This is a genomic window from Pseudobacillus wudalianchiensis (genome assembly GCF_001685015.1).
GTDB classification, from domain to species: domain Bacteria; phylum Bacillota; class Bacilli; order Bacillales; family Domibacillaceae; genus Pseudobacillus; species Pseudobacillus wudalianchiensis.
On record NZ_MAYT01000007.1, the window covers coordinates 1 to 54,762 of the forward strand.

General features: G+C 42.1%; 71 protein-coding genes, 1 pseudogene and 2 other annotated features (1 of these 74 only partly in view). Of the genes and pseudogenes, 3 read left to right on the forward strand and 69 right to left on the reverse strand.

The window, feature by feature from the left end; all coding sequences use genetic code 11:
- Positions 1-419: 419 nt before the first annotated feature.
- Complete coding sequence (locus A8F95_RS06970; RefSeq protein WP_049659413.1) at positions 420-674, reverse strand: hypothetical protein; 255 nt, start codon at positions 672-674, stop codon at positions 420-422.
- A 129-nt stretch (positions 675-803) separates the two neighbouring features.
- Between A8F95_RS06970 and A8F95_RS06975 the strand changes: the two genes are divergently transcribed.
- Positions 804-1,550, forward strand: a complete 747-nt coding sequence (locus A8F95_RS06975) for a polysaccharide deacetylase family protein (protein WP_065409898.1) — start codon at positions 804-806, stop codon at positions 1,548-1,550.
- A gap of 39 nt (positions 1,551-1,589) precedes the next feature.
- On the opposite strand, the gene A8F95_RS06980 is transcribed toward A8F95_RS06975, so the two are convergent.
- On the reverse strand, positions 1,590-2,201 hold the full coding sequence (locus A8F95_RS06980) for a KinB-signaling pathway activation protein (RefSeq protein WP_065409899.1): 612 nt from the start codon (positions 2,199-2,201) through the stop codon (positions 1,590-1,592).
- A 143-nt stretch (positions 2,202-2,344) separates the two neighbouring features.
- On the opposite strand from A8F95_RS06980, the gene gerD reads away from it, so the two are divergent.
- Positions 2,345-2,917 (forward strand): spore germination lipoprotein GerD, encoded by a 573-nt coding sequence (gerD, locus tag A8F95_RS06985; RefSeq protein WP_065409900.1) that lies wholly within the window; start codon positions 2,345-2,347, stop codon positions 2,915-2,917.
- Between the two features lie 54 nt (positions 2,918-2,971).
- On the opposite strand, the gene A8F95_RS06990 is transcribed toward gerD, so the two are convergent.
- The 4 genes from A8F95_RS06990 to A8F95_RS07000 form a co-directional block, all read right to left on the reverse strand.
- The gene (locus A8F95_RS06990) at positions 2,972-4,045 is read right to left on the reverse strand and encodes a P-loop NTPase (RefSeq protein WP_425414978.1); all 1,074 of its coding nucleotides are present in this window, start codon (positions 4,043-4,045) and stop codon (positions 2,972-2,974) included.
- A gap of 72 nt (positions 4,046-4,117) precedes the next feature.
- Positions 4,118-4,822, reverse strand: coding sequence for an N-acetylmuramoyl-L-alanine amidase CwlD (gene cwlD / locus A8F95_RS06995; RefSeq protein ID WP_065409901.1), 705 nt, complete (start codon positions 4,820-4,822; stop codon positions 4,118-4,120).
- A 104-nt stretch (positions 4,823-4,926) separates the two neighbouring features.
- Positions 4,927-5,091 carry a hypothetical protein gene (locus A8F95_RS22380; RefSeq protein WP_176713644.1) on the reverse strand — a complete coding sequence of 55 codons (165 nt, stop codon included), beginning with the start codon at positions 5,089-5,091 and terminating at the stop codon, positions 4,927-4,929.
- A gap of 119 nt (positions 5,092-5,210) precedes the next feature.
- Positions 5,211-5,681 (reverse strand): staygreen family protein, encoded by a 471-nt coding sequence (locus A8F95_RS07000; protein WP_342669944.1) that lies wholly within the window; start codon positions 5,679-5,681, stop codon positions 5,211-5,213.
- A gap of 276 nt (positions 5,682-5,957) precedes the next feature.
- Between A8F95_RS07000 and A8F95_RS07005 the strand changes: the two genes are divergently transcribed.
- Complete coding sequence (locus A8F95_RS07005; protein WP_065409902.1) at positions 5,958-7,229, forward strand: cation:dicarboxylate symporter family transporter; 1,272 nt, start codon at positions 5,958-5,960, stop codon at positions 7,227-7,229.
- A 123-nt stretch (positions 7,230-7,352) separates the two neighbouring features.
- Here the strand turns inward: A8F95_RS07005 and rpsI are convergent, their stop codons facing one another.
- From rpsI to clpC, 63 genes and pseudogenes are all read right to left on the reverse strand, one after another.
- Positions 7,353-7,745 carry a 30S ribosomal protein S9 gene (rpsI, locus tag A8F95_RS07010; RefSeq protein ID WP_049659405.1) on the reverse strand — a complete coding sequence of 131 codons (393 nt, stop codon included), beginning with the start codon at positions 7,743-7,745 and terminating at the stop codon, positions 7,353-7,355.
- Between the two features lie 22 nt (positions 7,746-7,767).
- The gene (rplM, locus tag A8F95_RS07015) at positions 7,768-8,205 is read right to left on the reverse strand and encodes a 50S ribosomal protein L13 (RefSeq protein ID WP_049659403.1); all 438 of its coding nucleotides are present in this window, start codon (positions 8,203-8,205) and stop codon (positions 7,768-7,770) included.
- Between the two features lie 195 nt (positions 8,206-8,400).
- Positions 8,401-9,138, reverse strand: coding sequence for a tRNA pseudouridine(38-40) synthase TruA (gene truA / locus A8F95_RS07020; RefSeq protein WP_065409903.1), 738 nt, complete (start codon positions 9,136-9,138; stop codon positions 8,401-8,403).
- A gap of 12 nt (positions 9,139-9,150) precedes the next feature.
- Positions 9,151-9,948 carry an energy-coupling factor transporter transmembrane component T family protein gene (locus A8F95_RS07025; protein WP_065409904.1) on the reverse strand — a complete coding sequence of 266 codons (798 nt, stop codon included), beginning with the start codon at positions 9,946-9,948 and terminating at the stop codon, positions 9,151-9,153.
- Entirely contained in the window at positions 9,945-10,814 is an 870-nt protein-coding gene (locus A8F95_RS07030; RefSeq protein WP_065409905.1) for an energy-coupling factor ABC transporter ATP-binding protein, read from the reverse strand. The genes A8F95_RS07025 and A8F95_RS07030 overlap by 4 nt, the downstream gene beginning before the upstream one ends.
- Positions 10,790-11,629, reverse strand: coding sequence for an energy-coupling factor ABC transporter ATP-binding protein (locus tag A8F95_RS07035; protein WP_065409906.1), 840 nt, complete (start codon positions 11,627-11,629; stop codon positions 10,790-10,792). Before A8F95_RS07035 ends, A8F95_RS07030 begins: the two co-directional genes overlap by 25 nt.
- Before the next feature lie 270 nt (positions 11,630-11,899).
- Positions 11,900-12,295, reverse strand: coding sequence for a 50S ribosomal protein L17 (rplQ, locus tag A8F95_RS07040; RefSeq protein WP_065409907.1), 396 nt, complete (start codon positions 12,293-12,295; stop codon positions 11,900-11,902).
- A 41-nt stretch (positions 12,296-12,336) separates the two neighbouring features.
- A complete protein-coding gene (locus A8F95_RS07045; protein WP_049659393.1) occupies positions 12,337-13,281 on the reverse strand; it encodes a DNA-directed RNA polymerase subunit alpha in 945 nt (314 codons plus the stop codon).
- Between the two features lie 171 nt (positions 13,282-13,452).
- Positions 13,453-13,842 (reverse strand): 30S ribosomal protein S11, encoded by a 390-nt coding sequence (gene rpsK / locus A8F95_RS07050; protein WP_041101845.1) that lies wholly within the window; start codon positions 13,840-13,842, stop codon positions 13,453-13,455.
- Between the two features lie 25 nt (positions 13,843-13,867).
- Positions 13,868-14,233 (reverse strand): 30S ribosomal protein S13, encoded by a 366-nt coding sequence (rpsM, locus tag A8F95_RS07055; protein WP_065409908.1) that lies wholly within the window; start codon positions 14,231-14,233, stop codon positions 13,868-13,870.
- Between the two features lie 24 nt (positions 14,234-14,257).
- Positions 14,258-14,371, reverse strand: coding sequence for a 50S ribosomal protein L36 (gene rpmJ / locus A8F95_RS07060; protein ID WP_000868344.1), 114 nt, complete (start codon positions 14,369-14,371; stop codon positions 14,258-14,260).
- A gap of 34 nt (positions 14,372-14,405) precedes the next feature.
- On the reverse strand, positions 14,406-14,624 hold the full coding sequence (gene infA / locus A8F95_RS07065) for a translation initiation factor IF-1 (protein ID WP_049659390.1): 219 nt from the start codon (positions 14,622-14,624) through the stop codon (positions 14,406-14,408).
- Positions 14,625-14,725: 101 nt separating this feature from the next.
- On the reverse strand, positions 14,726-15,472 hold the full coding sequence (map, locus tag A8F95_RS07070; RefSeq protein ID WP_049659388.1) for a type I methionyl aminopeptidase: 747 nt from the start codon (positions 15,470-15,472) through the stop codon (positions 14,726-14,728).
- Positions 15,469-16,122, reverse strand: coding sequence for an adenylate kinase (locus A8F95_RS07075; protein ID WP_049659387.1), 654 nt, complete (start codon positions 16,120-16,122; stop codon positions 15,469-15,471). Before A8F95_RS07075 ends, map begins: the two co-directional genes overlap by 4 nt.
- A gap of 47 nt (positions 16,123-16,169) precedes the next feature.
- Complete coding sequence (gene secY / locus A8F95_RS07080) at positions 16,170-17,471, reverse strand: preprotein translocase subunit SecY (RefSeq protein WP_049659384.1); 1,302 nt, start codon at positions 17,469-17,471, stop codon at positions 16,170-16,172.
- Complete coding sequence (gene rplO / locus A8F95_RS07085; RefSeq protein WP_065409909.1) at positions 17,471-17,911, reverse strand: 50S ribosomal protein L15; 441 nt, start codon at positions 17,909-17,911, stop codon at positions 17,471-17,473. The genes secY and rplO overlap by 1 nt, the downstream gene beginning before the upstream one ends.
- 32 nt (positions 17,912-17,943) lie before the next feature.
- Positions 17,944-18,126 carry a 50S ribosomal protein L30 gene (rpmD, locus tag A8F95_RS07090; protein ID WP_049659381.1) on the reverse strand — a complete coding sequence of 61 codons (183 nt, stop codon included), beginning with the start codon at positions 18,124-18,126 and terminating at the stop codon, positions 17,944-17,946.
- A 13-nt stretch (positions 18,127-18,139) separates the two neighbouring features.
- A complete protein-coding gene (rpsE, locus tag A8F95_RS07095) occupies positions 18,140-18,640 on the reverse strand; it encodes a 30S ribosomal protein S5 (RefSeq protein WP_065409910.1) in 501 nt (166 codons plus the stop codon).
- 21 nt (positions 18,641-18,661) lie between these two features.
- Positions 18,662-19,024: a 50S ribosomal protein L18 gene (rplR, locus tag A8F95_RS07100; RefSeq protein WP_065409911.1), complete on the reverse strand. Its 363-nt coding sequence runs from the start codon at positions 19,022-19,024 to the stop codon at positions 18,662-18,664.
- A gap of 32 nt (positions 19,025-19,056) precedes the next feature.
- Complete coding sequence (gene rplF, locus A8F95_RS07105) at positions 19,057-19,593, reverse strand: 50S ribosomal protein L6 (protein WP_065409912.1); 537 nt, start codon at positions 19,591-19,593, stop codon at positions 19,057-19,059.
- 30 nt (positions 19,594-19,623) lie between these two features.
- Complete coding sequence (gene rpsH / locus A8F95_RS07110) at positions 19,624-20,022, reverse strand: 30S ribosomal protein S8 (RefSeq protein ID WP_049659376.1); 399 nt, start codon at positions 20,020-20,022, stop codon at positions 19,624-19,626.
- A gap of 29 nt (positions 20,023-20,051) precedes the next feature.
- Positions 20,052-20,237, reverse strand: coding sequence for a 30S ribosomal protein S14 (gene rpsN / locus A8F95_RS07115; RefSeq protein ID WP_001085700.1), 186 nt, complete (start codon positions 20,235-20,237; stop codon positions 20,052-20,054).
- A gap of 25 nt (positions 20,238-20,262) precedes the next feature.
- The gene (rplE, locus tag A8F95_RS07120; protein ID WP_065409913.1) at positions 20,263-20,802 is read right to left on the reverse strand and encodes a 50S ribosomal protein L5; all 540 of its coding nucleotides are present in this window, start codon (positions 20,800-20,802) and stop codon (positions 20,263-20,265) included.
- Between the two features lie 30 nt (positions 20,803-20,832).
- Positions 20,833-21,144 (reverse strand): 50S ribosomal protein L24, encoded by a 312-nt coding sequence (gene rplX / locus A8F95_RS07125; protein ID WP_065409914.1) that lies wholly within the window; start codon positions 21,142-21,144, stop codon positions 20,833-20,835.
- A gap of 47 nt (positions 21,145-21,191) precedes the next feature.
- Positions 21,192-21,560, reverse strand: coding sequence for a 50S ribosomal protein L14 (rplN, locus tag A8F95_RS07130; protein ID WP_041101762.1), 369 nt, complete (start codon positions 21,558-21,560; stop codon positions 21,192-21,194).
- A gap of 47 nt (positions 21,561-21,607) precedes the next feature.
- A complete protein-coding gene (rpsQ, locus tag A8F95_RS07135) occupies positions 21,608-21,871 on the reverse strand; it encodes a 30S ribosomal protein S17 (protein ID WP_049659371.1) in 264 nt (87 codons plus the stop codon).
- A 19-nt stretch (positions 21,872-21,890) separates the two neighbouring features.
- Positions 21,891-22,094 (reverse strand): 50S ribosomal protein L29, encoded by a 204-nt coding sequence (gene rpmC, locus A8F95_RS07140; RefSeq protein WP_049659369.1) that lies wholly within the window; start codon positions 22,092-22,094, stop codon positions 21,891-21,893.
- Positions 22,084-22,518 carry a 50S ribosomal protein L16 gene (gene rplP, locus A8F95_RS07145; protein WP_049659367.1) on the reverse strand — a complete coding sequence of 145 codons (435 nt, stop codon included), beginning with the start codon at positions 22,516-22,518 and terminating at the stop codon, positions 22,084-22,086. The genes rpmC and rplP overlap by 11 nt, the downstream gene beginning before the upstream one ends.
- Positions 22,519-22,520: 2 nt before the next feature.
- Positions 22,521-23,177: a 30S ribosomal protein S3 gene (rpsC, locus tag A8F95_RS07150; RefSeq protein ID WP_065409915.1), complete on the reverse strand. Its 657-nt coding sequence runs from the start codon at positions 23,175-23,177 to the stop codon at positions 22,521-22,523.
- Positions 23,178-23,180: 3 nt separating this feature from the next.
- Complete coding sequence (rplV, locus tag A8F95_RS07155) at positions 23,181-23,522, reverse strand: 50S ribosomal protein L22 (RefSeq protein WP_065409916.1); 342 nt, start codon at positions 23,520-23,522, stop codon at positions 23,181-23,183.
- Between the two features lie 18 nt (positions 23,523-23,540).
- Positions 23,541-23,819 carry a 30S ribosomal protein S19 gene (rpsS, locus tag A8F95_RS07160; protein WP_065409917.1) on the reverse strand — a complete coding sequence of 93 codons (279 nt, stop codon included), beginning with the start codon at positions 23,817-23,819 and terminating at the stop codon, positions 23,541-23,543.
- A 60-nt stretch (positions 23,820-23,879) separates the two neighbouring features.
- A complete protein-coding gene (gene rplB / locus A8F95_RS07165) occupies positions 23,880-24,710 on the reverse strand; it encodes a 50S ribosomal protein L2 (protein ID WP_049659360.1) in 831 nt (276 codons plus the stop codon).
- A gap of 31 nt (positions 24,711-24,741) precedes the next feature.
- On the reverse strand, positions 24,742-25,026 hold the full coding sequence (rplW, locus tag A8F95_RS07170; protein ID WP_065409918.1) for a 50S ribosomal protein L23: 285 nt from the start codon (positions 25,024-25,026) through the stop codon (positions 24,742-24,744).
- Positions 25,026-25,649, reverse strand: coding sequence for a 50S ribosomal protein L4 (gene rplD / locus A8F95_RS07175; protein WP_049659357.1), 624 nt, complete (start codon positions 25,647-25,649; stop codon positions 25,026-25,028). The genes rplW and rplD overlap by 1 nt, the downstream gene beginning before the upstream one ends.
- A gap of 30 nt (positions 25,650-25,679) precedes the next feature.
- Positions 25,680-26,306, reverse strand: a complete 627-nt coding sequence (rplC, locus tag A8F95_RS07180; RefSeq protein ID WP_065409919.1) for a 50S ribosomal protein L3 — start codon at positions 26,304-26,306, stop codon at positions 25,680-25,682.
- A 37-nt stretch (positions 26,307-26,343) separates the two neighbouring features.
- Complete coding sequence (gene rpsJ / locus A8F95_RS07185) at positions 26,344-26,652, reverse strand: 30S ribosomal protein S10 (RefSeq protein WP_065409920.1); 309 nt, start codon at positions 26,650-26,652, stop codon at positions 26,344-26,346.
- A 294-nt stretch (positions 26,653-26,946) separates the two neighbouring features.
- Positions 26,947-28,134, reverse strand: coding sequence for an elongation factor Tu (gene tuf, locus A8F95_RS07190; protein WP_049659352.1), 1,188 nt, complete (start codon positions 28,132-28,134; stop codon positions 26,947-26,949).
- A gap of 128 nt (positions 28,135-28,262) precedes the next feature.
- A complete protein-coding gene (gene fusA, locus A8F95_RS07195) occupies positions 28,263-30,341 on the reverse strand; it encodes an elongation factor G (RefSeq protein WP_049659351.1) in 2,079 nt (692 codons plus the stop codon).
- 45 nt (positions 30,342-30,386) lie between these two features.
- On the reverse strand, positions 30,387-30,857 hold the full coding sequence (gene rpsG, locus A8F95_RS07200; protein ID WP_049659349.1) for a 30S ribosomal protein S7: 471 nt from the start codon (positions 30,855-30,857) through the stop codon (positions 30,387-30,389).
- A gap of 48 nt (positions 30,858-30,905) precedes the next feature.
- Positions 30,906-31,328, reverse strand: coding sequence for a 30S ribosomal protein S12 (gene rpsL / locus A8F95_RS07205; protein ID WP_049659348.1), 423 nt, complete (start codon positions 31,326-31,328; stop codon positions 30,906-30,908).
- 94 nt (positions 31,329-31,422) lie between these two features.
- The gene (locus A8F95_RS07210) at positions 31,423-31,674 is read right to left on the reverse strand and encodes a 50S ribosomal protein L7ae-like protein (protein ID WP_065409921.1); all 252 of its coding nucleotides are present in this window, start codon (positions 31,672-31,674) and stop codon (positions 31,423-31,425) included.
- Positions 31,675-31,848: 174 nt separating this feature from the next.
- Positions 31,849-35,442, reverse strand: a complete 3,594-nt coding sequence (gene rpoC / locus A8F95_RS07215; RefSeq protein ID WP_065409922.1) for a DNA-directed RNA polymerase subunit beta' — start codon at positions 35,440-35,442, stop codon at positions 31,849-31,851.
- A 107-nt stretch (positions 35,443-35,549) separates the two neighbouring features.
- On the reverse strand, positions 35,550-39,104 hold the full coding sequence (gene rpoB, locus A8F95_RS07220; RefSeq protein WP_065409923.1) for a DNA-directed RNA polymerase subunit beta: 3,555 nt from the start codon (positions 39,102-39,104) through the stop codon (positions 35,550-35,552).
- A gap of 240 nt (positions 39,105-39,344) precedes the next feature.
- Positions 39,345-39,953 carry a class I SAM-dependent methyltransferase gene (locus A8F95_RS07225; protein ID WP_065409924.1) on the reverse strand — a complete coding sequence of 203 codons (609 nt, stop codon included), beginning with the start codon at positions 39,951-39,953 and terminating at the stop codon, positions 39,345-39,347.
- A gap of 172 nt (positions 39,954-40,125) precedes the next feature.
- The gene (gene rplL, locus A8F95_RS07230; RefSeq protein WP_049659336.1) at positions 40,126-40,491 is read right to left on the reverse strand and encodes a 50S ribosomal protein L7/L12; all 366 of its coding nucleotides are present in this window, start codon (positions 40,489-40,491) and stop codon (positions 40,126-40,128) included.
- A 65-nt stretch (positions 40,492-40,556) separates the two neighbouring features.
- Positions 40,557-41,057, reverse strand: coding sequence for a 50S ribosomal protein L10 (gene rplJ, locus A8F95_RS07235; RefSeq protein ID WP_049659334.1), 501 nt, complete (start codon positions 41,055-41,057; stop codon positions 40,557-40,559).
- Between the two features lie 71 nt (positions 41,058-41,128).
- Positions 41,129-41,272: a sequence feature (ribosomal protein L10 leader region), on the reverse strand.
- 44 nt (positions 41,273-41,316) lie between these two features.
- Positions 41,317-42,018 (reverse strand): 50S ribosomal protein L1, encoded by a 702-nt coding sequence (rplA, locus tag A8F95_RS07240; RefSeq protein WP_049659332.1) that lies wholly within the window; start codon positions 42,016-42,018, stop codon positions 41,317-41,319.
- 116 nt (positions 42,019-42,134) lie between these two features.
- The gene (gene rplK / locus A8F95_RS07245; protein WP_041101809.1) at positions 42,135-42,560 is read right to left on the reverse strand and encodes a 50S ribosomal protein L11; all 426 of its coding nucleotides are present in this window, start codon (positions 42,558-42,560) and stop codon (positions 42,135-42,137) included.
- Positions 42,561-42,727: 167 nt separating this feature from the next.
- On the reverse strand, positions 42,728-43,261 hold the full coding sequence (nusG, locus tag A8F95_RS07250; RefSeq protein WP_065409925.1) for a transcription termination/antitermination protein NusG: 534 nt from the start codon (positions 43,259-43,261) through the stop codon (positions 42,728-42,730).
- 147 nt (positions 43,262-43,408) lie between these two features.
- Complete coding sequence (gene secE, locus A8F95_RS07255; protein WP_049659328.1) at positions 43,409-43,594, reverse strand: preprotein translocase subunit SecE; 186 nt, start codon at positions 43,592-43,594, stop codon at positions 43,409-43,411.
- Positions 43,595-43,786: 192 nt separating this feature from the next.
- Positions 43,787-43,933: a 50S ribosomal protein L33 gene (rpmG, locus tag A8F95_RS21650; RefSeq protein ID WP_077247259.1), complete on the reverse strand. Its 147-nt coding sequence runs from the start codon at positions 43,931-43,933 to the stop codon at positions 43,787-43,789.
- A 68-nt stretch (positions 43,934-44,001) separates the two neighbouring features.
- Complete coding sequence (gene sigH, locus A8F95_RS07260; RefSeq protein ID WP_065409926.1) at positions 44,002-44,652, reverse strand: RNA polymerase sporulation sigma factor SigH; 651 nt, start codon at positions 44,650-44,652, stop codon at positions 44,002-44,004.
- A 65-nt stretch (positions 44,653-44,717) separates the two neighbouring features.
- Positions 44,718-45,227 (reverse strand): NYN domain-containing protein, encoded by a 510-nt coding sequence (locus tag A8F95_RS07265; RefSeq protein ID WP_065409927.1) that lies wholly within the window; start codon positions 45,225-45,227, stop codon positions 44,718-44,720.
- A gap of 2 nt (positions 45,228-45,229) precedes the next feature.
- On the reverse strand, positions 45,230-45,973 hold the full coding sequence (gene rlmB, locus A8F95_RS07270) for a 23S rRNA (guanosine(2251)-2'-O)-methyltransferase RlmB (RefSeq protein WP_065409928.1): 744 nt from the start codon (positions 45,971-45,973) through the stop codon (positions 45,230-45,232).
- Between the two features lie 18 nt (positions 45,974-45,991).
- The gene (locus A8F95_RS07275) at positions 45,992-46,396 is read right to left on the reverse strand and encodes a Mini-ribonuclease 3 (protein WP_065409929.1); all 405 of its coding nucleotides are present in this window, start codon (positions 46,394-46,396) and stop codon (positions 45,992-45,994) included.
- A complete protein-coding gene (gene cysS / locus A8F95_RS07280; RefSeq protein WP_049659318.1) occupies positions 46,396-47,799 on the reverse strand; it encodes a cysteine--tRNA ligase in 1,404 nt (467 codons plus the stop codon). The genes A8F95_RS07275 and cysS overlap by 1 nt, the downstream gene beginning before the upstream one ends.
- A pseudogene (gene epsC / locus A8F95_RS07285) lies at positions 47,780-48,529 on the reverse strand (serine O-acetyltransferase EpsC); the annotation flags it as partial. The pseudogene epsC and the gene cysS, both read right to left, overlap by 20 nt.
- Positions 48,497-48,726: a binding site (T-box leader), on the reverse strand. It overlaps the preceding pseudogene by 33 nt.
- Before the next feature lie 44 nt (positions 48,727-48,770).
- Entirely contained in the window at positions 48,771-50,231 is a 1,461-nt protein-coding gene (gene gltX / locus A8F95_RS07290) for a glutamate--tRNA ligase (RefSeq protein ID WP_065409930.1), read from the reverse strand.
- Between the two features lie 57 nt (positions 50,232-50,288).
- The gene (gene ispF / locus A8F95_RS07295; RefSeq protein ID WP_065409931.1) at positions 50,289-50,786 is read right to left on the reverse strand and encodes a 2-C-methyl-D-erythritol 2,4-cyclodiphosphate synthase; all 498 of its coding nucleotides are present in this window, start codon (positions 50,784-50,786) and stop codon (positions 50,289-50,291) included.
- Between the two features lie 19 nt (positions 50,787-50,805).
- Positions 50,806-51,492: a 2-C-methyl-D-erythritol 4-phosphate cytidylyltransferase gene (gene ispD, locus A8F95_RS07300; protein ID WP_065409932.1), complete on the reverse strand. Its 687-nt coding sequence runs from the start codon at positions 51,490-51,492 to the stop codon at positions 50,806-50,808.
- Between the two features lie 14 nt (positions 51,493-51,506).
- The gene (locus tag A8F95_RS07305) at positions 51,507-52,601 is read right to left on the reverse strand and encodes a PIN/TRAM domain-containing protein (protein ID WP_049659309.1); all 1,095 of its coding nucleotides are present in this window, start codon (positions 52,599-52,601) and stop codon (positions 51,507-51,509) included.
- 110 nt (positions 52,602-52,711) lie between these two features.
- The gene (gene radA, locus A8F95_RS07310) at positions 52,712-54,085 is read right to left on the reverse strand and encodes a DNA repair protein RadA (RefSeq protein WP_049659307.1); all 1,374 of its coding nucleotides are present in this window, start codon (positions 54,083-54,085) and stop codon (positions 52,712-52,714) included.
- Between the two features lie 128 nt (positions 54,086-54,213).
- On the reverse strand, positions 54,214-54,762 hold the 3' portion of the coding sequence (gene clpC / locus A8F95_RS07315; RefSeq protein ID WP_049659306.1) for an ATP-dependent protease ATP-binding subunit ClpC. Its footprint extends 1,890 nt past the window's final position; only the last 549 of its 2,439 coding nucleotides appear in the window; its start codon lies off the right edge, out of view; the stop codon is at positions 54,214-54,216.

The following is a 54,762-nucleotide window of genomic DNA, read 5'->3' on the forward strand; positions in this document are numbered from 1 at the left end:
TTTGTTCAGTTTTCAAAGATCAATTTTTAACTCGCTTTAACAGCGACTTGACTATCATATCATGTTTTCAATCTGAAAGTCAACAGTTATTTTCGTTTTTTAATTCACCGCTTAGTTGCTTTGTTTGCAGCGACAATTAGTAATTTAACATGAATGAAATATCCCTGTCAACAAATTATTTAATTTATATTTTGTTTTTCATAATACTGCTTAAAAACACTAAGATCATTTAGATAGAAAAAGGTCAGTCTCTTTATCAATATTAAGACCGACCCTAACTTCCTTGTCCATAATGCGGACTGCTCTTGATTGGGTTTCTTGGTTGGATGATTAAACTCTTTTTATTTATTCTTCCTGTATTACTCCCTATTCGCGCTATTCCAAATACCTCTTTTCTCGTAATTTCCAAATCTAGCTCCTTATGCGTCAAAAGAGGAGGCTGATGATTGGTTTTTTTCAGCTGATATTTTATACGCTAAGTATTTCATACACTCTTCTTCAGCCGCTACTCTCTTAAACAATTTAAATAGACGCATATATTTTTTCCTCATAGAGCTTTTAACAGATTCATCTATTCGGGAATCGCCAAGATCGAATAAAATTTCATCCATTTCGCGTTTGATTAAATAATAGATTTCTCTTTTTTCTTCTTCGTTAATTAACAATCCCAACATCTTATCACCCATTTTTCTTTTTTATTTCAGTGTCATACTACTATGCTATTCGGTAAATCTATTTGTTTGTCATAATATTTGTGTACATGCTCATAAAGTTGAATAAGATAACTTTAGCGGAGGGAGAGCATGACTTTCTTTTATACATTGCATATGAAAAAAACGAAACAGCTCTTGTTGCTCATTTCTGTCTCATTTTTCACAGCTATTTTATTGTTTACCCAAAATTTTTTAAGTATTCCCGTTTTTTTAGAAAAAGAGCCTCCGAAAGCAATTTACAAAGGAGAAAATGGAGTTGCCTTAACCTTTGATATTGGATGGGGAGATGAAAAAGCTGCACAAATTCTACAAACATTGATACGGCATAAAGCAAAAGCAACTTTCTTCTTGTCCGCTTCTTGGGCAGAACGCCATCCGGATCTTGTAAAAAAAATGAAGGATCACCATTTTGAAATTGGCCTGCTTGGATACAATTATGTAGATTATACGTCTATGGAAAAAGAGGAAATTAGGAAAGACTTACTTAAAGCACAAGAAGTATTTAAAAAGCTGCAAATTGAAGATATTAAATTGCTTCGGGCGCCGACTGGCCATTTTAATCAAGAAGTACTCAAAATAGCCAACGATATGAACTTAACCTATGTTCATTGGAGCATTGATACAAATGATTGGAGAAATCCAGGGACTTCTGTTATTTTATCCAAGGTAAAAGAAGCTAAAAACGGGGATATCATCTTTATGCATGCATCTGACTCGGCTAAGCAAACAAATGCGGTCCTTCCTAAAATTATCGAAACCTCCCAATCCGCTGGCAAGCTAGTTACGGTGTCCGAGTTAATCTCAAATGGTGAAGTGGAAACAAAGCTTATTCCCTAACGAAAGGGAACCCGGATAAAGACTAAAAAAGCGGAGCCTTTAGGCTCCGCTTTTTTGAGATGTACGTTGATTATATTTAGGCAAAGCCAGCAATTGAAATGCGTTGCATGGCAATAAAGTAAATAACATAATATAAAGCCACTTCGTTTCATTCGCCTGAAGTACCGGCAGCCATTCTAACACCGTCACTACTACCATGAAAAATAAGGCAGAAATAAATACACTTTTATTGGATTGTTTTGCTTTATAAAAAGCAATAATAAGACCAACTGCTAAAAGTAAAATCGCTAAACCCATATAAGAAAGAAGCGATTCCCCTTTATCGGCAAACGCCTGAAAACGGAAATAAATAAGGTCGAATAAAACGAATGCAATGATCACAAATTGTACCGTATTCCAAAAAGAACGAAACATGCTCGCTCCAAATTGATGAACCGTTAAATACGCAAAAAATCCCATCTGACTAATGACGCTAAACGTGAAACCAACGAATACATGCCACATTAGGATCGAGAAAATATCCTTCCATCCGCCCGTACTAATTAACGGAGCTAATTCATCCCAACGAATAAAAAAGCCGAGGACGCTGGCAGCTAGCCCGCCAATCAATAATGTATGTACAAAAAACCTAACCCAATTCCGGATTGTCACCTTGTTACCCCCAACTATATAGTTATGCCTCCCCTGATTGTAACAATGAACATAAAAAAAATCTAGGCACTCGTTCAGCTCTGAATAATTTCTTTACGGTTGCTTATATTAACAATAAGAAAAGCCCAGAAAGGAGCTTCTTTATGTGGAAACCTGTCTTGCCGCTCCTCTTTCTTATTTTTTTCTTGGCGGCTTGCGGAGGGGGCGCGGTCGATACCGGAAATGCTCAAATGGATTATGATGCGACTAAAAAAATGGTCGTTGATATATTAAAAACCGATGATGGTAAAAAAGCTCTTCAGGACATAATGCAGGATGAAAAAGTAAAGCAACAGCTTGTTTTAGATCAGGAAATGGTGACAAAAACCATTGAAGATACGTTGGTCTCTGAAAAAGGAGAGAAGTTTTGGAAAGAAGCTTTTAAAGATCCGGCATTCGCCAGTTCGATGGCTAAGGGAATGAGGAAAGAACAAGAAAACTTACTAAAAGCACTTATGAAGGATCCCCAATATCAAGATATGATGTTGAGTATTATGCAAGACCCAGAATACCAAAAGAGTGTCACCAAGCTGTTAAAGAGCAAAGAATACCGAGAACATTTGCAAACAGTAATGGACGAGACATTTACCAGTCCTCTATATAAAGCCAAAATACAGGATATATTACTAAAGGCAGCTACAGAAGAAGCGGCAGGCGGCGGGAAAGAGAAAAAATAGGGAAGCGGTTCATAGCAAAAGAAACAGCCAGTGAAAACTCACTGGCTGTCCTTTTTATTTACTGTTTAATTTATCGATCACTTTTTCCGCGATCTCTTGATAGATCTTTCCAAGTTTGTGGTCTTCTGCATAGATAGATGGCGCAAACTCTTCTTCATTCCAATCCGGCTGTTCAAGCGGGAGTCTTCCTAATACTTCCGTTCGCAGCTCTTCCGCTAATTTATCTCCGCCGCCGCGTCCGAAGACGTATTCTTTTTCCCCAGTTTTCTTGCTTTCAAAATACGCCATATTTTCAATGACACCAATGACTTCATGATCCGTTCGTAAAGCCATCGCTCCCGCACGAGCCGCAACAAATGCAGCTGTCGGATGCGGAGTAGAGACGATGATCTCTTTCGAATGAGGAATCATAGAATGAACATCAAGCGCTACATCGCCTGTTCCTGGCGGTAAATCAAGCAATAAGTAATCCAGCTCGCCCCACTCTACTTCTTCAAAGAAGTTATTAAGCATTTTCCCAAGCATCGGACCACGCCAAATAACAGGAGCGTTATCTTCTACAAAAAAGCCCATAGAAATCACTTTTACCCCAAAACGCTCTACAGGGACAATTTTGTCTCCACGCACGACAGGACGCTGCTCAATGCCCATCATGTCAGGTACACTAAACCCGTAGATATCAGCATCTACAAGTCCGACTCTTTTCCCTAAGCGGGCAAGAGCAACAGCAAGGTTAACAGAAACCGTTGACTTACCGACTCCGCCTTTGCCACTTGCAATCGCAATAAACGTTGTTTGGCTTTCCGGTGAAAGTAAACTATGGCCGCCTTCGTTACTCTCTGAACCGCGGTATTGAGCGAGTACTTCTTCAGGAAGCTCTGTAAAGCGGATACCGACCGTGTTGGCACCGGCTGCTTTTAAGGCCTCCACAATTTGCATTTGAAATTGCAGCTGCTCTGCTGTACCTGTCTTAGCAATGGCTACTTTCACGCTAACATGCTGCTTTTCTTCTTTTATGCTGATGTCGACGATGCCATTTGTTTCCGCTAATGTTTTATGTAAAAAGGGGTCATTCATTTGACCTAAGATATCTCTTACTTGCTCTATCGTTAACACACTTTCCACCATCCTTTATCTGCTTATTTTCTCTTACAGTATATCATAACCAATCATCAAAAAAAGGATAGAGCTTATACGCCCTTATCCCCCTCTGTCATCCAAATGATTCATGATTCCTTTGTAAATAGACGCTGCCACTTTATCCTGATACTTTTCTGTTAATAAATCTTGTTTCTCTGCCGGATTAGACAAGAAACCAACCTCCACCAATGCCCCTGGCTTCTTTGCATATTTCAATAAATATACGTGGTTAATCGCCTTTGCTTCTCTATTCGTATTCTCAAGATTTAAGACAAGTTCATATTGAAGGGCTTTAGCTAATTCTTTATTCTCCTCTATATGAGGGGCATAAAATGTTTGGGCACCCCTCCAGCGCGGAGAGGGGATAGCATTTAAATGAATGCTGACAAACAGGTCCGCTTCCGACTCGTTGATCAATTGCAGCCTCTTTTTTAAATCTTCCGTTTTGCGCGAGCGATAGGTCTGCATATCGGCAGGAGCAAGATCTACATCTTTTTCTCTCGTCATTAACACAATCGCCCCCTGCCCCTGCAAATAATCTCGTACTTTCTTCGTAATAGACAGGGCAATATCTTTCTCAAGTGCTTCTTGATCTCCTGCTCCGCCATCAGGTCCTCCATGCCCGGCGTCTAAGTAAATAATCTTCCCTGAAAGCGGCATGCTCCACGGCTTCCAAGACATATAATTTTCATTTAAAAATTGAATGACGAAAACAAGGATGGCACTGCCCATTAAAAAAGCAATCCACCTTTTCCATCCTTTCATCCAACTCCCCCTTTTCCCCTCCTGTTGTCATCATATGGGACAAGGCAAGGAATTATGAATGCAGGCACAAAAAAGAGGATGTTATTAAAACATCCTCTTCACGGTTAGTTGCCTCTGCCTTCCCGGCCATGGTTGGAGTTACGGTTAGCCCCTTTCATCGGATCTTCTCCTGCCGCAAACTCTACAGAATAATCCGCTTCTTCGATATTCTTTTTCGGCGTTTTGGCATACTTTTCTACTGCATTTTTCTCCGCTTTACGTTTAGCCATCTCATCACCTCTTCCTTTTCATTATGATGTGTTAATAGTAGAGTCCCCTGTTCCCTGACTTCATATTCAACGGCTAGCCTCAATACAAAAAAGCCCTGACCAAAGAAGTCAGCGCTCGCTTAGGAACCTTGAGTGATTTGGTTTATGTACTGGCGTGGGGTGCCATAGTAAAAGATTTTATTGTATGGCGGATAAGCGGACTCATAATGGATAAAGATAGGAGCATCAAGCAAAGCCGGGTAGTGATTGTAAAACTGCAAATCGCCATATACGATCCCTTTGATCGCTGTACCCGTTTCCTTTTGAAAGATATTAAACCGGATACCCGATGCCTCCTTTCCGAATTCTCCACCGTCCACATACGCCTTTCCGGCTAACCGGAGCCGCCCTTCACGATCTTTTTTCCATTCAGCCAGCACCTCATCCCGCATTTTCCAGTTAACAGCCTTGTAGTTATATACATATCCAGTAGCCAAAAACAGTTCCCCTGTTACATCCGAATGAGTGAGCGTATATTTTCTTCCTTCTACAGGTTGCATAAACGTAGCGGGAGATAGAAGCTGCACGGTTAATTTTTGTGGATCAAACATCGCTATCGAGCCTCCCTTTGTCAATAAATGATCTCTTGAACTTTATACACCTAGCATATCTTCCGCCCCTTCATAATAGAACGGCCTTTTCCTCAGTTTGCTCAAAGTCAGCGGGCGTTTAAGTGCTCCCTCAAGGAACCTTACATAATAAACATATGTATTGCCCGGCTTTTTACTAAAATATTTTTTTGACAGGTGTGAAAAAATTTAAAACAGGGAAGAAAAGAAAAGGCATAAGATTAGAGATTAAAGTGGATGAGAAAGTAGGGTATCAATATGAGAAAGAAATTTAGATTTTCACTGGCTTATCAAATTTTAGCCGGTTTAATTTTAGGGATTATCGTCGGAGCGGTATTTTACGGACACCCAGGTGTGGAGAAGTATTTGCAGCCGCTCGGAACGATATTCCTGAATATGATTAAAATGATTGTTGTCCCGATTATCGTATCTACACTCGTTTTAGGGGTGGCAGGCACCGGAGACCTGAAACAGTTAGGCAAAATCGGCGGAAAGACCATTCTCTATTTTGAAGCGGTGACGACCGTTGCCATTCTGGTCGGTCTATTGGCTGCGAACCTGTTCCATCCTGGCTCTGGTGTTGATATGTCGAGCTTAGAAAAAGGGGATATCGATCAATATGTAAAAACCACGAAAGAAGTGGAAAGTGAGGATCACGGCGCCCTGCAAACCCTCGTAAATATCGTTCCCACAAACATTGTTGACTCAATGGCAAACACCAATATGCTGCAAATTATTTTCTTCACTGTCCTCTTTGGACTAGGAATTGCAGCGATCGGTGATAAGGGGAAACCCGTGCTGGCCTTCTTCGAGGGGGTAGCCGATGCGATGTTCTGGGTGACAAATCTGATTATGAAATTTGCACCGTTTGGCGTATTTGGATTGATCGCCGTCACAGTCTCTAAATTCGGACTGGCTTCGCTAGTACCGCTCGGAAAGCTAATGATCCTCGTCTATGCTACCATGATCTTCTTCATTCTGGTCGTGCTTGGCGGAATTGCCAAACTAATAGGCATCAATATTTTCCACCTTCTTCGAGTACTTAAGGATGAATTGCTGCTCGCTTACTCAACCTCTAGCTCGGAGACCGTATTACCGAAGATCATTGAAAAAATGGAAAAGTTCGGGAGCCCCAAAGATATTGTATCGTTCGTTATCCCAACGGGCTATTCATTTAATTTGGACGGTTCTACGCTCTACCAAGCGATTGCTGCGCTATTCATCGCCCAAATGTACGATATTCATTTGAGCATTGTCCACCAGATTACCCTCGTTCTGGTCCTCATGGTCACTTCTAAGGGGATCGCTGGTGTACCGGGCGTCTCATTTGTCGTTCTGTTAGCTACGCTTGGTTCAGTCGGCATTCCGCTCGAGGGACTTGCCTTCATCGCCGGAATCGACCGCCTGCTCGATATGGCTCGTACTGTCGTCAACGTGGTTGGAAACTCTCTGGCAACCATCGTGATCTCCAAGTGGGAACACCGCTTCAATGATGTGAAGCGAGCGGCCTACTATGAAACCTACAAATAAGTAGATCGTCCGGCTTTCCTTATAGAAAGCCGGACGTTTTTTATTTAAAAATACTTCTTCTCCTGCGGATAAATAAAAAAGACCCCCAACCAAAATGGTTGAGAGCCTTCCGAACGCCAATAATTAACGTTTTGAGAACTGAGGTGCACGACGAGCTGCTTTAAGACCGTATTTTTTACGTTCTTTCATGCGGGCATCACGAGTTAAGTAGCCAGCACGTTTTAACACAGCACGGTATTCAGGATCTACATTAAGAAGCGCACGTGCGATACCATGACGGATCGCTCCAGCTTGACCAGTGTAGCCGCCTCCGTGTACGTTTACAAGTACATCATAGCTGCCAGTTGTTTCAGTTGCTACAAGCGGCTGCTTGATTACTGTACGTAATGCTTCGAATGGGATATAGTTTTCTACGTCACGACCATTGATGACGATTTTGCCGTCTCCAGGTACTAAGCGCACGCGAGCAACAGAGCTCTTGCGGCGACCTGTTCCGATATATTGAACTTGTGCCAAGATAATAACCTCCTCTTAATAATTAGCCGCGAAGTTCGTAAACTTCCGGTTGTTGTGCTTGGTGCTTATGTTCAGGACCAGCATATACATGTAATTTTTTAGCCATTTGACGACCTAAAGAACCTTTTGGAAGCATGCCTTTGATAGCAAGCTCAAGCATTCTTTCAGGGTAATTTGTACGCATTTCGTTAGCAGTACGAGTTTTCAAACCGCCTGGATACATGCTGTGACGGTAGTAGATTTTGTCCGCTAATTTGTTACCTGTTAATTCGATTTTTTCTGCATTGATGATGATTACGTGATCACCAGTGTCAACGTGTGGTGTGAATGTTGGTTTATGTTTACCGCGTAAAATTGACGCAACTTCGCTGGAAAGACGGCCAAGTGTTTGACCTGCAGCGTCGATCACGTACCATTTACGTTCGATTTCGCTTGCTTTCGCCATATAAGTCGTACGCATTGGTATTTGTCCTCCTAAAAATTTATTAATTGTTTCATTGTTCATTGTATTTTATTTATATCACGAATAAGTTTCCGGGGCTTATCGTGGGGTTAAATAACGTACCATAGGATATAATATAACTTCCAGAAGTCAATGTCAAGAAAAAATGTGACACCCGGGCTAGTTGCCATGACCACAGCGGCCTAAAAAGCGCTAATAAAACACTTTCCACAAATACAGCCCTTCTGCTGGTGCTGTTTTCCCCGCTAGCGACCGATCTCGTCCCGCTAAAATAGAGGAAATATCGTCAGGGCTGATTTTGCCCTTTCCTGCCTCCATTAACGTCCCCGTAATGATCCGGACCATATTATATAAAAATCCGCTTCCTGCCACTCGCAGTTCAATCTCTTCTCCCTTTTCGACCACCTCTAATTTCGTAATGGTCCTCACTTTATCCTCGACTTCTGTCTTTGCTGAACAGAAGCTCGTAAAATCATGAGTACCGATTAACTGGCGGCCTGCTTCTTCCATAAGAGACGTATTCAATTTCACTGGAGATTGGCATGCATAAAAACGGTTAAACGGGTCACGGACTTGATCTTGATAAATCTTATAGCGGTATTCCTTGCCTGCAGCCGAAAAACGGGCGTGAAAGGAGTCAGGAACCGTTTCAGCTTGTTTCACGGCTATATCCTCTGGAAGACGGCTATTAAGAGCTGACGGCCAGCGAGCGTCGGGAATAGCCAGTGATGTATCAAAATGGATCACTTGTCCTCTGGCATGCACACCCGCATCTGTCCGGCCAGACGCCGTTACTTTTATCTCCGAGCCTTTATGGATAAGAGCCAGTGCTTTCTCCAGCTCTTCTTGTACGGTTCGGCTATTCGGCTGAACTTGATAACCAGAAAATTTTGCTCCATCATAAGCGATCGTACATTTCACTCGCGGCATATCATCACTCCATTAACTTCTTGCCCACCATAAAAGGGCAGCCAGTACAAGCAGCAGCACAAGGGCAGCACTGTCTTTTCCTTGCCAATGCAGCAGACGGTATTTTGTCCGTCCCTCTCCTCCACGGTAGCCGCGTGCTTCCATCGCTACCGCTAACTCTTCAGCCCGCTTAAACGCGCTGACAAATAAGGGGATTAGCAAAGGAACAACCGCTTTTACCCGCTCCTTGATTGGACCGCTTGAAAAGTCAGCGCCTCTTGCAATTTGGGCCTTCATAATCTTATCTGTTTCATCCATTAATGTTGGAATAAAGCGCAAGGAAATCGACATCATAAGCGCCAATTCATGTACCGGCAGCTTTAGCTTTTTAAATGGGTTCAGTAAGCTTTCCAGCCCGTCCGTAATCGAAATAGGTGAAGTAGTTAACGTCAGCAAAGACGTAACCAAAATTAAGAGTAAAAAGCGCAGGGAAATAAATGCACCTTGTCTAACTCCGCCTTCATAGATCTTTAAGAAACCAATATTAAACAGCAAGTCTCCCTCTTTTGTTAAAAAGATATGGAGCAAAAAAGTGAAAGCGATAATCCAAATAACTGGCTTCAGCCCAGAAAGCAAAAAGCGGATATTTATTCTTGATAGATAAATGCACAGAAGAGTAAAAACCGCTAATATCCCATAAGACAGAATATTGTTTGCTAGAAAAACAACAATCACAAAGCCGAAGATAAATAATAGCTTTGCCCGCGGATCCAGCTCATGAACAGGTGATTGAAGCGGCAAATAACGGCCAAAAATCATTTTTTCCATCATCTGTCCTCACCCCGCTTTTTTGCGCGTGCTAGCTCCTCAGCCAACTCCTCGATCGTTAAGCAGGTCCTGTCGAGCTTCATGCCAGATAACGCTTCAAAGCGATGTTGGAACCGGACTACTTCCGGAACACTAAGTCCGAAGGCAGCGAGTTCATCCGGCTGTGAAAACAGATCTCTCGGTTTTCCTTGCTTCTGTACTCTCCCTTTATGCATGACAATCATCTCATCGGCATATAAAGCCGCATCCTCCATGCTGTGGGTAACTAATATAGTAGAAAGTCCATGCTCTTGATGAAGAGTATAGAACATATCCATAATTTCTTTTCGCCCCCGGGGATCCAAGCCAGCTGTCGGCTCATCAAGCACAAGAACTTCCGGCTCCATCGCCAGGACACCGGCAATCGCTACCCGTCTCATTTGGCCGCCTGATAAATCAAAAGGAGACTTTTGCAGTACCTCTTCGGACAGGCCTACTTGGCTAATTAATGACCGGGCTCGCTTTTTTGCTTCTTCCTCTGGTATTCCGAAATTAATCGGCCCATAGCAAATATCTTTCTCAACCGTTTCTTCAAATAGCTGATGTTCAGGAAACTGAAAGACGGTTCCTACTTTTTTGCGAACGGACTTCAAGTTTTTTTCTTTCTTCCCTGCTGAAATAACCCGATCTCCAATGACAACTTGTCCCTTTGTCGGTCGCAGTAAAGCATTCAAGTGCTGGATAATCGTTGACTTTCCAGAGCCCGTATGACCGACTACCGCTAAGAATACTCCTTCTGGAATGGTAAAGCTAACATCCTCAATAGCGAGGCGTTCAAAAGGTGTTCCTGCTGCATATCGGTATTCTACTTCTTGAAGTTGGATGTCCATAGCTCTCTCACCAGCTCTTCTTCTGATAAATAATTACTCGCAATCTCGAAATCTTGCAAACGGAGGATTTCACTTAGCTTGACTGGAAAAGGCACATCAAGACCTAATTTGATTAATTCCTCATTCAATTGAAAAATTTCTTCAGGTGTCCCCTCCCGGTAAACGGACCCTTTATTCAACACAATAATACGATCAGCACGAGAAGCTTCTTCCAGGTCGTGGGTGATCGAGATGACCGTTAAATCTTGCTCTTCCTTTAACTGTCGAACAGTTCGAAGCACTTCTTCTCTTCCACGCGGATCGAGCATCGATGTGGCTTCGTCCAATAAAATAATATCTGGCTGAAGGGCAATCACGCCGGCAATCGCTACACGCTGCTTTTGTCCACCGGAAAGATGGTGCGGCTCTTGATTCAGAAAATCAAGCATGCCTACGCGTTGAAGGGATGCTTTTACTCGTTCTACCATCACTTCATGAGGTATTCCATTGTTTTCTAACCCAAAAGCCACATCATCTTGTACTGTTGTGCCAACAAACTGGTTATCAGGGTTTTGAAAAACCATGCCAAGACGTCTACGTATATCCCAAACAAATTCATCTTTTAAGGGGAAATTACAGATCGTTACTTGACCTTCCTCTGGATAATGGAGGCCATTTAACATTTTGGCAAGCGTCGACTTCCCTGAGCCGTTATGCCCCACAATAGCCAACCATTCGCCTTTCGCTACATTCAAGCTAACGTCTTTTAGAGCATACACCGTTTGCCCTGGGTAACGAAAATGAACGTGATTGATGGAAATTATGTTCTCTTTCATGACTTCCCTCTTTTCTCAGCTGAGTAGACGGTCAAAAGATTCTGAATACAAAAAAAGCCCGCACCCCATTCCAAAGGAAAATTCCTGCCCGCAAAAGGGCCTCTTAAACGGATTAAGAGTGGAAGGGGTACATGAGCTAGACGAGTCATCTAAAAAATGCTCATCGTAACGCTCTAGCTTCAAATGCTCAGTCTTCAGCGAAAATTATGAGAAAAGGGCAAAACACAACCGCGCTGGAAGGTTCTGCCCTTGTAGTGGTTTTACTGAAAATTAAACAAGCTCAATAATAACCATTGGTGCACCGTCACCACGACGAGGACCGATTTTCATGATGCGCGTGTAACCGCCTTGGCGCTCGCTGTAACGAGGAGCCACATCAGAGAAAAGTTTTTGCACTGCATAAACTGGTTTTTCTTTCGTCTTGCCGTCTTTACCTTCAACTTCAACAGTTGATGCTACTTCGTTGCGAAGGAATGCAGCTGCTTGGCGGCGTGCGTGTAAATCACCGCGTTTACCAAGTGTAATCATTTTTTCGACAACTGAGCGAAGCTCTTTTGCACGTGCTTCAGTTGTTTCAATACGCTCACTGATGATTAAATCAGTTGTCAAGTCACGAAGCATCGCTTTACGCTGAGCGCTTGTACGTCCTAGCTTTCTGTAAGCCATGAAGATACCCTCCTTTGTTGAATTTTACTTTTATTCGATTTTTAATCTTCTTTTCTTAAGCCTAATCCGAGCTCATCCAGCTTTGCTTTCACTTCTTCAAGTGATTTACGGCCAAGATTTCGGACCTTCATCATATCTTCTTCACTCTTATTAGCAAGCTCTTGCACCGTATTGATGCCAGCACGCTTTAAGCAGTTGTAAGAACGGACGGAGAGATCAAGTTCTTCAATTGTCATTTCTAGAACTTTTTCTTTTTGGTCTTCTTCTTTTTCTACCATAATTTCAGCATTTTGAGCTTCATCTGTTAAGCCTACGAAGATATTTAAATGTTCACTTAAAATTTTGGCACCTAAAGAAATAGCTTCTTTCGGGCCGATACTGCCATCAGTCCACACATCCAATGAGAGTTTATCATAATTTGTCAACTGCCCCACGCGTGTGCTTTCCACTTGATAGTTTACACGGGCAACCGGAGTGTAGATGGAGTCAACTGGAATGACACCAATTGGATGATCTTCCTTTTTATTTTGATCAGCTGGATTATAGCCTCTTCCACGCTGTGCAGTAAGACGCATGCGGAAATGAGCATTCTCTCCTAAAGTAGCAATATGCAAATCAGGATTTAAAATCTCCACATCACTGTCATGCGTAATATCAGCAGCTGTCACCACGCCGCTTCCTTGTACATCTATTTCTAGCGTTTTCTCTTCATCTGAGTAGATTTTGAGCGCCAGTTTCTTAATGTTTAAGATAATAGATGTTACATCTTCCACGACACCTTCAATCGTTGAGAACTCATGCAGTACTCCATCAATTTGAATAGAAGTAACCGCAGCACCTGGAAGTGAAGATAATAGTATACGACGCAAGGAGTTACCCAAAGTTGTACCATACCCACGCTCAAGTGGTTCTACGACGAATTTTCCATGAGTGGCATCATCGCTGATCTCGACCGTTTCAATTTTTGGCTTTTCAATTTCGATCATTCAATTATACCTCCTTCATTACGTCGAAACTCCGGCTTGGATGGTCCAACCGAAATTTCCCCATGTTTACGTTCCCGACTGTGCACCACAACTGGTTTAGTAGTCCTGTAACGAGCGCAACATTCAATTATATCCCATTATTGCCAAAGATATAATTATTATACAGGAAAATTAAACACGGCGACGTTTTGGAGGGCGGCATCCGTTGTGAGGAACAGGAGTAACGTCTTTGATAGCAGTTACTTCAAGACCTGCAGCTTGTAAAGCACGGATAGCAGCTTCACGGCCAGAACCAGGACCTTTAACTGTTACTTCAAGAGATTTCATGCCATGTTCCATAGATGCTTTCGCAGCTGTTTCAGCAGCCATTTGAGCCGCGAATGGAGTAGATTTACGGGAGCCTCTAAATCCAAGGGCACCTGCACTAGACCAAGCGAGAGCATTACCATGAACGTCTGTAATTGTTACGATTGTATTGTTAAATGTTGAGCGAATGTGTGCAATACCTAATTCAATATTCTTTTTCACACGACGCTTACGAGATTGTTGTTTACGAGCCATGTTTAACATTGACCTCCTTTACCAATTATTTTTTCTTGTTAGCTACAGTTTTACGAGGACCTTTACGAGTACGAGCATTGTTCTTCGTATTTTGTCCACGAACTGGTAAACCACGACGGTGACGGATACCACGGTAAGAACCGATCTCCATTAAACGTTTAATGTTAAGAGATACTTCACGACGAAGGTCACCCTCAACTTTTAAGCTGTCAATGATCTCACGAATTTTATTTAATTCGTCTTCTGTTAAATCACGTACACGAGTGTCTTCAGAAACACCAGCTTCCGCTAGGATTTTTTGGGCAGTTGATCTGCCAATACCGTAGATGTAAGTTAATGAGATAACTACACGCTTGTCGCGTGGAATATCAACACCTGCTACACGTGCCATATGAATGTGCACCTCCTATTCAAATTAACCTTGTTTTTGTTTATGTTTAGGGTTTTCACAAATAACCATTACTTTGCCGCGTCTGCGAATGACTTTACATTTCTCACAGATTGGCTTAACTGATGGTCTCACTTTCATTTTTCCAACCTCCTTATAGTCCGGAGTGCATAAGTTATTTATAGCGGTAAGTAATACGGCCGCGAGTTAAATCGTAAGGAGAAAGTTCAACTGTTACCTTATCTCCAGGCAGAATACGAATAAAGTGCATACGGATCTTTCCAGATACATGGGCAAGAACTGTATGACCATTTTCTAATTCTACCTTAAACATAGCGTTAGGCAAAGTTTCAACTACAGTACCTTCAATTTCAATTACATCGTCTTTCGCCATTCTTTACTCTCCCTTCTCTTTTCATACAGAACCCGCTGCAAATCAGGCGGCCCTGGTTATTAGACTCTACTTGAACCAACTTCTGGAGCAGCACATATGTGTTAGGCTTTAGTTAAAATCTCAAAACCTGTTTCGGTAATTGCAACTGTATGTTCAAAGTGAGCACACATTTTCCCGTCTTGGGTCACAACTGTCCAGTTATCACCAAGTGTTTTTACATAGCGGCTTCCAGCATTCACCATCGGCTCGATTGCAAGCACCATTCCAGGTTTGAGCTTTGGACCTTTGCCAGGCGGACCGTAATGAGGAATTTGTGGATCCTCATGCAAGTCTTGACCAATCCCGTGTCCTACATACTCGCGCACTATTGAAAAGCCGTAAGATTCTACATATGTTTGAATCGCATGGGAGATGTTTGAAAGACGTTCACCCGGCTTCGCTTCCTCTAAACCAACAAAAAGCGAGTCCTCAGTCACTTTCAACAGCTTCTGGACTTCAGAAGAAACGGTGCCAACAGGGTAAGTCCACGCAGAATCGCCATGATATCCCCTATAATTAGCGCCAATATCCAGACTAATGATATCGCCCTCTTTTAAAACTCGGTCTCCAGGAATGCCGTGAACCAGCTCTTCGTTAACAGATGTACAAATGCTGCCACGAAAACCATTATACCCTTTAAAAGAAGGAATTGCATTATGCTGTCTAATAAATTTCTCCGCAATTTCATCTAACTGTTTCGTGCTTACACCAGGAGAGATAAACCTCTGCAGCTCCTTGTGTGTTAAGGCCACAATCCGTCCTGCTTCTTTCATAATCTCTATCTCTCGAGGGGTTTTGCAAATGATCATTCATTTAAGCCTTTCAGAAGTTGATCAATGTCTTCAAAGACCTTGCCGATTTCCTGCTGGCCATTAATATCTTTCAAATAACCTTTTTGCCGATAGAAATCTAGTAATGGTTCGGTTTGCTTTAAATTGACATCTAGACGATTTTGAACAGTTTCTTCATTATCATCTGCACGTTGATAAAGTTCCCCGCCGCAACGGTCACATTTGCCTTCAGCAGCCGGCGGATTAAATACGAGATGGTAAGTAGCTCCGCAGCTTTTACAAATACGGCGACCTGTTAAACGTGCCATAAGAATATCTTTATCAACCTCAACATTGATAACATAATCGATCTTCTTTCCAAGAGCTTCTAAAATGCCTTCAAGCGCTTCAGCCTGGGCAACTGTTCTTGGAAATCCATCGAGAAGAAAGCCGTCTTGACAATCTAATTTGCTCAATCTTTCGCGAACAATTCCGATCGTCACTTCATCAGGGACAAGAGCGCCTGCATCCATAAAGGATTTAGCTTTCAATCCAAGTTCCGTTCCTTCTTTCATAGCTGCACGGAACATGTCGCCCGTAGAAATATGCGGAATGCCATATTTTTCAACAATTCGTTCGGCCTGCGTGCCTTTTCCGGCACCTGGCAGCCCCATTAATACTAGATTCATTTGTATACCCCCCTCAGTCTGATTCGAGACATGCAACAACTTGCCTTTTATTTTATAAAGCCTTTGTAATGGCGTTTGACAAGCTGGGCTTCCAATTGCTTCATTGTTTCCAATGCAACCCCAACGACGATTAGCAAGCTCGTACCGCCAATTTGGGCAGCTGGTGGAAGACCTGCAAATTTAATAAAGAATACAGGAAGAATGGAGATGACAGACAGGAATATTGCTCCAACAAATGTTAAGCGATATAAAACGCTTGTTAGATAATCCTGCGTGTTTTTTCCAGGGCGAATGCCTGGAATGTATCCACCTTGTTTCTTCAAATTATCGGCTAATTGCTCCGGATTGACTTGAATAAACGCATAGAAATACGTAAATGCCACAATCAATGCTATATAAATAGTCATACCGATCGGCTTATGATAGTCAAAGATGTTTTGAATTGTCGTTGTTACATCATTCGAACCAAAGAAGGACGATAGGGTTTGCGGTGTAACCAAAAAGGCTACTGCAAAAATAACAGGAATAACTCCAGCAGCATTTACTTTTAAAGGTAAATGTGTTGATTGAGCACCACGTGCACCGATTCCGCCCTCTCCTGTTACACGCTTGGCATATTGAATTGGAATTTTACGCAATGCCTGCTGAAAGAAGATAACACCGACAACAATCGCCAGCACAGCCAAAACAATCAGTAATAGCACCACAATTCGCAGGAAGAGCTGCTCGCCCGCTCCTTCAATTTGCTGTGCGTAAATTTGGTTTGCTACATTTGGTAGTGCTGCAACAATCCCAGCAAAGATGATAACCGATATTCCGTTACCGACACCTTTAGAAGTGATTAATTCACCAAGCCACATAAGAAAAGCTGTACCCGCGGTTAACACGAGTGCAATAAGGAGATAAGCGGCTACGCTATTACTCTCAACTAGCATACCGCCATACAGACGGTTAAAGCCATAAGACATTCCGAGTGCCTGGATAAAACCAAGTACTATTGTAAAATATCTTGTGAATTGTGCGAGCTTGCGTCGGCCAACCTCTCCTTGCTTTGACCACTCTGTAAACTTAGGAATCACATCCATCTGCAAAAGCTGAACGATGATGGAAGCAGTGATATAAGGCATAATTCCCATAGCAAGAATGGAGAAGTTTTTTAGTGCTCCCCCTCCAAAAGTATTAAGGAAACCAATTAATCCTGCCTGCTCCTGCATCTTCAGCACATCTGCATTCACAAACGGAACAGGAATAAATGTGCCGATACGGAAAACGATTAACATAAGGAGGGTGAATATAATTTTTCTTCTTATATCACCCACGCGCATAAAATTGGAGATTGTGCGAAACATTAAATCACCTCAGTCTTACCGCCGGCAGCTTCAATGGCTTCTTGAGCAGCAGAAGAGAATTTATGAGCTTTTACAGTCAATTTTTTCTCAACTTTGCCTTTAGCAAGAATTTTGATTCCTGCTTTTTCGCTGCTGACAACACCAGTTTCAATAAGAAGTTCTGGTGTGACTTCTGTGCCTTCATCAAAGCGATTTAATGCATCAAGGTTAACGATCGCATATTCTTTTCTGTTGATGTTAGTAAAACCACGTTTCGGCAAGCGACGGAATAAAGGAGTTTGTCCCCCTTCAAATCCTAGACGTACACCGCCGCCGGAACGAGCTTTTTGTCCTTTATGTCCTTTACCGGCAGTTTTGCCATTACCAGAACCTGGACCGCGTCCAACACGATTGCGAGATTTACGAGAACCTTCAGCAGGTTTTAATTCATGAAGTTTCATGTTCGTGCACCTCCTTATTCTCTAAATTAAAATTATTGTTCGTTGACAGTTACTAAGTGAGATACTTTTTTAATCATACCTCTAATTGCTGCGTTATCTTGGTGTTCCACTGTTTGATGCATTTTGCGAAGACCAAGAGCGTTAACTGTTTCACGTTGATCTTTCGGACGACCGATCAAGCTGCGAGTGAGGGTAATTGTTAATTTTTCAGCCATTGTAAATCCCTCCTTATCCTAACAGTTCTTCTACTGATTTTCCGCGTAATTTAGCAACGTCCTCTGCACGCTTCAATTGTTTAATTCCTTCAAGAGTAGCGCGTACCATGTTGATTGGTGTGTTTGAACCATGTGATTTAGAAAGAATGTTTTCTACTCCGCCAAGTTCAAGCACCGCACGAACTGGTCCACCAGCGATAACCCCAGTACCTTCAGAAGCAGGCTTCAAGAGGATTTCGCCACCGCCAAAACGGCCAATTACTTCATGTGGAATAGTTGTTCCAACGATCGGAATAGTAATTAGGTTTTTCTTTGCATCTTCAATCGCTTTGCGGATAGCATCAGGTACTTCTTGAGCTTTACCCGTTCCAAAGCCTACGTGTCCGTTCTTGTCACCAACAACCACTAGCGCAGTAAAACGGAAACGACGTCCGCCCTTTACTACTTTTGCTACACGATTGACCGTAACTACACGTTCTTCAAGTTCAAGTTTATTTGGATCAATGCGACGCATTAATTTGTCCCTCCTTCTTTATTAGAATTCTAGTCCGTTTTCGCGAGCTGCATCTGCTAAAGCTTTTACACGGCCGTGGTATAAGTAACCTCCGCGGTCAAATACTACGGATGTGATGCCTTTTTCGCTCGCTCTTTTAGCAACTAATTCGCCAACTTTGGCAGCTGCTTCAGTATTGCCTGTTTTTTCTAAACCGAAGTCTTTTTCAATTGTAGAAGCACTGGCAATTGTTACACCGTTCATATCATCAATTACTTGTGCGTACAAGTGCTGATTAGAACGGAAGATATTTAAGCGTGGACGAGACGCAGTGCCGCTGATTTTTGAACGCACACGGACATGTCTCTTTTTACGCGTTTTATTCTTATCTTGCTTCGTAATCATTGTGGTCACTCCTTTCGTTTACTTAAGCGACATTACTTACCTGTCTTACCTTCTTTACGACGTACGTGTTCGCCTTCATAACGAATCCCTTTGCCTTTATATGGCTCTGGTGGACGTGTTGCACGAACATTCGCAGCGAAAGCACCAACGCGTTCTTTGCTGATACCTCTAACGATTACTTTTGTGTTAGAAGGAACTTCAACTTCTACGCCTTTTTCTGGCTCCATTTCAACCGGATGAGAGTAACCCACGTTCAGAACAAGTTTGTTTCCTTGTTTTTGAGCACGGTATCCAACCCCGATTAACTCAAGAGATTTCTCGAAACCTTTAGATACACCTTCTACCATGTTAGATAAAAGCGCACGAGTCGTACCATGGATAGTGCGGTGTTCTTTAGATTCAGAAGGACGAACGACTGTAACGATATTGCCTTCGATCTCAATTTTCATATCTTTGTTAAATGTTCTAACAAGCTCACCTTTTGGTCCTTTTACAGTAACTGTGTTGTTATCGTTTGTTACTGTTACGCCTTCTGGAAGCTCAATAGGTTTTTTTCCTACACGAGACATTATGTTGCACCTCCATTCATTACAAGAATATTACCAAACGTATGCTAATACTTCGCCGCCCACTTGCTTAGCACGGGCTTCTTTATCTGTTAATACGCCATTAGATGTTGACACAAGAGCAATACCTAAGCCGTTAAGTACTTTTGGCATTTCATCAGCTTTTGCGTATACGCGCAAACCAGGTTTGCTGATACGTTTTAAGCCAGTGATAACGCGTTCGTTGTTCGCACCGTATTTTAAGAAAATACGAATTACGCCTTGCTTGTTGTCTTCGATGAATTCTACATCGCGTACGAAACCTTCACGCTTTAAGATTTCAGCGATTTCCTTCTTGATATTAGAAGCAGGAACTTCTAACTTCTCGTGACGCACCATATTCGCATTACGAATGCGAGTCAACAAATCTGCAATAGGATCTGTCATAACCATTCTATTTACCTCCTTCCCAATTCGGGGTATTACCAGCTAGCTTTTTTAACACCAGGAATTTGTCCTTTATATGCAAGTTCACGGAAACAAATACGGCAAAGCTTAAATTTGCGGTATACAGAGTGTGGACGCCCACAACGTTCGCAGCGTGTATACTCTTGCACCTTAAATTTAGGTGTGCGCTTTTGCTTCGCAATCATTGATTTTTTAGCCACATTTTCGCCTCCCTTTTTATAGAGATTACTTTTGGAACGGCATTCCAAGTTGAGTTAACAATTCGCGAGCTTCTTCATCAGTGTTCGCAGTTGTTACAATTACGATATCCATACCGCGGATTTTGCTTACTTTATCGTAATCAATTTCAGGGAAGATCAATTGCTCTTTCACACCAAGTGTGTAGTTGCCGCGTCCGTCAAATGCTTTTTTAGAAACACCACGGAAGTCACGCACACGTGGAAGTGATACAGCGATTAATTTATCGAGGAATTCGTACATACGCTCACCACGTAATGTAACTTTCGCTCCGATAGGCATACCTTCACGAAGACGGAAGCCTGCAATCGAATTTTTCGCACGAGTAATCATTGGCTTTTGACCAGTGATCAATGCTAATTCTTCAACAGCTGTGTCAAGTGCTTTCGCGTTTTGAACAGCGTCGCCTACCCCCATATTAACTACGATCTTTTCAACTTTCGGTACTTGCATTACTGATTGGTAATTAAATTTATTCATTAAAGCAGGTGTAATTTCTTCATTAAACTTTGCTTTAAGGCGGTTCATATAGTGTACCTCCCTTCATTAACAGACTTATTATTTATCTAAAGTTTCACCAGATTTTTTTGCTACACGCACTTTTTTACCGTCAACCACTTTGTATCCTACGCGAGTAGGTTCGTTTGTTTTTGGGTCTAAAAGCATGACGTTAGAAGCGTGAATAGGTGCCTCCTGGCTAATAATTCCGCCTTGCGGATTTACTTGTGAAGGTTTCGCATGCTTCTTCACGATATTAATCCCTTCTACAAGCACACGGTCTTTTTTAGGAAATGCTGCAAGCACGATGCCTGTTTTTCCTTTGTCTTTGCCCGTGATGACCATTACTTTATCGCCTTTTTTAACATTCATTTTATCGCACCTCCTTGAATGGCCAAGTTGATAAAATTGCTTTTATATTAGATTACTTCCGGAGCAAGAGAAACAATTTTCATAAAGTTGCTGTCACGTAATTCACGTGCAACTGGGCCAAAGATACGAGTTCCACGAGGGCTCTTGTCATCTTTAATGATTACGCACGCATTTTCATCGAAACGGATATAAGATCCGTCGTTACGGCGCATTCCACGTTTTGTACGTACGATAACAGCTTTTACTACGTCACCCTTCTTGACAACGCCGCCTGGTGTTGCTTGTTTCACCGTGCAGACGATGATGTCTCCGACATTTGCAGTTTTACGGCCAGAGCCACCAAGAACTTTGATCGTTAACACTTCACGTGCTCCTGAATTGTCAGCTACTTTTAAACGAGATTCTTGTTGGATCATTTATGTTACCTCCCTTCGGATTCACTTTCTATCCGAACAATAATGAATTAGATAATAACTGCTTTTTCTACAACTTCAACTAAACGGAAGCGTTTTGTAGCAGATAACGGGCGAGTTTCCATGATGCGAACAACATCACCAGTTTTTGCTTCATTCAGCTCATCATGAGCTTTGAATTTTTTAGAGTACTTAACGCGTTTGCCGTAAAGAGAGTGCTTTTTGTAAGTTTCTACAAGAACAGTGACAGTTTTGTCCATTTTGTCAGAGACAACACGTCCAGTATAAACTTTACGTTGATTACGTTCACTCATTGTGCAAACCTCCTCTCAATTATCGATTGTTAACATCGATCTCTCTTTGACGAATAACAGTTTTCATACGAGCGATCGCTTTGCGTACTTCACGGATGCGAGCAGTGTTTTCAAGTTGACCAGTCGCTAATTGGAAACGAAGATTAAAAAGCTCTTCTTTTAAAGACTTAAGTTTTTGTTCAATTTCGGTAGTGGTTAATTCAACAATCTCATTAGCCTTCATTTGATTCACCACCAATTTCTTCTCGTTTTACAAATTTACATTTAACCGGTAATTTGTGTGCTGCAAGACGAAGTGCTTCACGAGCTACTTCTTCAGGAACCCCAGCAATTTCAAACATGATTTTCCCTGGTTTCACTACAGCTACCCATCCTTCTGGAGCACCTTTACCGGAACCCATCCGAACTTCAAGAGGTTTTGCAGTGTAAGGCTTATGTGGGAAAATTTTGATCCATACTTTACCGCCACGTTTCATATAACGAGTCATCGCAATACGGGCAGCTTCGATTTGACGGTTTGTGATCCATGAAGCTTCAAGAGCTTGTAGACCGTATTCACCAAATGCTACTTCTGTGCCGCCTTTTGCTTGACCGCGCATTTTTCCACGGTGTACACGACGGTATTTCACACGTTTAGGCAATAACATGATTATTTTCCTCCTTCCTCAGACTTCTTCTTCGTAGGAAGAACCTCTCCACGATAAATCCATACTTTCACGCCAAGCTTACCATAAGTAGTGTCAGCTTCAACATGCGCATAGTCGATGTCCGCGCGAAGTGTATGAAGTGGAACTGTTCCTTCACTGTAGTGTTCAGCACGAGCGATATCTGCACCGCCAAGACGTCCAGAAACCTGTGTTTTAATCCCTTTTGCCCCAGCACGGAGTGTACGTTGGATCGCTTGCTTTTGCGCACGACGGAAAGACACACGGTTTTCCAATTGACGAGCGATATTTTCTGCTACAAGTTTAGCATCTAAATCAGCTCTTTTAATTTCAACGATGTTGATATGAACACGTTTGCCAGTTAATTGATTTAAAGACTTACGAAGTGCTTCAACCTCAGATCCACCTTTACCAATAACCATACCAGGCTTCGCTGTATGAATAGTAATGTTGATGCGGTTAGCAGCACGTTCAATTTCAATTCGAGATACAGAAGCATCTTTTAAACGGCTTTCGATATATTCACGAACTTTAAGATCTTCATGTAAAAGGCTTGCGTAATCTTTCTCCGCGTACCATTTTGAATCCCAGTCACGGATGATACCGACACGTAAACCATTAGGATGTACTTTTTGACCCACGAATTATCCCTCCTTCTTTTCTGATACCACGATTGTGATGTGGCTTGTACGTTTGTTAATTGCGCTTGCGCGTCCCATTGCACGCGGACGGAAACGTTTTAAAGTTGGACCTTCGTCAACAAACACTTGTTTCACAATAAGATTGTTAACGTCCATATCATAATTGTGCTCTGCGTTAGCAATTGCAGAATTAAGTAATTTTTCAACGACCGGAGATGCAGCTTTTGGTGTGTGACGTAAAATAGCTACAGCTTCTCCCACTTGCTTTCCTCGAATCAGATCAACCACTAAACGTGCTTTACGAGGAGCAATACGAACTGTTCTTACGACAGCTTTTGCTTCCATTAGGATACCCTCCTCTCATTAACGTCTTGTCTTTTTATCGTCACTACCGTGACCTTTATACGTACGAGTTGGTGCAAACTCGCCAAGTTTGTGTCCTACCATATCTTCTGTTACATAAACAGGAACATGCTTACGGCCATCATACACAGCAATTGTGTGACCGATAAAAGCTGGGAAGATTGTTGAACGGCGAGACCAAGTTTTTACAACTTGTTTCTTTTCAGTTTCATTTAATTTTTCAATTTTATTGAATAAATGATCATCAACAAAAGGTCCTTTTTTCAAGCTACGGCCCATTTTGGTACCTCCCTTCGCAATTGGTCTACGGTTCGCAAACGGAACCGTAGTGCAATTACGTTATTTTTTACGACTACGAACGATAAACTTGTCGCTTTTGTTTGTTTTCTTACGAGTTTTGTAACCAAGAGTTGGTTTGCCCCAAGGTGTAACAGGTGATTTACGTCCGATTGGCGAACGTCCTTCACCACCACCGTGTGGATGGTCATTCGGGTTCATTACAGATCCACGAACAGTTGGCTTCTTGCCTAACCAGCGTGAACGACCTGCTTTACCGATGTTAACAAGTTCATGCTGCTCATTGCCCACTTGGCCAACAGTTGCGCGGCAAGTAGCAAGAATCATACGAACCTCACCAGAGTTCAAACGAACAAGAACGTATTTTCCTTCTTTACCTAACACTTGTGCAGATGTACCTGCTGAACGCACTAATTGTCCGCCTTTACCAGGCTTCAACTCGATGTTGTGAACAACTGTACCTACAGGAATGTTAACTAAAGGAAGAGCGTTACCTGTTTTAATATCTGCTTCTGGTCCGGACATAACTTCCATTCCGACTTTGAGGTTTTTTGGTGCTAAGATGTAACGTTTTTCACCGTCTACATAATTGATCAAAGCAATGTTTGCTGAACGGTTTGGATCATACTCGATTGTGGCAACGCGTCCAGGTATACCATCTTTATCGCGTTTGAAATCGATAATACGGTATTGACGCTTATGGCCGCCACCTTGATGACGAACTGTAGTTCTACCTTGGTTGTTGCGACCGCCTTTCTTTTTAAGAGGCGCCAATAATGATTTTTCCGGCTTGTCAGTTGTAAGCTCAGCAAAATCTAATGACGTCATATTACGACGGCCGTTTGACGTTGGTTTATACTTTTTAATCGCCATGTCATTTCCCTCCTCTTCTTATAATGTTAAATTAAGCTTCGAATAGTTCGATTTCTTTGCTGTCTTGAGTTAATGTAACAACCGCTTTACGGCGTTTGTTTGTATAACCTGCATAACGACCCATACGCTTGAACTTACCTTTGTAGTTTAAGATGTTGACTTTTGCTACTTTCACGCCAAAGATTTCTTCGATCGCATCTTTAACTTGAGTTTTGTTAGCTTTTACATCAACTTCAAACGTATATTTTTTATCAGCCATGATTTCAGTTGAATGTTCTGTAATAACGGGGCGCTTAATGATATCGCGAGCATCCATTATGCAAGCACCTCCTCTACTTTTTCAACAGCTGCTTTAGTGATAATAAGTTTCTCGTGTCCAAGAACGTCTAATACACTAACGCCGCTTGCATCCACTACTGTCACACCAGGAATATTGCGTGCAGATAGTGCAACATTTTCGTTTAACGCTTCTGTTACAACTAGCGCTTTGCTGTTCACAGAAAGATTTTTCAATACGCTTGCGAACTCTTTTGTTTTTGGAGCGTCAAAAGCTAATGCTTCCAATACAATAATGTTCTGCTCTTTAACTTTAGAAGAAAGGGCAGATTTGATCGCTAAGCGACGAACTTTTTTCGGTAATTTGTAGCTGTAGCTGCGTGGAACTGGTCCGAAAACTGTTCCGCCTCCGCGCCATTGTGGAGAACGAATAGATCCTTGACGAGCACGTCCAGTACCTTTTTGGCGCCACGGTTTGCGTCCGCCGCCACTCACTTCGGAACGGTTTTTAACTTTGCTTGTTCCTTGACGTAAAGATGCGCGTTGCATCATTACTGCTTCAAATAAAACATGTTGATTAGGTTCAATACCGAAAACGGAATCGTTCAGTTCGATTTCACCAACTTCAGCTCCGCTTTGGTTTAATACTGTAACTTTCGGCATTCTTGTTTCCTCCTTTCTAGAAAAAATCGATTATTTCGCTTTCAATCCGCTTTGGATTTTCACTAAAGATTTTTTAGGTCCAGGTACGTTACCTTTAATTAGGATTACGTTGCGCTCTGTATCAACTTTCACTACTTGCAGGTTTTGGATAGTGATTTGTTCGCCACCCATACGGCCTGGAAGTAATTTATTTTTGAATACACGGTTTGGAGCAACTGGTCCCATAGAACCTGGGCGACGATGGTAACGAGAACCGTGAGACATAGGTCCGCGGCTTTGTCCGTGGCGCTTAATCGCACCCTGGAATCCTTTACCTTTTGATACTCCTGTTACGTCGATGATATCTCCTTCAGCGAAAATATCAACCTTAACCTCTTGACCAACTTCTACTTCTTCACCGAAGTTACGGAACTCACGAATGAAGCGCTTAGGTGCAGTGTTAGCTTTTGCAACGTGACCTTTAGCTGGTTTGTTCGCAAGCTTTTCGCGCTTGTCGTCGAAACCTAACTGAATAGCTTCATAGCCGTCGCTTTCGATCGTTTTCTTTTGCAGTACAACGTTAGGCGCTGCTTCAATCACAGTAACTGGAATTAGTTCACCGTTTTCAGCAAATACTTGAGTCATACCGATTTTTCTTCCTAAGATTCCTTTGGTCATGAGTCACACCTCCTGAATTAATAATTTTTTATAATAATTAAAGTTTGATTTCAATATCAACGCCTGATGGCAAGTCTAAACGCATTAATGAATCAACAGTTTGTGGTGTTGGATTCACAATATCGATTAAACGTTTATGAGTACGCATCTCGAATTGCTCACGAGAATCTTTGTACTTATGAACCGCACGTAAGATTGTGTAAATAGATTTTTCTGTTGGTAAAGGGATTGGACCCGATACATTAGCACCAGAACGTTTTGCTGTTTCAACAATCTTTTCTGCTGATTGATCTAAAATTCTGTGATCATATGCTTTCAAACGAATACGAATTTTTTCTTTTGCCATTATTTTCCCTCCTTTTCCGCCTATTTGCTAATAGACATTCTCCGCAGAAATATCCTAACGACACTCGCCATGGCAAAGCGGCCGGGTGTGTCAGCAACCTTCTGCATCATCGCTGTCAAAAACCAACGTTGTTAATTATACACGAAGTTTTTGATGTATGCAACTGTATTTGCTATTTTTCTTCTCTAGCACACTTTTACTATTATACACACATTATGGCTGCATATCAATAGAAGAAACAGAGTCTTTTAAATAAAAAAAGCAGGCGAGAGCCGCCTGCTTTTTAAACAGTTATTATTTTTGGATTGAAGCTACAACGCCAGCGCCTACTGTACGGCCGCCTTCACGGATAGAGAACTTTGTACCTTCTTCGATCGCGATCGGAGAAATAAGTTCTACTGTCATTTCAACGTTGTCTCCAGGCATAACCATTTCTACGCCTTCAGGAAGTTGAACGATACCAGTTACATCAGTTGTACGGAAGTAGAACTGTGGACGGTAGTTTGAGAAGAATGGAGTATGACGTCCACCCTCTTCTTTAGATAAAACGTAAACTTCAGCTTTGAAGTTAGTGTGTGGAGTGATTGAACCTGGCTTAGCAAGTACTTGTCCACGTTGGATTTCTTCACGTGCTACACCACGAAGAAGGGCACCGATGTTGTCACCAGCTTCAGCATAGTCAAGAAGCTTACGGAACATTTCTACACCAGTTACAGTAGTAGATTTTGGCTCTTCAGTTAAACCGATGATTTCGATAACGTCACCGACTTTAACTTGTCCACGCTCAACACGTCCAGTTGCAACTGTACCACGGCCAGTGATTGAGAATACATCCTCAACAGGCATCATGAATGGTTTTTCAGTGTCACGTTCTGGAGTTGGGATGTACTCATCAACAGCGTCCATAAGCTCGATGATTTTTTCTTCCCACTCAGCTTCACCTTCAAGTGCTTTAAGAGCAGAACCTTTGATTACTGGTACGTCATCTCCAGGGAATTCGTACTCAGAAAGAAGGTCACGTACTTCCATTTCTACAAGCTCAAGAAGCTCTTCGTCGTCTACCATGTCGCATTTGTTTAAGAATACTACAAGGTAAGGAACACCTACTTGGCGAGAAAGAAGGATGTGCTCACGAGTTTGTGGCATTGGACCGTCAGCAGCAGATACTACTAGGATACCGCCGTCCATTTGTGCAGCACCAGTGATCATGTTTTTAACGTAGTCAGCATGTCCTGGGCAGTCAACGTGTGCATAGTGACGATTTTCAGTTTCATATTCAACGTGAGAAGTGTTGATTGTGATACCGCGCTCGCGCTCTTCTGGAGCGTTGTCGATTTGGTCGTAACCACGTGCTTCACTGCCGCCTTTTTTAGCAAGAACAGTTGTGATTGCTGCTGTTAAAGTTGTTTTACCATGGTCAACGTGACCAATTGTACCGATATTCGCATGTGTTTTGGAACGGTCGAATTTTTCCTTAGCCATTAGGAAATCCTCCTTTGAATTGTCAAATTAATTAATTTATATAGGGACTTTGAAGGCGGAAAGGTTTCCGACTTCAAAGATACCAAAGCTTACATTGTATTTATACTTCATTAAGAAGCATAAATCAATTATTGACCTTTATTTTTCTTGATGATTTCTTCGGAAACTGATTTTGGCACTTCTTCATAGTGGTCAAAGTGCATAGAATAAGTTCCGCGACCTTGTGTATTGGAACGTAGTGAAGTAGCGTAACCAAACATTTCAGAAAGTGGAACGAATGCTTTTACTACTTGAGCGTTACCGCGGGCTTCCATACCTTCTACACGTCCACGACGGGAAGTGATGTCACCCATAATATCTCCAAGGTATTCATCAGGAATAACAACTTCTACTTTCATCATTGGCTCAAGAAGAACCGGATTACATTTAGAAGCTGCATTTTTCAATGCCATAGATGCTGCAATTTTGAACGCCATCTCACTGGAGTCAACATCATGGTAAGAACCGTCAAACAGTCTTGCTTTAATGTCGATTAATGGATAGCCAGCAATAACACCGTTTTGCAATGCATCTTGAAGACCAGCTTGAACAGCTGGGATATATTCACGAGGAACAACCCCACCGACGATGCCGTTTTCAAATTCAAAACCAGCACCCTCTTCGTTAGGTGAAAACTCGATCCATACGTGACCGTATTGTCCGCGTCCACCAGATTGGCGGGCAAACTTCCCTTCTACTTGAGCAGAACCACGGAAAGTTTCACGGTAAGCTACTTGTGGAGCACCCACGTTTGCTTCTACTTTAAATTCACGACGCATACGGTCTACGATGATATCTAAGTGAAGCTCACCCATACCGGAGATAACAACTTGTCCTGTTTCAGGATTTGTTTCTGCACGGAAAGTTGGGTCTTCCTCTTGAAGTTTTTGTAGAGCAGTTGTCATTTTGTCTTGGTCGCCTTTTGATTTCGGCTCAACTGACAAAGAGATAACCGGCTCTGGGAATTCCATAGACTCTAAAATAACGAGGTTCTTCTCGTCACAAAGAGTGTCTCCTGTAGTTGTGTCTTTTAGACCAACTGCAGCAGCGATATCCCCTGCATGGACTTCAGAGATTTCTTCACGAGAGTTCGCATGCATTTGAAGAATACGACCTACACGCTCACGCTTACCTTTAGTAGAGTTCTGTACGTATGAACCAGATTGTAAAATACCAGAATACACACGGAAGAACGTCAACTTACCAACGTAAGGGTCAGTCATAACTTTAAACGCTAAAGCTGAGAATGGTGCGTCATCAGATGATGGACGAGTTACTTCTTCATCGCTGTCCGGTAAAGTACCTTTAATGTTAGGTACATCTGTTGGAGCAGGAAGATAATCAATAACAGCATCTAGCATTAATTGAACACCTTTGTTTTTGAACGCTGTTCCACAAAGCACAGGGAAGAATTCAACGTTAACTGTACCTTTACGGATAGCGGCTTTGATTTCTGGGATTGTGATTTCTTCGCCGCCAAGATATTTTTCCATGATTTCTTCATCGAATTCTGAAATAGCTTCAATTAGTTTCTCACGGTATTCTTCCGCTTGGTCTTGCATATCTTCTGGGATTTCCCCTTCTTCGATTTCAGTTCCAAGGTCATTTCCGTAGAACGTAGCTTTCATTTCAATTAAGTCAATGATGCCGCGGAATTGATCTTCAGCACCGATTGGAAGTTGAATTGGATGAGCGTTTGCCATTAAACGGTCATGGATTGTGCCGACAGAGTAAATGAAGTCTGCACCAATCTTATCCATTTTGTTAACAAACACGATACGTGGAACGCCGTACGTAGTTGCTTGGCGCCAAACAGTTTCTGTTTGCGGCTCAACACCAGATTGAGCATCAAGTACAGTTACTGCACCATCAAGAACACGAAGGGAACGTTCAACTTCAACAGTGAAGTCTACGTGCCCTGGTGTGTCAATGATGTTTACACGATGGCCTTTCCACTGAGCAGTTGTCGCAGCAGAAGTGATTGTAATACCACGTTCTTGTTCTTGTTCCATCCAGTCCATTTGAGACGCACCTTCATGAGTCTCACCAATTTTATGGATACGGCCTGTGTAGTAAAGAATACGCTCAGTAGTCGTCGTTTTACCGGCATCGATGTGCGCCATGATACCGATATTTCGAGTGTTTTCTAAGGAGAACTCTCTTGCCATGTATGTCTTTCTCCTTCCTTAAGTTAAGATATTTTAAAAGTAATCTTACCAGCGGTAATGAGCAAATGCTTTGTTTGCTTCCGCCATTTTATGAGTATCTTCACGCTTCTTAACTGAAGCACCAGTGTTGTTAGCTGCATCAAGGATTTCACCTGCAAGGCGTTCTTCCATTGTTTTCTCCCCACGAAGACGAGAATAGTTCACTAACCAGCGAAGACCAAGAGTTGTACGACGCTCAGGACGAACCTCAACTGGTACTTGGTAGTTTGCACCACCTACACGGCGTGCTCTAACCTCTAATACTGGCATGATGTTTTTAATGGCTTGATCAAATACTTCCATTGGATCTTTACCCGTACGTTCGCGGATAAGATCGAATGCTGCATAAAGAATGGCTTGAGATTTACCTCTTTTACCGTCAACCATCATTTTGTTGATGAGACGAGTAACTAATTTAGAGTTGTACATTGGATCTGGAAGTACATCTCTTTTCGCTACAGGACCTTTACGTGGCATGTAAATTCCTCCTTTCATATATTCCTTCAATTATAAAGTTAATGATTCTTATTTTTTAGCTTCTTTTGGACGCTTCATTCCGTATTTAGAACGGCCTTGACGACGAGATTCTACGCCGGCAGTATCAAGCGCACCACGAACGATGTGATAACGAACCCCTGGTAAATCTTTTACTCTTCCTCCACGAATCAACACAACGCTGTGCTCTTGAAGGTTATGTCCAATACCAGGAATATAAGCATTCACTTCGATACCGTTGCTCAAGCGAACACGGGCATATTTACGTAAAGCCGAGTTAGGCTTTTTCGGTGTCATTGTACCAACACGAGTACACACTCCACGTTTTTGCGGTGAATTAATATCCGTTTGCGCTTTTTTAAAGCTGTTATAGCCTTTGTTAAGCGCTGGTGATTTGGATTTAGTTGTTTTTGATTTACGAGGTTTACGCACTAACTGGTTAATAGTAGGCATATAAAAATCCTCCCTTCCTTTTTTCTTAAGCCCACACATCCAGGTGGACCATTTTAAATTAAAAACAAAGTCTTTGCACTTTTATGCAAAAACATTATTCATTAATAATAGCAACAGCGGCGGCCTTGACATCAATTCCACATGTTTTTCCTAGCTTTAGCATAGAATCCACATAAGTAACCGGCACTGCTTTTTGTTTAGCCAGTTCTTCTACCTTTTTCATTAAAAAGGGACTGGCGTCAGCAGCGATCATTACTTGCTGAGCTTGATTTCTTTCAAGAGCTCTCACTGTTTGTTTTGTTCCTATCGCCAAGCTTTGCGCCTTCGCTACTTTATCATAAGACATATAAACATCCTCCAAAGTAACAAGGTTCATAGGAGCACCTTGATTATATTATCATTCATGTTTTTAAATGTCAACTATGAAAATAAATTATTATGCCGGAGCCGGAAAAGCCGGCCCCGGACATATAATTCGCTAAAAAGTCTCGTATGTGCGATCCCTTTTAGCACACGCTTATTATTCTACTGTTACAGATTCTTCAGACGTCGCTAAAACCGGCTCAGAATTACGATATCTCTGCATACCTGTTCCAGCTGGAACAAGTTTTCCGATAATAACGTTTTCCTTCAAACCTAACAGTTCATCACGTTTTCCTTTGATAGCCGCATCAGTTAATACACGAGTTGTTTCCTGGAAGGATGCTGCAGACAAGAAGGAATCAGTTTCCAAGGACGCCTTCGTAATACCGAGAAGAACAGGTCGACCTGTTGCCGGTATCTTGCCTTCAAGCAACGCTTGTTCATTGGCATCTCTGAATTGGTGAATTTCAAGTAAGCTTCCTGGTAATACATCTGTTTCTCCAGCATCGATTACCCGTACTTTACGAAGCATTTGACGTACCATTACCTCAATATGCTTGTCACCAATTTCTACCCCTTGCATACGATATACCTTTTGTACTTCACGCAGCAAATATTCTTGAACAGAAGAAACATCGGTAATTTTCAAGTATTCTTTCGGATCGATAGAACCTTCTGTCAGCTCTTGACCACGCTTCACTTGATCATTAACAGCTACTTTTAGTCGTGCTGTATAAGGAGCCGTGTACGTGCGGCTTTCTACATCGCTTTGTACAACGATTTCCTGCTGACGGTCGCGCCCTTCATTAATTGCTGTGACGACGCCGTCAATTTCAGAAATAACCGCTTGCCCTTTCGGATTACGCGCTTCGAACAATTCCTGGATACGAGGCAAACCTTGAGTGATATCGTCTCCAGCTACCCCACCTGTATGGAATGTACGCATTGTTAACTGTGTACCAGGCTCTCCAATTGATTGGGCAGCAATGATACCAACCGCTTCGCCAACCTCTACCTGCTGGCCAGTTGCAAGGTTGCGGCCGTAACATTTTTTACATACGCCATGTCGAGTATTACAAGTAAAGGCAGAGCGAATCCACACTTCTTCAATACCTGCATTGATAATAACATTCGACATGTCCTCATCTATTAGATCATTCTCTCTTGCAATGATTTCGCCAGTTTCAGGATTAGCAATTGTTTTTCTAGCGTAACGGCCAACAAGGCGCTCTTCCAATGGTTCAATAATTTCAGTTCCCTCTTTAATTGAACGGATCAGAAGACCACGATCTGTTCCACAGTCATCCTCACGAACAATAACATCTTGGGCAACATCGACAAGACGACGAGTCAGGTAACCAGAGTCAGCTGTTTTAAGAGCTGTATCCGCCAGACCTTTACGCGCTCCATGTGTAGAAATAAAGTATTCCAATACTGTTAAACCTTCACGGAAACTTGATTTGATTGGAAGTTCAATGATCCGCCCAGCCGGGTTGGCCATCAGACCACGCATCCCCGCAAGCTGCGTAAAGTTAGACGCGTTACCACGGGCACCTGAATCACTCATCATGAAGATTGGGTTCCGCTTATCTAATGAAGCCATCAATTTACCTTGAATCGTGTCTTTTGCCGCACTCCAGACAGAAATAACGCGATCGTAACGTTCTTCCTCGGTAATTAAACCACGTCTAAATTGCTTCATGACATTATCAACTTTTAATTGTGCTTCTTTCAGAATTTGTTCTTTTTCGCCTAATACCACGATGTCCGCGACACCTACTGTGATACCGGCTTTAGTTGAATGCTTAAATCCTAGATCTTTCATGCGGTCAAGCATTTTAGATGTTTCAGTAATTTTGAAGCGTTTAAATACTTCTGCGATGATGTTTCCAAGGATTTTTTTCTTAAATGGAGCAATCAACTCTTGCTTCTTAATATGCTCTCTTACATTTTCAGTCGGCTCAACAAAATACTTTTCTGGTGTCTTCTCTACCAGGTTGGTATTTGTTGGCTCATTGATGTAAGGGAAGGTGTCCGGAAGAATTTCATTAAAGACCATCTTTCCGACTGTTGTAATAAGAAGCTTCTTGTTTTGCTCTTCAGTAAACGTTTGATTATTTAAAGCGGAAGCAGCGACAGCTACTCTCGTATGAAGATGCACATAGCCATTTTGATAGGCAATCAATGCTTCATTCACATCTTTAAAAATCATGCCTTCACCAATTGCGTCTTCACGCTCAAGAGTTAAGTAATAGTTTCCTAATACCATGTCCTGAGATGGAGTAACAACTGGCTTTCCGTCTTTTGGATTCAAGATGTTTTGGGCTGCTAGCATGAGCATACGCGCTTCTGCTTGTGCTTCTGCTGATAGCGGTACGTGAACGGCCATCTGGTCTCCATCGAAGTCAGCATTGTATGCTGTACAAACGAGCGGATGAAGACGAATTGCACGCCCTTCTACTAGTGTAGGCTCAAACGCCTGAATACCGAGACGGTGAAGAGTTGGTGCCCGGTTTAAAAGAACTGGGTGTTCCTTAATAACCTCTTCAAGTACATCCCATACTTCTGGCTGTACGCGTTCAATTTTGCGTTTTGCACTCTTAATGTTATGAGCAAGCCCTTTTTCAACAAGCTCCTTCATAACAAATGGCTTGAACAATTCAAGTGCCATTTCTTTCGGAAGACCACACTGATACATTTTCAGGTTAGGTCCAACGACGATAACGGAACGGCCTGAGTAGTCAACACGCTTTCCTAACAAGTTTTGACGGAAACGGCCTTGCTTTCCTTTCAACATGTGTGAAAGTGATTTTAGCGGACGGTTACCAGGACCTGTAACAGGACGACCACGACGACCATTATCGATTAGAGCATCTACTGCTTCTTGCAGCATCCGCTTTTCATTTTGCACGATGATGCTTGGTGCACCAAGATCAAGCAAACGCTTCAAACGATTATTCCGGTTGATGACCCGACGATACAAATCATTTAAATCGGAAGTCGCAAAACGACCGCCATCAAGCTGTACCATTGGACGTAGTTCTGGCGGGATAACAGGAAGCACATCTAAAATCATCCAGCTTGGATTATTTCCAGAGTGACGGAACGCTTCAATCACTTCTAGACGCTTAATCGCTCTTGTACGACGCTGGCCTTGTGCACTCTTTAATTCTTCTTTAAGAAAATCTACTTCTTTTTCAAGATCAATATCTTGAAGCAGCTTTTTAATCGCTTCTGCGCCCATAGATGCTTGGAATTTATTTCCGTATTTTTCACGATACGCACGGTATTCCTTTTCAGAAAGCAGCTGTTTTTTCTCAAGCGCCGTATCACCAGCTTCTGTTACTACGTAAGAAGCAAAGTAGATCACTTCCTCCAGCGCACGCGGTGACATATCAAGAACAAGCCCCATACGGCTTGGAATTCCTTTAAAATACCAGATATGTGAAACAGGAGCCGCTAATTCAATGTGACCCATGCGTTCACGGCGCACTTTGGCTTTTGTTACTTCTACGCCACAGCGGTCACAGACAACACCTTTATAACGAACTCTCTTATATTTCCCACAATGACATTCCCAGTCTTTTGTAGGTCCGAAAATACGCTCACAAAACAATCCATCTTTTTCTGGTTTTAATGTACGATAGTTAATCGTTTCCGGTTTTTTCACTTCACCATATGACCAAGATCTAATTTTATCAGGTGATGCCAGACCGATTTTCATGTATTCGAAATTGTTTACATCTAGCAAGGGGCCTACCTCCCTTTCAGTCTACAGGTTCTAACCAGTATGCTTAAACTGCTATTTATTAAAGACAGCCGGAGAAAGCTGTTGGAATTCCCCGGCCTGCTAATAGATTAATCCGTTGAACTTACTTTTTCAGACAAGTTTTCTTCGGGGGCGATATTTAATGTATCTGCCTGTTGAATGTCATCCTCGTCTTCCAAATCACGCATTTCAATTTCCTGGTCGTCTCCAGACATAATCTTAACGTCCATTCCCAAACTTTGAAGTTCTTTAATCAAGACTTTAAATGATTCAGGAACTCCTGGCTCCGGAACATTTTCGCCTTTGACAATCGCTTCATATGTTTTTACACGACCAACAATGTCATCGGATTTGACAGTAAGAATTTCTTGAAGTGTATAAGCAGCACCATAAGCTTCAAGCGCCCACACTTCCATCTCTCCAAAACGCTGACCACCGAATTGAGCTTTACCTCCAAGCGGCTGCTGAGTAACGAGAGAGTAAGGACCTGTTGAACGGGCATGAAGTTTATCGTCAACCATGTGAGCCAGTTTGATCATATACATGATACCGACAGATACACGGTTATCAAACGGCTCTCCGCTGCGACCATCATAAAGGACAGTTTTCGCATCACGTGACATGCCTGCTTCTTCAATTGTTTCCCATACATCATCTTCTGTTGCTCCATCGAATACCGGAGTTGCTACGTGCATTCCTAAATAACGGGCAGCCATACCTAAGTGCAGCTCCATTACCTGTCCGATGTTCATACGTGAAGGTACCCCTAATGGGTTTAACATGATATCGATTGGCGTGCCGTCAGGAAGATAAGGCATGTCTTCTTCCGGTAAAATCCGGGAGATAACCCCTTTGTTTCCGTGACGTCCGGCCATTTTATCCCCTTCAGAGATTTTACGTTTTTGGACGATATACACACGAACAAGCTGATTAACGCCTGGTGGCAATTCGTCGCCATCTTCACGGTTAAACACTTTTACATCGAGGACGATTCCGCCGCCCCCATGAGGTACCCGTAAAGATGTATCACGCACTTCACGTGCTTTTTCTCCGAAGATCGCATGTAAAAGCCGCTCTTCTGCAGTTAATTCCGTGACACCTTTTGGCGTTACTTTCCCAACGAGAAGATCGCCATCTTTTACCTCGGCGCCGATACGAATAATTCCACGTTCGTCAAGATTGCGAAGCGCATCTTCCCCAACGTTTGGAATATCGCGAGTGATCTCTTCCGGTCCAAGTTTTGTATCACGTGATTCTGATTCATATTCTTCAATATGGATGGATGTATACACATCATCTTTCACAAGGCGTTCGCTCATGATGATGGCATCCTCGTAGTTATAACCGTCCCAAGTCATGAAGCCGACCATTACATTGCGTCCTAAAGCAAGCTCGCCTTTTTCCATAGAAGGTCCATCAGCAAGAATCTCGCCTTTTGTTACGCGGTCACCTACGCTTACGATTGGGCGCTGGTTGTAGCATGTACCTTGGTTAGAACGGATGAACTTAAGCAGGCGATACTTATCAAGGTCACCTTTTACTTCTTTTCCGTCTACTTCTTCTATACGACGTACCCAGATTTCTCTCGCTTCTACATGCTCAACAATTCCTGCTCGTTTACAAATAACGGCGGCTCCAGAGTCTTTACCTGAAACGTACTCCATTCCAGTACCGACAATTGGGGCTTCCGGCTGCATTAAAGGCACGGCTTGACGCTGCATGTTCGCTCCCATTAATGCACGGTTCGAGTCATCGTTTTCCAAGAACGGAATACAAGCTGTCGCAGCAGATACTACCTGTTTTGGTGATACGTCCATGTAGTCTACACGCTCACGTTTTACCACTGTGTTTTCACTTCGGAAACGGGCAACTACTTCTTCATCGGCAAACGAGCCGTCTGGATTAAGCCGGACGTTCGCTTGCGCTACTACGTAGTTATCTTCTTCATCAGCAGTCAAATAATCAATTCGGTCTGTTACTCTTCCTGTATCAGGATCTACTTTTCGGTACGGTGTTTCAATAAAGCCGAAACGATTCACCTTTGCATAAGTAGATAATGAGTTGATCAACCCGATATTCGGTCCCTCAGGCGTTTCAATCGGACACATACGGCCGTAGTGGGAATAGTGAACGTCACGCACTTCAAAGCCTGCACGCTCCCTTGTTAATCCACCAGGTCCAAGCGCTGATAAACGACGCTTATGCGTTAATTCTGCCAGCGGGTTTGTTTGATCCATGAACTGTGAAAGCTGGGAGCTTCCAAAGAACTCTTTGATCGATGCAATAACCGGACGAATATTAATTAATTGCTGCGGTGTAATCGTGTTTGTATCTTGAATAGACATCCGCTCACGAACAACACGCTCCATGCGGGATAATCCAATGCGGAATTGATTTTGGAGCAATTCGCCAACAGAACGAAGACGACGGTTACCCAGGTGATCAATGTCATCTGTGTCCCCTACTCCATATAGTAAGTTAAAGAAATAACCGATAGATGCGATGATATCAGCTGGTGTGATATGTTTTACATTCACATCTGGGAAGCCATTTCCAATAACATTAATGATCTTTTCATCTTCACTGTTCGGGGCATAAATCTTAATAGATTGAACAACGACATCTTCTTCTACTACCCCGCCTGATTGACGATAAGTTTTGAAGCCTACACCGTTTTCAAGGTTCGGTATAATCTTATCAAGTGCACGGCGGTCAAGAAGCGTTCCTTTTTCCGCAATAATTTCACCAGTCTCTGGGTCTGCCAATGTTTCAGCAAGACGTTGTCCAAAGAGACGATTTTTTGTGTGGAGTTTTTTGTTCATTTTGTAACGTCCCACACTAGCCAAATCGTAGCGTTTTGGATCAAAGAAACGAGAAATCAGCAAACTCTTAGCATTTTCGACTGTTGGCGGTTCGCCCGGACGCAAGCGCTCATAAATTTCAATAAGTGCTTTTTCCGTGCTCTCCGTATTGTCTTTTTCGAGCGTATTGCGGATATATTCGTTGTCACCTATAAGATCAATGATTTCTTGATCAGAGCCAAACCCGAGAGCACGCAACAACACAGTAACTGGTAATTTACGTGTACGGTCAATACGAACATATACAATATCCTTTGCATCTGTTTCATACTCCAACCAGGCTCCGCGGTTCGGAATAACAGTAGCAGTAAATCCGCGCTTCCCGTTTTTGTCCATTTTCCCGCTGTAATACACACTTGGGGAACGAACAAGCTGGGAGACGATAACGCGCTCTGCTCCATTAATAATAAATGTTCCTGTTTCAGTCATGAGTGGGAAGTCCCCCATGAACACTTCCTGATCCTTCACTTCACCAGTCTCTTTATTTAAAAGACGGACCTTTACTCGAAGCGGAGCAGAATACGTGACATCGCGCTCCTTAGACTCATCCACCGGATATTTCGGTTCTCCGAGACTGTAATCGATAAACTCCAATGCAAGGTTACCAGTGAAATCTTCAATAGGAGAAATATCCTGAAACATCTCTCTCAAGCCCTCATCAAGAAACCACTGATAGGAGGATGTTTGAATTTCAATGAGATTTGGTAATTCTAAAACTTCACTAATGCGCGCATAGCTTCTGCGCTGGCGGTGTCGTCCATACTGAACTAGTTGACCTACCAACTGATTCACCCCTCAAATCAAGCGTTTTAGTTGCCTATATGCTTCTTATAGCAGGCATTCAGCCTTACTGTAAGACAAAAAGAAAAAGGTTTTTTCAAAGAAAACCTCATTTTACGCGTGATGAACTATTATTTTAGCATCGTAGCCATTTCAACCACTAATTATACTATCTAAAAGAAATTATAGCAAAAATGGTCACAATTATTATTCTGGCATTTTATAATAATAACATAGAGCCATTTACGAGTCAACTTTTTCCGCCTTGATAATATAATACCCTTTTGAACGATCAATCATTTCAGCATTTCCAAAGAGTGATTCTATTTCTTTCAAAGCAGAAGGAGCCCCTTGCTTTTTTTGAATAACAACCCACAATGCTCCACCTTCAGCAAGCTTCTCATAGCTTTGATGAAAAAAATCAAACACCACTTTTTTACCTGCCCGTATAGGCGGATTTGTCAGCACAGCAGCAAACCCCTGTTCATTAACTTCTTCTAGGCGGTCGCTTTCATAAATTTTAACGTTCCCAATCTGGTTAAGAGCTGCATTTTCCTTCGCTAATGAAAGAGCTCGCTGATTTACATCGATCATGTGAACAGTTCTATCAGGAAAAGCGGAAGCAATAGAAAGACCGATCGGCCCATATCCACAACCAGCGTCAAGAAATGGCCCTTCTACTTCAGGAGACTCAAACGTTTCAATTAAAAGACGCGAACCAAAATCTACTTCTTTTTTAGAGAAAACACCTGTATCTGTTTTAAAGCGAAATTTCCGGCCCTTTAAAGTATATTCCCAAAACCGCGGATCACTCTCACTGCCGGGTGTCTGTGAAAAATAATGATTGGTCATATCTGCCCCTCCATCCTAACAATTTATTTAGAAAAGCGGAAGCGCCTTGACTCGCTGCAACAAGCATAAGACAGGCTCATGACTTTGAACAGCTACACAACAGAAAACAGAAGCGCCCGTTCATAAATAAAAGCCCGCTGGATCCAGCGGGCTTTGTATCTTTACTACTTAATTACTTAACTTCTACGCCAGCGCCAACTTCTTCAAGTTTAGCTTTGATTTCTTCAGCTTCTTCTTTAGAAGCTCCTTCTTTAACTGGTTTCGGAGTGTTATCAACAAGCTCTTTCGCTTCTTTAAGGCCAAGACCTGTAACTTCACGAACAACTTTGATAACTTTGATTTTTTGAGCGCCTGCTTCAGTAAGCACAACGTCAAACTCAGTTTTCTCAGCTGCAGCTTCTCCGCCAGCAGCTCCGCCTGCTACTGCTACTGGAGCAGCTGCAGTTACACCAAATTCTTCTTCAATTGCTTTTACTAAGTCGTTCAATTCAAGAACGGACATTTCTTTAATCGCATCAATGATTTGTTCTTTAGTCATTTTAAAGTTTCCTCCTTGTTTTTACTTTCTTTTTATTCGTTTAGGCTGTTTCTGAAAAAATCAGCTTACGCGCCTTGTTCTTCTTTTTGATCTGCAACTGCTTTCGCTGCAAGAGCGAAGTTGCGCATTGGAGCTTGTAGTACGCTGAGTAGCATAGAAAGAAGTCCTTCGCGAGATGGAAGTTCAGCAAGAGCTTTCACTTCTTCTACCGTTACAACGTTTCCTTCTAGAACACCCGCTTTAATTTCCAATGCTTCGTTTGCTTTAGCGAAGCTGTTAAGAATTTTTGCTGGTGCGATAACGTCTTCTGTACTGAATGCAATTGCATTCGGGCCAGTTAAGAATTCATCTAATCCAGAAATCTCCGCAGTTTCAGCTGCACGGCGAGTTAAAGTGTTTTTGTATACTTTAAATTCAACGCCAGCTTCACGAAGCTGCTTACGAAGTTCAGTTACTTGGCTAACTGTTAATCCACGGTAGTCTACGATTACTGTAGATGCACTGTTTTTAAACTTGTCAGCGATGTCGTTTACTAACTGTTTCTTTTGCTCGATTACACTGCTCATCTTTTACACCTCCTGTAGATTTCTATAGCAAAACAAATAATTTGCTATTCTGCTTGTCCATTCATACCTTAGATGAAAGTAAAAAACCTCCACGTCAGTAGACATGGAGGTTACGAAAAGTACAGCACAGAGCCACACTCTATATATTCGTATTACCTCGGCGGGAAATTAAGCTTTTCAGCACCTGCTGTCTACGGTATAAATGTTCAATTATTTTGCAACAAAATGAATTATATCAAATTCGAAATCTGTTGTCAACTTATTTTGCAACAGCTACAGAAGAAGGATCTACCTTGACGCCAGGACCCATTGTTGAAGTGATTGTAACATTCTTCATGTATGTGCCTTTTGCTGCAGATGGTTTAGCTTTTAACATTGTGTCAAAAATTGTGTTGAAGTTTTCAATTAACTTTTGGTTGTCAAAAGAAACTTTACCAATTGGCACATGGATGTTACCAGCTTTATCAACACGGTATTCTACTTTACCTGCTTTAATTTCTTGAACAGCTTTCGTTACATCAAAAGTAACTGTTCCAGTTTTAGGGTTTGGCATAAGACCTTTAGGTCCAAGCACACGACCAAGCTTACCAACTTCACCCATCATGTCAGGAGTAGCTACGATTACATCAAACTCGAACCAACCTTGTTGAATCTTGTTGATATAGTCTGCATCTCCTACATAATCTGCTCCAGCTGCTTCTGCTTCTTTCGCTTTTTCACCTTTCGCAAACACTAAAACTTTTTGTGTTTTACCAGTTCCGTTTGGAAGCACAACTGCTCCACGGATTTGTTGATCAGCTTTCTTTGGATCTACTCCAAGACGGAAAGCTGCCTCTACTGTTGCATCAAATTTCGCAAAGTTTGTTTTCTTTACTAATTCAACTGCTTCGTCAATAGCGTAAGTTGCTGTACGATCAACAAGCTTCGCTGCTTCTTGAAACTTTTTACCTTTTTTAGCCATTTAAAACTTCCTCCTTATGTGGTTTTAGCGGAATAACCTCCCACGAATAAAGGTTGCGTGTGAAGTAATTACGAAATACATTCACAGCGCAACCCTTGAACAACGTCTAAGAACAATTAGTCTTCAATCACAATACCCATGCTGCGGGCAGTTCCCTCAACCATGCGCATAGCTGCTTCAACACTAGCTGCGTTAAGGTCAGGCATTTTTGTTTCAGCGATTTCGCGAACTTTATCGCGTTTTACTGTCGCTACTTTATTGCGGTTTGGTTCACCGGAACCAGACTCAATACCTGCTGCTTTCTTAAGAAGTACAGCAGCCGGCGGAGTTTTTGTGATGAATGTAAATGAACGGTCTTCAAAAACCGAAATTTCAACTGGAATGATCAAACCAGCTTGATCCGCTGTACGTGCGTTAAACTCCTTACAGAATCCCATGATGTTAACACCAGCTTGACCAAGTGCAGGACCAACCGGCGGCGCAGGGTTTGCTTTGCCTGCAGGGATTTGCAACTTAACAACTTTAATAACTTTTTTAGCCACGAGACACACCTCCTTAAGTCCGTGATGTGGTATTTGGGGATTTCCCCTCCCACTCAATAACACCTTTATATTATAATAAAGATGGTCAATTAGAATTAGTCTGTCTTTAAGACATACTGACTTAAAAATATTATCATTATTTCCTTAATATTTCAAGATGTTTTCCATTATAATTTATCTACTTGGTTAAAATCAAGCTCAACTGGAGTTTCACGGCCAAACATATTTACGAGCACTTTTAATTTCGCTTTGTCATAGTCGATTTCTTCTACTGTTCCTTCGAAGTTTGCAAATGGGCCCTCGTTTACTACTACTGTTTCGTTTACTTCAAAGTCAGCGTCCTTACGTTTTTCATCCATACCCATTTGTTTTAAAATATTCTTCACTTCATCCGGCAGCAATGGTGTTGGTTTTGACCCGTGGCCAGAAGAACCGACAAATCCCGTTACTCCAGGTGTATTACGAACAACATACCAAGAATCATCTGTCATGACAATTTCAACTAAAACGTATCCCGGGAATACTTTTCGTTTTGTTACTTTCTTTTTGCCGTTTTTAATATCAGTTTCTTCTTCTTCCGGAACGATCACACGGAAGATTTTATCTTGCATACCCATGGATTCTACGCGTTTTTCCAGGTTAGCTTTTACTTTATTTTCATATCCTGAATATGTGTGTACAACATACCAATTCTTCTCCATAGAAAGGGACTAAGTGTCCTTCCCTCCTTTACTTTTGAAAAGCAAATGAAAAAACCCGTTGAAGCGGGCTTTTTTTTCTTCTCTATGATGTTTCATTATACCATATCAAAAAACAGTATATTCAAAACTAAACGGCAAAGTTGAAAATTATAGAGACAAAACCCATCGTACAAGAGATGAGATACCTAAATCAACCACCGTAAAAAAGATGGCCAAGAAAAACACAGTTGTGATAACTGTGATCGTATATCCTGTCAGCTCTTTTTTCTTTGGCCAGCTGACTTTTCTAATTTCCGACCCAACGTTGCGGAAAAATTGTGTTATGCTCGACATTTCGAACCCTCCAAAGGTGAAATCAACTTTTCTCAAAGGTGATTAGTTGTTGGCTGGCTATGGACGCCAGCTTGTCCGCTTTCACTCCACCTAGCCGCAGCGGCCAAAAATTCAGGTCTAAGCACACGCGGCAAAGATGACCTTTTCAGCGATTTTTTTCAATCTCTGCCAAGATTTGAACAGCGGCCCCACTTATTTAGTCTGTTTATGGATTGTATGGCTGTTACATGTTCGGCAAAATTTCTTTATCTCTAGACGTTCTTCGCTGTTGGCTTTGCTGTGAGTGGAATAATTTCTTGAACCGCATTCGGAACAAGCTAATATTCTCTTTTTTGTCATTTTAAGTCCACCTTATCTATCTCAATTGTAAAAAATAACATTATCAGTGGAACTAGTCAAGTCATTGCCTACAACGTGATTTCTTTAAACTCAAGATAACGCTCAAGCTTCCTCTTAACCCGCTGCAGCGCATTGTCAATTGATTTGACGTGGCGGTTAAGCTCTTCAGAGATTTCCTGATACGACTGCCCATCCAAATATAAAGCGAGCACTTTTCGCTCCAGGTCGCTTAATAGTTCATTCATCTTATCTTCAATACTACTAAACTGTTCACGATTAATGATCAATTCTTCGGGATTCATAATCTTTGCGCCTGTGATGACGTCCATTAACGTTCGATCGGATTCTTCATCATAAATTGGCTTATCAAGTGAAATGTAGGAATTTAACGGAATATGCTTTTGTCTTGTGGCTGTTTTAATAGCAGTAATAATTTGTCTTGTAATGCAAAGTTCAGCAAAAGCTTTAAACGTGGTAAGCTTGTCTTCCCGGTAATCGCGGATAGCTTTATAAAGTCCAATCATCCCCTCTTGGACAATATCTTCCCTATCGGCTCCAATTAAAAAATATGAGCGTGCTTTTGCACGGACAAAATTTTTATACTTATGAATCAAATAATCTAGAGCATCGCTATTCCCATTATGAACAAGTTCTATGAGGTGCTCATCTTGAAGCGTTTCCAATGTTGTATTGCTTGAACGGTTCAAACCCACACACATCCCCTCCGCCTGCAAAGCCATAGATAGCAACATTATACAGTACGAATTTTTCGAACGTCAATCTTTCATTTCTCACCACGGCGCCACTTTTCAAAAATTTCTGCCACCTCGTCGGTAAGAGAAATTTTTGAATGCACCTTTTTTTCATTAAATTTCTTAACGCTTTTCCCGATCTTTTTGTTGGTATGTTCTAATTCTACCAGTAGTTCTCGTGCAGAAATACGCAAAGCACCTTGGCCAAAAATAACCCACTGTTCTGTAAAATCAGAAGTCGCTACAGAAATTTGATTTTTAATATTATTTAATTCGATGGCTAGTTTTTCAATGCGCTCATCGGCCGACTCATTCTCTCGTGTAAAAATGACTTCTACCTTGGAATCCTTATACTTTTTTTCTGTTCCTTTAACATAATGGGCATCAAAAACAACAATGACCCGTCTGCCCGTGAACCCTTGGTATTCAGCCATCAGCTGAACGAGACGGTCACGGGCAGAGGCAAGATCATGTTTTTTCAGCTTTTGAAGTTCCGGCCAAGCACCAATAATATTGTAGCCGTCAACTATGAGGATGTTCATCGTTACTCCCCTAGAGGATGCCGCCTTCTGTACACTTCATACATCAATACGCTAGCCGCTACAGAGGCATTAAGAGACGTGACACGCCCAGCCATTGGAAGCTGAATCAAGAAGTCACATTTTTCTCTAATTAAGCGCCCAATTCCTTTTCCCTCACTGCCAATGACTAATCCGAGCGGCATCTTTCCGTCAAATCGTCGGTAGTCCTCCGCTCCTTTTGCATCTGTGCCAGCAATCCATACACCACGCTCTTTCAATTCATCAATGGTACGTGACAAATTAGTTACCCGCACAACCGGAATATATTCAATCGCTCCGGTGGATGCTTTTGCGACGGCAGCTGTTAATCCTACTGCCCGGCGCTTTGGAATAATAATCCCATGAACGCCTACTGCATCAGCCGTTCGCATAATTGATCCTAAGTTATGCGGGTCTTCGATTTCATCTAGCAGAAGAAAAAATGGTTCCTCTCCGCTCTTTTCAGCATTGGCAAATAAATCATCAAGCTCCGCATAGTCATATGCGGCCACGGAAGCCACGATACCTTGATGATTCTCATCACTCATTTGGTCAATCTTCTGTTTCGGTACAAACTGAACGAGAACATTTCTTTCTTTCGCTTTTTTGATAATTTGTTGTACCGGTCCTTTTTGTGCACCCTCGGCTATCCAGATCTTGTTGATTTCTCTATCAGATCTTAACGCTTCCAGTACAGGGTTTCTGCCTGCAATAAACTCTTTGGACACCTCAAGTCTCCTCCTTTCTTATTTATTTTCGGGTTGCAGACAAAAATCGATGATTTCCGCAAGCCGTTGTTCTTCTCCTGTTAAAAATAACATGCCAACCAGCGCTTCAAAGGCGGTGCTGTGCCGGTAAGTTTGCACATCTGTATTTTTCGGTATGGTCCCTGACTTTGCATTTCGTCCTCTTTTAACGATAGCCAGCTCCTCCTCCGATAAAAAGCCGCTTTCGATCATGCGATACAGCAAATTCGCTTGTGCTTTTGCAGAAACATAATGGGTCGCCCCTCTATGAAGTTGATTCGGTTTCACTTTCCCAAGCTCCAATAAGTGATGGCGGATATATACTTCATAAATCGCATCTCCCATATAGGCAAGAGCAAGGCTATTCATCTGAGCAGCCTCTTTTAATGGTTTAAACTCCAGCATTATGATCCTCTTTTCCAACGCGTGCCTTGCGGTGTGTCTTCTAAAATAATGTTCATTTCTTTTAGCTTATCACGAATCTCGTCCGCAAGCTGAAAATTACGGTCTTTTCTCGCTTGAATACGTTGTTCGATTAAGGCTTCCACTTCTTCATCTAAAAGCGCTTCTTCTACTTCCAACTTTAAGCCAAGTACGAAGAATAAATCTTCAAATTCTTTTAGAAAAGCATCAATAACCTGTTCGGACGTATTTTTTTCCATCAAATAATAATTGGCCTGCTTAGAAAGTTCAAATAAGACAGAGATGGCATTCGCTGTATTAAAATCATCATCCATTTCCTTCGTAAACGCTTGATGAAGCTCCTTTATTTTCTCTAGCCATTGCTCATCATTCTCTGTTAGGTTCGTGCTCGATTGCTTACGGTGCTTTAAATTTTCATAAGCAGTTCTTAAGCGGTCGAGAGCTGTCTTAGCATTTTCCAGCAATTCTTCGTTGTAATTAATCGGGTGTCTGTAATGAACAGACAACATGAAAAAGCGAAGTACTTGCGGATCAATTTGTTGAATAATGTCGTGTACGAGAACAAAATTGCCAAGTGATTTTGACATTTTTTCGTTGTCGATGTTGATATAACCATTGTGCAGCCAGTAGCGGGCAAATGGCTTTTCCGTTAGTGCCTCTGATTGCGCAATCTCGTTTTCATGATGAGGGAAAGTTAAGTCCTGTCCTCCGGCATGTATATCTATTGTATCGCCCAAGTATTTTCTTGCCATGGCGGAGCACTCAATGTGCCAGCCCGGGCGTCCTTTTCCCCACGGGCTTTCCCAATAAATTTCGCCTTCTTTTGCTGCTTTCCATAAAGCAAAATCTAGCTCATCCTCTTTCTTTTCGCCTACTCCAATTCTTGCCCCAACCTTTAATTCGTCTATCGATTGGTGGGAGAGCTTTCCGTACTCTGCAAACTTTCTTGTGCGGTAATACACGTCTCCTTCAGAAGCATAGGCATAGCCTTTTTCAATTAGGGTCTCAATAAACTCAATAATGATGTCGATATTTTCAGTTACACGCGGATGCACATCGGCTTTCTGGCAGCCAAGCGCTCCGGTATCCTCAAAATAAGCGTTGATAAAGCGTTCAGCGATTACCGGAACTTCTTCGCCTAATTCATTAGCTGCTTTGATCAGCTTGTCATCGACATCGGTGAAATTAGAAACATACGTAACGTCGTAACCGCTGTATTGAAAATAGCGGCGGACCGTATCAAATACGATAGCTGGACGGGCGTTACCTATGTGAATATAGTTATATACGGTCGGGCCGCATACATACATTTTTATTTTTCCCTCTTCTAAAGGAACAAAATCCTCTTTTTGCCTCGTCAATGTATTATAAAGGCGAATGGTCATTTACATGTTCTCCCTTCTTTGCTTCTTGAAGCTCTTGCTGCAGTCTGATGATTTCTCTTTCCATTGAAGAAAGGCGGTCTGCAATTGGATCCGGTAAATCATGGTGATTAAGATCTTTTTGTACCTTTTTCCCGTCACGGATAACAATCTTCCCTGGGATCCCCACAACCGTTGAGTTTGGAGGCACATCTCTTAAAACAACCGAACCCGCTCCAATTTTAGAGTTTTCCCCAATGGTGATAGAACCAAGCACTTTGGCACCTGATGCAATTAACGCATTGTCTTTAACTGTTGGATGCCGCTTCCCTTTTTCTTTACCTGTACCTCCGAGTGTAACGCCTTGGTACAAGGTTACATTGTCGCCTATCTCACACGTTTCTCCAATCACAACGCCCATCCCATGGTCAATGAAGAGACGGCGGCCAATCTGAGCACCTGGGTGAATTTCTATACCGGTAAAAAAGCGGCTAATTTGAGAAATAAGGCGGGCAAGAAAGAAAAATTTTCTTTTATAAAAACCATGCGCCAGCCGATGCCCCCAAATCGCATGCAATCCGGAATAAGTTAAGATCACTTCCAAGTAACTGCGTGCAGCAGGATCCTGCTCAAAAATCGTATCAATGTCTTCTTTCAGTACTTTAAACACTCCCATTGCTATCCTCCTTTTGGAAAAACAAAATAAAAACGCCTCTGTATAGACAGAGGCGTTGTATCGACGCGGTTCCACTCTGTTTGAAAAACAGACTACTGTCCGTTTATTCAACTCTAAACTGATAACGGGTGTTCCCGCCGCTGCTTACTCGTATACCTTTCAGCAGCGGACTCAGAGGGGCATTTCAATAATTGAGCGGCTTAAACCGTTCGCAGCCGGTGACGGTTCTCTCTGTAAAGCATCAATTATTTACTTCTCCTCATCAACGCTAGTGTATAAATATGGTGTATCTTTAATATATTATATTTTGGTTGAAATGTTAACTACCGATCTTACGAAGACGCTCGACAACTTTTTCCTTACCTAACAATTCAATCGCTTTTGGCAAGTCAGGTCCATGTGTTTGGCCCGTAACAGCTGCACGGATCGGCATAAATAATTTTTTGCCTTTATGGCCTGTTTCTTTTTGAACGGCCTTCATGGCTTTCTTAATTTCTTCTGCTTTAAATTCATCCATCGCTTCAACTTTTTCCAAAAATGAAGCCATTACTTCAGGCACTTGCTCTTCTTCAAGAACAGTCTTTGCTTCGTCTTCATAACGAATGTCCTCTCTAAAGAACAGCTCTGACATTTCTACAATTTCTGCACCAAAGCTCATTTTTTCCTGATAAAGTCCGATTAACTCGCGTACCCATTCTTCTTGTTCAGGAGAACGTTCGGCAGCAATCCGGCCGACTTTTACAAGGTGAGGCACCGCAAGCTCTACCACACGGTCTAAATCTACCTTTTTCATGTATTGATTATTCATCCATGCCAGCTTCTGCTGATCGAATAAAGCTGGAGACTTAGACAAGCGGTTAGCATCAAACATCTCAATAAACTCTTCTTTGGAGAAAATCTCTTCTTCACCAGCGGGAGACCAGCCTAATAAGGCAATAAAATTAAACAGCGCTTCTGGCAAATAACCAAGCTCTTTATATTGCTCAATAAATTGAATAATAGACTCGTCACGCTTACTTAGCTTTTTACGGCTTTCGTTCACGATCAATGTCATATGACCGAAAGTTGGCGGCTCCCAGCCAAGTGCATTATAAACGAGCAGCTGTTTTGGTGTATTAGAAATATGGTCATCTCCACGCAGTACATGAGTCATCTTCATTAAATGATCATCGATCGCTACAGCGAAGTTATAAGTCGGTGTTCCGTCTTTTTTCACGATAACATAATCACTAATACCATCTGATTCAAAGGAAACTTGTCCTTTCACCATATCATTGAATGTGAGCATTTCCCCGGCAGTGACTTTAATGCGGATACTCGGCTTTCGTCCTTCCGCTTCTTTTTCAGCTCTTTCCTCAGGCGTTAAATGGCGGCACTTGCCAGAATAGCCAGCCATGTCTTTTCCTTCTGCCTGCTGCGCTTCCCGCTCGGCTTCAAGCTCTTCTTCCGTACAATAGCATTTATAGGCTTTTCCTTCTTCTAACAATTGATCATAATATTTTTTATAAATATCATTCCGCTCCGATTGACGGTAAGGACCGAATTCGCCTTCTTTATCGACACTCTCGTCCCAATCAATACCGAGCCATTGCAAATATTTGAGCTGGCTTTCTTCTCCGCCCTCAATGTTTCGCTTTTGATCGGTATCTTCAATTCTGATAATAAACTTCCCGCCTTGATTCCGGGCAAATAAGTAGTTAAAAAGCGCCGTGCGCGCGTTACCAATATGTAAATGACCTGTCGGACTTGGCGCATAACGCACGCGAATATCGTTTGCCATCTTATGTTCCTCCTCAAATCGTTCGTGTAACTTTTTTTATTTTACCACCAGCTTTTCTTAGAAGGAAGAGGGTTCCCCTTCTTTTGCTATTAATAAAACAACCGCTTGGGCAGCAATTCCTTCTTCTCTGCCAATAAATCCTAGTTTCTCTGTTGTCGTTGCCTTCACATTTACCTGGGAAATATCTGCTTCTAGTAACCCGGCGATTCTTTCCCGCATTTGTCCGATATAAGGTGCCATTTTAGGTCTTTGCGCCATAATCGTGCAGTCTACATTACCGAGAACAAATCCTTTTTTCTTCACGATCTTCCATACATGCTCAAGTAAAACAGCCGAGTCAGCGTCTTTGAACGCTGGATCTGTATCCGGAAAATGACGGCCAATATCCCCTTCTCCTACCGCACCAAGAACAGCGTCTGTTACCGTGTGCAATAGAACATCTGCATCTGAGTGGCCAATTAACCCTTTCTCATGCGGGATGGTTACTCCTCCAACAATTAGTGGCCGATTTTCCGCAAATTCATGTACATCAAAGCCTTGTCCAATTCGAAACATACTTTTTCTCCTTCAACCTCTATAGTAATTTTCTTTTTTGAATAATCGCTTCTGCAAAAACGAGATCTTCTGGTGTTGTCAATTTTATATTATCATAGTCGCCTTCTACAATTTGAACCGGTATGTTAGCTCTTTCAGCCAAAGAGGCCTCATCTGTGCCAACATAGTGATCCACCTGAGCCTTTTCATGTGCCTGCATAATCAACGGCATACGAAAAGCTTGTGGTGTCTGAACGGACCACAAGCTTGAGCGTTCAACTGTCTCAGCAACTATTCCGCCTTCTACACGCTTAATCGTATCTTTTACAGGAACAGCCGCAATGGCTGCTCCTGTTTCCCCTGCTTTTTCTACTAGTCGGCTAATGATCGGTATCGTGATAAAGGGCCTTGCTCCATCATGAACAAGTACAATGTCGGTCAAGTTTGCTTCCTTTAAGCCGTTATACACACTCTCCTGCCGCTCAGCACCGCCATGAACTAACTTCTTTACTTTAGAAACCTCATACTCAGAAACTAAATTCGAGAACATAGATGCTTCCTCTGGCTGAACAACAAGGATAATGCCATTACAATTAGGATCTTTCTCAAAAACCTCCAGCGTATGAATGATAACTGGGCGGCCACGCAACAAGAGCAGCAGCTTGTTTTTGTCTGCTTTCATTCTCGTTCCCCGGCCGGCAGCTGGAATGACTACTTGATAATTCATATTCCCCTGCTCCTTTAAAGCGCTTTTTCTATTAGCTTCGGCTTAGCAAAGATCATTCGGCCAGCTGATGTTTGCAGCACACTTGTCACAATCACATCAATTTGCTTGCCAATGTAATCACGGCCCTCTTCTACGACGATCATTGTTCCGTCATCTAAATAAGCAATTCCTTGCCGCTGTTCTTTTCCGTCTTTTATCACGAGAACTTTCATTTCTTCTCCCGGAATGACCAATGGTTTTACCGCATTAGCGAGGTCGTTAATATTTAGGACCTGTACCTTTTGCAGCTCACACACTTTGTTTAAGTTAAAGTCATTCGTGACGACAATGCCGTTCATTTCTTTTGCCAGCTTCACCAGCTTGCTGTCTACTTCCTGAACATCTTCAAAGTCCCTCTCCACAATTTCTACATCGACCGGAATGTCTTTTTGAATGCGATTCAAAATATCAAGCCCTCTCCGGCCCTTCGTGCGCTTAAGTGTATCAGAGGAATCTGCAATGTGCTGCAGCTCTTCTAACACAAACTGCGGGATAATTAAGCAGCCTTCTAAAAAGCCTGTTTGGCAGATGTCAGCGATTCTGCCATCAATAATAACGCTCGTATCCAATAGTTTAAATGACTTTTGTTCTAAAGGCGGGTTATCCATCGTCTCCGCTTCTTTCTTCCTGTTACCTCTATTAATCGTGAATAAATTCGTCATTTCATCACGTTTCTTGAAGCCAACCTGGAAGCCAAGATACCCCAATAATATTGTTAAAAAAATGGGGGCTACTGTATTGACGATCGGTATTTCGATGGAGTTCAATGTATTTCCGGCTAGAAAAGCCACGATCAATCCTAAAATAAGCCCTAAGCTTCCTGAAAGAATGTCAGTTAACGGGGCCGTGACAATTCGGTCTTCCATCCATTTAACAAAATCAATAATATAATCTACAGCCCAAAACGTTAGCATATAGAAAATGATCGCCCCTATGACGACTGCAACGTATGGATTATTAATTAAAGTTAAATGATCTAAATGAATAAGCCTTAATAAGTCCGGAATAAGAATAATGCCAAGTGTTCCCCCTAAAATAATAAAACCCGCCTGCACGAGACGCTTCAACATCCTGACTTCACCTCCCTGTTATTATTATAAACACTTTCTTCCAGATACAATCGCTTTTTTGAAAAAATGCCTAAAAGCCTGCGGATAGCCCTGCAGGCCAACCTGCAACATCACTTGCCAAATACAAACTGTAATGCTTCGTTAACAGTAGAAACGCCGACTGTTTCTACTCCTTCTGGTACTTTCCAGCCACCAAGATTATTAGCAGGAAGAATAATTCTAGTAAATCCAAGTTTGACTGCTTCATTCACTCTTTGTTCTATTCTTGAAACACGTCGTACTTCTCCTGTCAGGCCAACTTCCCCTATAAAACAATCAGCTGGATTCGTCGGCTGATCACGAAAGCTAGAAGCAATACTTACAGCAACAGCAAGGTCAATCGCTGGTTCATCAAGCTTTACACCACCGGCTACTTTTAAATAAGCATCTTGATTTTGCAATAAAAGCCCCACACGCTTTTCCAGAACAGCCATTAAAAGTGTTACACGGTTATGATCGATTCCAGTCGCCATTCGCCGCGGATTTCCAAAAACAGTTGGCGAAACGAGGGCCTGAATTTCAACGAGGACCGGTCTTGTTCCCTCCATAGAAGCCACTACCGTTGACCCCGAAGATCCTTGAGAACGCTCTTCAAGAAAGATTTCTGAAGGATTTTCTACTTCCTCTAATCCTTCCTCTTTCATTTCAAAGATCCCCATTTCATTCGTAGAACCGAAGCGATTCTTCACCGCTCTTAAAATTCGGTACGTATGATGACGTTCTCCCTCAAAATATAACACAGTATCCACCATATGCTCCAATAATCTGGGTCCAGCAATAGATCCTTCTTTCGTAACATGCCCCACGATAAAAATGGCAATGCCATTCATTTTAGCTATTCTCATTAACTCAGCCGTACATTCTCTTACTTGAGAGACACTGCCAGGCGCCGAGGTTACCTCTGGGTGATAGACCGTCTGAATAGAGTCAATAATTACGAAGGATGGGGAGAGCTGCTCAATCGCCGTGTGAATTAACTGTAGATTCGTTTCTGAATAGATAAAGAGTTCTTCTTCCCTTACAGCTAATCTTTCCGCTCTTAATTTGGTCTGCTTAACAGATTCTTCGCCGGAAATATATAATACCCTGCTTTTATTTGCTGATAGTTGAGCAGAAACTTGTAACAACAGGGTAGATTTCCCGATTCCTGGGTCGCCGCCAATTAAAACGAGTGAACCAGGAACGACTCCTCCACCGAGCACTCGGTTAAATTCTTTTAGCTTCGTTTTCACACGGGGTTCTTGAATCGTTTCTACATTTGAGAGCTTCGTTGGTTTGGAAGCAGTCGTCTGTTCTGAATGCATAAAAGTCCTTTTAGGCGTTCCAGTAATCGCTACTTCCTCCACCATTTGATTCCATTCTCCACAACCTGGACAGCGCCCCATCCACTTTGCCGACTCATAACCACAAGATTGGCAAATAAATTTTGTTTTTTTCTTCGCCATGTTTGTTCCACCTCTTTATATAATTCCTTCCAAAAAAGCCGGCTCTATAATAAAAAGCCTGGCGCCCCCTAGCGCTGCTATAAATAGCAGCTCATATAGGAGGAGCCGGGCATTATGGGACAGCCTCTTTATTTTGCAGTCGATGGTTCTTTAGTTCTTACAACAAATTCGCCGTCTTCTACATCTACTAATACTTGCTGGCCTGCTAAAACCTTTCCTTTCAGCAATTCTTCTGATAAGCGATCTTCCACCTGCTTTTGCAGGGCACGACGTAATGGGCGCGCTCCGTACTCTGGATCATAGCCCTCATCGGCAATTTTCTCCTTCGCACGATCAGATAAATCGACAATAATATCTTGTTCTTTCAGACGTTTTGTCAATTGATCAGCCATTAATGTAACAATTTCTTTTAGATGCTTCTTCTCTAAAGCATGGAAGACGATAATTTCATCAATACGGTTGATGAATTCAGGACGGAATGCCCGTTTTAATTCTTCCATTACTTTGCCCTTCATATCTTTGAAATCCTGCTCATCATCTTGAATGTTAAATCCAACAAATTTATTGCGGCGCAATGAATCCGCTCCAACATTTGATGTCATAATCAATACGGTATTGCGGAAGTCTACGGTGCGCCCTTTCGAATCCGTTAAGCGGCCGTCTTCTAATACTTGCAA

What these genes read in the sequence shown, in the direction of transcription:
- rplN (WP_041101762.1), bottom strand. Translation starts at nt 21,560, where the DNA reads ATGATCCAACAAGAATCTCGTTTAAAAGTAGCTGACAATTCAGGAGCA.
- rpsQ (WP_049659371.1), bottom strand. Translation starts at nt 21,871, where the DNA reads ATGAGTGAACGTAATCAACGTAAAGTTTATACTGGACGTGTTGTCTCT.
- A8F95_RS07025 (WP_065409904.1), bottom strand. Translation starts at nt 9,948, where the DNA reads ATGATGGAAAAAATGATTTTTGGCCGTTATTTGCCGCTTCAATCACCT.
- rplP (WP_049659367.1), bottom strand. Translation starts at nt 22,518, where the DNA reads ATGTTATTGCCTAAACGTGTGAAATACCGTCGTGTACACCGTGGAAAA.
- rplA (WP_049659332.1), bottom strand. Translation starts at nt 42,018, where the DNA reads ATGGCTAAAAAAGGTAAAAAGTTTCAAGAAGCAGCGAAGCTTGTTGAT.
- rpsJ (WP_065409920.1), bottom strand. Translation starts at nt 26,652, where the DNA reads ATGGCAAAAGAAAAAATTCGTATTCGTTTGAAAGCATATGATCACAGA.
- rplR (WP_065409911.1), bottom strand. Translation starts at nt 19,024, where the DNA reads ATGATTACGAAGCAAGATAAGAATAAAACGCGTAAAAAGAGACATGTC.
- A8F95_RS06975 (WP_065409898.1), top strand. Translation starts at nt 804, where the DNA reads ATGACTTTCTTTTATACATTGCATATGAAAAAAACGAAACAGCTCTTG.
- truA (WP_065409903.1), bottom strand. Translation starts at nt 9,138, where the DNA reads ATGCCGCGAGTGAAATGTACGATCGCTTATGATGGAGCAAAATTTTCT.
- rpmD (WP_049659381.1), bottom strand. Translation starts at nt 18,126, where the DNA reads ATGGCTGAAAAATTAACAATTACCCTCACTCGCAGCTTGATCGGTCGT.
- rplO (WP_065409909.1), bottom strand. Translation starts at nt 17,911, where the DNA reads ATGAAACTTCATGAATTAAAACCTGCTGAAGGTTCTCGTAAATCTCGC.
- A8F95_RS07005 (WP_065409902.1), top strand. Translation starts at nt 5,958, where the DNA reads ATGAGAAAGAAATTTAGATTTTCACTGGCTTATCAAATTTTAGCCGGT.
- secE (WP_049659328.1), bottom strand. Translation starts at nt 43,594, where the DNA reads ATGTCGAGCATAACACAATTTTTCCGCAACGTTGGGTCGGAAATTAGA.
- A8F95_RS07275 (WP_065409929.1), bottom strand. Translation starts at nt 46,396, where the DNA reads ATGCTGGAGTTTAAACCATTAAAAGAGGCTGCTCAGATGAATAGCCTT.
- infA (WP_049659390.1), bottom strand. Translation starts at nt 14,624, where the DNA reads ATGGCGAAAGACGATGTAATTGAAATTGAAGGTACTGTAGTTGAAACT.
- rplW (WP_065409918.1), bottom strand. Translation starts at nt 25,026, where the DNA reads ATGGATGCTCGCGATATCATTAAGCGCCCCGTTATTACAGAACATTCA.
- radA (WP_049659307.1), bottom strand. Translation starts at nt 54,085, where the DNA reads ATGGCGAAGAAAAAAACAAAATTTATTTGCCAATCTTGTGGTTATGAG.
- ispF (WP_065409931.1), bottom strand. Translation starts at nt 50,786, where the DNA reads ATGTTTCGAATTGGACAAGGCTTTGATGTACATGAATTTGCGGAAAAT.
- rplX (WP_065409914.1), bottom strand. Translation starts at nt 21,144, where the DNA reads ATGAATGTTAAAAAAGGCGATAAAGTAATGGTCATCACGGGCAAAGAC.
- A8F95_RS07030 (WP_065409905.1), bottom strand. Translation starts at nt 10,814, where the DNA reads ATGGACATCCAACTTCAAGAAGTAGAATACCGATATGCAGCAGGAACA.
- A8F95_RS07265 (WP_065409927.1), bottom strand. Translation starts at nt 45,227, where the DNA reads ATGAACATCCTCATAGTTGACGGCTACAATATTATTGGTGCTTGGCCG.
- rpsL (WP_049659348.1), bottom strand. Translation starts at nt 31,328, where the DNA reads ATGCCTACTATTAACCAGTTAGTGCGTAAACCTCGTAAATCAAAAACA.
- rplE (WP_065409913.1), bottom strand. Translation starts at nt 20,802, where the DNA reads ATGAACCGCCTTAAAGCAAAGTTTAATGAAGAAATTACACCTGCTTTA.
- gerD (WP_065409900.1), top strand. Translation starts at nt 2,345, where the DNA reads ATGTGGAAACCTGTCTTGCCGCTCCTCTTTCTTATTTTTTTCTTGGCG.
- cwlD (WP_065409901.1), bottom strand. Translation starts at nt 4,822, where the DNA reads ATGAAAGGATGGAAAAGGTGGATTGCTTTTTTAATGGGCAGTGCCATC.
- A8F95_RS07305 (WP_049659309.1), bottom strand. Translation starts at nt 52,601, where the DNA reads ATGTTGAAGCGTCTCGTGCAGGCGGGTTTTATTATTTTAGGGGGAACA.
- rpmJ (WP_000868344.1), bottom strand. Translation starts at nt 14,371, where the DNA reads ATGAAAGTGAGACCATCAGTTAAGCCAATCTGTGAGAAATGTAAAGTC.
- A8F95_RS06990 (WP_425414978.1), bottom strand. Translation starts at nt 4,045, where the DNA reads ATGGTGGAAAGTGTGTTAACGATAGAGCAAGTAAGAGATATCTTAGGT.
- rplM (WP_049659403.1), bottom strand. Translation starts at nt 8,205, where the DNA reads ATGCGTACGACTTATATGGCGAAAGCAAGCGAAATCGAACGTAAATGG.
- ispD (WP_065409932.1), bottom strand. Translation starts at nt 51,492, where the DNA reads ATGAATTATCAAGTAGTCATTCCAGCTGCCGGCCGGGGAACGAGAATG.
- map (WP_049659388.1), bottom strand. Translation starts at nt 15,472, where the DNA reads ATGATCATTTGCAAAACCCCTCGAGAGATAGAGATTATGAAAGAAGCA.
- rpmG (WP_077247259.1), bottom strand. Translation starts at nt 43,933, where the DNA reads ATGACAAAAAAGAGAATATTAGCTTGTTCCGAATGCGGTTCAAGAAAT.
- rpsH (WP_049659376.1), bottom strand. Translation starts at nt 20,022, where the DNA reads ATGGTTATGACAGATCCTATTGCAGATTTGTTGACTCGCATTCGTAAT.
- secY (WP_049659384.1), bottom strand. Translation starts at nt 17,471, where the DNA reads ATGTTTCGCACAATCTCCAATTTTATGCGCGTGGGTGATATAAGAAGA.
- A8F95_RS06970 (WP_049659413.1), bottom strand. Translation starts at nt 674, where the DNA reads ATGTTGGGATTGTTAATTAACGAAGAAGAAAAAAGAGAAATCTATTAT.
- rplQ (WP_065409907.1), bottom strand. Translation starts at nt 12,295, where the DNA reads ATGGCTTACAGAAAGCTAGGACGTACAAGCGCTCAGCGTAAAGCGATG.
- nusG (WP_065409925.1), bottom strand. Translation starts at nt 43,261, where the DNA reads ATGGAGAAGAATTGGTATGTTGTACACACATATTCAGGATATGAAAAT.
- gltX (WP_065409930.1), bottom strand. Translation starts at nt 50,231, where the DNA reads ATGGCAAACGATATTCGCGTGCGTTATGCGCCAAGTCCGACAGGTCAT.
- fusA (WP_049659351.1), bottom strand. Translation starts at nt 30,341, where the DNA reads ATGGCAAGAGAGTTCTCCTTAGAAAACACTCGAAATATCGGTATCATG.
- A8F95_RS07075 (WP_049659387.1), bottom strand. Translation starts at nt 16,122, where the DNA reads ATGAATCTAGTATTAATGGGGCTGCCAGGTGCCGGAAAAGGCACGCAG.
- rplL (WP_049659336.1), bottom strand. Translation starts at nt 40,491, where the DNA reads ATGACTAAAGAACAAATCATTGATGCGATTAAAGAAATGTCCGTTCTT.
- rpsE (WP_065409910.1), bottom strand. Translation starts at nt 18,640, where the DNA reads ATGCGTCGCATTGATCCAAATAAACTTGAACTTGAAGAACGTGTAGTT.
- A8F95_RS07225 (WP_065409924.1), bottom strand. Translation starts at nt 39,953, where the DNA reads ATGACCAATCATTATTTTTCACAGACACCCGGCAGTGAGAGTGATCCG.
- rplF (WP_065409912.1), bottom strand. Translation starts at nt 19,593, where the DNA reads ATGTCTCGTGTAGGAAAAAAACCTATTGAGCTTCCAGAAGGCGTAACA.
- rpmC (WP_049659369.1), bottom strand. Translation starts at nt 22,094, where the DNA reads ATGAAGGCTAATGAGATTGTTGAATTAACCACTACCGAAATTGAACAA.
- rplD (WP_049659357.1), bottom strand. Translation starts at nt 25,649, where the DNA reads ATGCCGAAAGTTACAGTATTAAACCAAAGCGGAGCTGAAGTTGGTGAA.
- rplB (WP_049659360.1), bottom strand. Translation starts at nt 24,710, where the DNA reads ATGGCGATTAAAAAGTATAAACCAACGTCAAACGGCCGTCGTAATATG.
- rplJ (WP_049659334.1), bottom strand. Translation starts at nt 41,057, where the DNA reads ATGAGCAGTGTAATCGAGCAAAAGAAACAGTTAGTAAACGACATCGCT.
- A8F95_RS22380 (WP_176713644.1), bottom strand. Translation starts at nt 5,091, where the DNA reads ATGGCTAAACGTAAAGCGGAGAAAAATGCAGTAGAAAAGTATGCCAAA.
- rpsM (WP_065409908.1), bottom strand. Translation starts at nt 14,233, where the DNA reads ATGGCACGTGTAGCAGGTGTTGATATTCCACGCGACAAGCGTGTAGTT.
- A8F95_RS07210 (WP_065409921.1), bottom strand. Translation starts at nt 31,674, where the DNA reads ATGTCTTATGATAAAGTAGCGAAGGCGCAAAGCTTGGCGATAGGAACA.
- cysS (WP_049659318.1), bottom strand. Translation starts at nt 47,799, where the DNA reads ATGACCATTCGCCTTTATAATACATTGACGAGGCAAAAAGAGGATTTT.
- A8F95_RS07000 (WP_342669944.1), bottom strand. Translation starts at nt 5,681, where the DNA reads ATGTTTGATCCACAAAAATTAACCGTGCAGCTTCTATCTCCCGCTACG.
- rplV (WP_065409916.1), bottom strand. Translation starts at nt 23,522, where the DNA reads ATGGAAGCAAAAGCTGTCGTAAGAACAGTTCGTATTGCTCCTCGTAAA.
- tuf (WP_049659352.1), bottom strand. Translation starts at nt 28,134, where the DNA reads ATGGCTAAGGAAAAATTCGACCGTTCCAAAACACATGCGAATATCGGT.
- rpsK (WP_041101845.1), bottom strand. Translation starts at nt 13,842, where the DNA reads ATGGCTCGTAAACAACAATCTCGTAAGCGTCGTGTGAAAAAGAATATT.
- rpsS (WP_065409917.1), bottom strand. Translation starts at nt 23,819, where the DNA reads ATGGGCCGTAGCTTGAAAAAAGGACCTTTTGTTGATGATCATTTATTC.
- A8F95_RS07035 (WP_065409906.1), bottom strand. Translation starts at nt 11,629, where the DNA reads ATGAAAGAGAACATAATTTCCATCAATCACGTTCATTTTCGTTACCCA.
- A8F95_RS07045 (WP_049659393.1), bottom strand. Translation starts at nt 13,281, where the DNA reads ATGATCGAAATTGAAAAGCCAAAAATTGAAACGGTCGAGATCAGCGAT.
- rplC (WP_065409919.1), bottom strand. Translation starts at nt 26,306, where the DNA reads ATGACCAAAGGAATCTTAGGAAGAAAAATCGGTATGACTCAAGTATTT.
- sigH (WP_065409926.1), bottom strand. Translation starts at nt 44,652, where the DNA reads ATGTGTGTGGGTTTGAACCGTTCAAGCAATACAACATTGGAAACGCTT.
- rpsG (WP_049659349.1), bottom strand. Translation starts at nt 30,857, where the DNA reads ATGCCACGTAAAGGTCCTGTAGCGAAAAGAGATGTACTTCCAGATCCA.